Raw genomic sequence first — 56,545 nt, 5'->3', positions numbered from 1 at the left:
GGCCGCGACCTGAAGACGGTCCGCAAGATCGTCTCCGAAGTCGGCGTCCTGGCGCGCACCCATGGTTCGGCGCTGTTCACGCGCGGCGAGACCCAGGCGCTGGTCGTTGCCACGCTCGGCACCGGCGAGGACGAGCAGTATGTCGATTCGCTGACCGGCATGTACAAGGAGAAGTTCCTCCTTCACTACAACTTCCCGCCCTATTCCGTCGGCGAAACCGGCCGCATGGGTTCGCCGGGTCGCCGCGAAATCGGCCACGGCAAGCTCGCCTGGCGCGCCATCCGCCCGATGCTGCCGAGCGCGGACCAGTTCCCCTACACGCTGCGCGTCGTTTCGGAGATCACCGAGTCCAACGGCTCGTCCTCGATGGCGACCGTGTGCGGCACCTCGCTGGCGCTGATGGATGCCGGCGTGCCGCTGGCAAAGCCGGTCGCCGGCATCGCCATGGGCCTGATCAAGGAAGGCGAGCGCTTCGCGGTGCTCTCCGACATCCTCGGCGACGAGGACCACCTCGGCGACATGGACTTCAAGGTCGCCGGCACCGCCAATGGCGTCACCTCGCTGCAGATGGACATCAAGATCGATGGCATCACCGAGGAGATCATGGGTATCGCCCTGGCCCAGGCAAAGGACGGCCGCCTGCATATCCTCGGCGAGATGGCGCATGCGCTGTCGGGCGCCCGCGCCGAGCTCGGCGAATTCGCGCCGCGCATCGAGGTCATGCATATCCCGACCGACAAGATCCGCGACGTCATCGGCTCCGGCGGCAAGGTGATCCGCGAGATCGTCGAGAAGACCGGCGCCAAGATCAACATCGAGGACGACGGCACGGTCAAGATCGCTTCCGCGAACGCCAAGGAGATCGAGGCGGCGAAGAAGTGGATCCACACCATCGTCGCTGAGCCGGAAGTCGGCGAGATCTACGAAGGCACCGTCGTCAAGACGGCCGATTTCGGCGCGTTCGTCAACTTCTTCGGCCCGCGCGATGGCCTCGTCCACATCTCGCAGCTCGCCAATGAGCGCGTCGCCAAGACCTCCGACGTCGTCAAGGAAGGCGACAAGGTTTGGGTCAAGTTGATGGGCTTCGACGAGCGCGGCAAGGTCCGCCTGTCGATGAAGGTCGTCGACCAGGCGACCGGCAAGGAAATCGTCCAGGACAAGAAGAAGTCGGACGGCGAGGAAGACGCCGCCTGATCGGTTTGACCGGATAATTTGAGACGGGCGCGCCGCGAGGTCGCGCCCGTTTTGTTTCAGGGCAGTTCCAGGAAAGCGGCAACTGTTTCCGTCCGGAATTGCGTCGGACAAAGAGTCCTACGGAGCAGGTGAATGGCCGCGGAGCCGCTTAAGACGCTGTTCTATCCGTTCGAGGCCGAGGCGCTGCCTCTGCCGCGAAAGGATGCCCGCGTCCTGTTTCTCGGCGCCGAGCCCGGCTTCCGCTTGCCCGCCGGCTTCGAGGCGCCGCTGCATCTCGTGCAAGGCTTTCGCCCACATTTTCGAACGCTGCAGGCGTCTGGCTGCGCGGTCACGCCGCGCGCCGAGGGTACCGGCTTCGACCTGGCGCTGGTGCTTGCGGGCCGTTATCGTGGGCAAAATGAGTTGCGCATCGCCGACGCCATCGAACGCACCGTGCCGGGCGGGCTGATCGCGGTCGCGGGTGGCAAGGAGGACGGCATCGACAGCCTGCGCAAGCGGATCAACGTCCTGGTGCCGCTCGAAGGCCATTTGCCGAAGCATCACGGCGTTGTCTTCTGGTTCAAGCGAGCCGGCGCGGAGACGGCCGCGACGCTGCGCGCCGGCAACCCCGATTTGATCATCGAAGGCGGTTTCAGGACCAAGCCTGGCATGTTCTCCTTCGATCGGATCGATGCCGGTTCGAAACTGCTGGCCGCGAACCTGCCTGACGATCTCAAAGGCAATGTCGCTGATTTCTGCGCCGGCTGGGGTTATCTGGCGGCGGAAATCCTGCTGCGCCCGCAAGGCCTCACCGCACTCGATCTCTACGAAGCGGACTTTGAGGCCCTGGAAGCAGCCAGGTTGAACGTCCACGGCGGCGCCATCGAGCCGCGTTTCTTCTGGACCGATCTGCTCACCGAGGCGGTCGAACGGCGCTACGACGCGATTGTCATGAATCCACCCTTCCACCGCGGCCGCGCGTCCGAGCCGGAGATCGGTGCCGGCATGATCCGCGCCGCGTCGAAGGCGTTGAGACCGGGCGGCCGCCTCTTCATGGTCGCCAACCGCCAGCTTCCTTACGAACACGTGCTTTCGGCGGCCTTTGCCAGCCATGCCGAGATTGCCCGCGACGGGATGTTCAAGGTGTTTTCGGCGCGCCGCTGAAAGCAATTCCAGGAAAAGTGTGGAGCGGTTTTCCGTCCGGAATTGCGTCGTCAGGAGAAAGCAATTCCAGGAAAAGTGTGAAGCGGTTTTCCGTCCGGAATTGCGTCGTCAGGAAAAAGCAATTCCAGGAAAAGTGTGGAGCGGTTTCCGTCCGGAATTGCGACAGGAAAACTGCGACGTGCCTTATTGCACGCTGACGATGCGGGCGGGTTCGTGCGTACCGAAGGCGGGCCGCGCCTCGCCGAACTCGACCTTGAGCGGCGCCGGCCGGCCGAACAGATAGCCCTGCACGACCTCGCAGCCGGCCGCTCGGAGCAGGGTGGCCTGGTTCTCGGTCTCCACGCCTTCGGCGATGATGCCGACGCCCAGCGCCCGGGACAGGCCGACAATGGTCGAAACGATCGCGCCGGAGTTGGAGTCGGTGTCGATGCGGCTGACGAAGGAACGGTCGATCTTCAGCTTGCCGAAGGAGAAATCGATCAGGTAGCTCAAATTGGAATAGCCGGTGCCGAAATCGTCGACGGCCACGGAGATGCCCATCTCGGCAAGCTGCTCCAGGATCGCCGCAGCGCGGTCGCGGTCCTGCATCATCGCCGTCTCGGTGACCTCGAGCTCCAGCCGCGACGGCTTGATGCCGGTCGATTCCATCACTTCCCGCACGATGCCGACGAAATCCCTGGTCATGAACTGGACCGGGGAGATGTTGACGGCGACGAAGCAGTCCTCCGGCAGGTAGCGGGCGTCGCTGCAGGCCTTGCGCAGCACCCACTCGCCGATCGGATTGATCATGCCGGTTTCCTCGGCGATCGGAATGAACTCCATCGGCGGGATCATGCCGCGCTCCGGATGCTTCCAGCGGATCAGCGCCTCATAGCCGACGATGCGGCCGCTCGGCAGGTTGAGCTGCGGCTGATAGTGAAGGCTGAAGTCGCCGCGGTCGAAGGCGGTCTTCAACTCAGACTCGATCCATTGCCGGTAGTCGGCCACGCGGCCCATGTCGGCGTGGAAGACAGACCAGTTGCCGACGCCGCTGGCGCGCGCATTCTGCAACGCCAGGTTCGAGCGGCGCAGGATGAGCACTGGGTCGACGCCGTCCTTCGGCATCGCCACGATGCCGACCGACAGGCTGACCGACTGCAGATGGCTCTGCAGCTGATAGGGTTCCATCATCTCGTTGATGAGCTTCTCGATGAGCCGCTCGATCGAGCCCCTGATGTCGCGATCCGGCAGCAGCACGCCGAATTCGCCGGCGCCGGTGCGCCCGATCACCGCGTTCTTCGGCATGTTGTCCTTCAGCCTGCTGGTGAAGGCGCGGATCAGTTCGTCGCCCTGGCTGTAGCCGATGGCGTCGTTGATCTGCTTGAAGCGGTCGATATCGATGTCGATGAGGAACACCGGCTCGCCGGTTCGGATCGTCCCGGAGGCGGCCTCGGCGATCTTGCCGACCATGGCCTGGCGCGACAAAAGGCCGGTCAGCTTGTCGAAATGGGTTTCCTTGAAAACATAGGCCGCCGATTCATCGACGCCCGCGAAGAACGACAGGGCGGCACCGCCGGCGGCCAAAGCGCAGAGCGCGGCGATGACGCCGGCCATCGTTTCGGCTGGCATGCCGGCCATGCCGTCGCCGAAGCCGAACCGCAGGCCCCATAGTCCAAGGATGAAACTGCCCATGCCCGAGCTGGCGATGGTGATCAGCCGGAACAGCGGAGTCCGTTTCGGATTGCTGACTGCAGGCATGCATTGTCCCTAGATTAGGGGACCTTATAGCGGATATCTCCTTAAAATGAGTTTCCGCCAATGCATCCAATTTTACTGGAACGCTACTGTCGCGACTGCAAACTATTCGCGCGCGCCGTCGTTCTGCTTCAGTTCCTCCAGTGCCGGCATCGAAACGATGTGATAGCCGGAATCGACGTAGTGGATTTCACCGGTGACGCCCGACGACAAGTCGGAGAGCAGGTAGAGCGCCGAGCCGCCGACTTCGTCGATGGTCACGGTGCGCCGCAAAGGCGAGTTGCGCTGCTGGTAGGAGAACATGTGGCGGGCATCGGACACGCCGGAGCCGGCCAGCGTACGCACCGGCCCGGCCGAGATGCCGTTCACCCTGATACCGCGTGGGCCGTAGTCGTTGGCAAGGTAGCGCACGCTGGCCTCCAGCCCGGCCTTAGCGACGCCCATGACGTTGTAGTTCGGCATCACCCTGACCGAGCCGGCATAGGTGAGCGTGATCATCGAGCCGCCATTGCCCATCAGCGCGGCGGCGTTGCGGGCGATCTCGGTGAAGGAATAGCAGGAGATCACCATTGTGCGCACGAAATTGTCGCGGCTGGTGTCGGCGTAAAGGCCCTTCAGCTCGTTCTTGTCGGAAAAACCGATGGCGTGCACCACGAAATCCAGCCCGCCCCAGGCCTTGCCGAGGGTCTCGAAGGTCGCGGTGACCGAGGCGCTGTCCTCGACATCGCAGGGCACGATCAGCGAAGCCCCTACCTTCTCGGCGAGCGGCTTGACCCGCCGCCCGAAGGCGTCGCCCTGGTAGGTAAAAGCGAGTTCGGCCCCGTGTTCCGACAGCTTCTTGGCGATGCCCCAGGCAATCGAATGGTCGTTGGCGACACCCATGACAAGCCCGCGCTTGCCCTTCATCAACCCTTCCATGCCTTGGCAATCCTTATGAAAAACGCTGGTCTTACGCGGAATAGCGCTGGAAAATCAGCGTTGCGTTGGTGCCGCCGAAACCGAAAGAGTTGGACAGAACGGTGTCGATCCTGGCGTCGTCGATACGCTTGCGCACGATCGGCATGCCCTCGAATTCCGGATCGAGCTCCTCGATATGGGCGCTCTCGCCGATGAAACCGCCCTGCATCATCAGGATCGAATAGATCGATTCCTGCACGCCGGCCGCCCCCAGCGAATGGCCGGTGAGCGACTTGGTCGAGGTGATGTAAGGCATCTTGTCGCCGAACACCTCGCGAATGGCGCCCATTTCCTTGGAATCGCCGACCGGCGTCGAGGTGCCGTGGGTGTTGATGTAGTCGACCGGCGAAGACACCGTGGCAAGGGCCTGGCGCATGCAGCGCATGGCACCTTCCCCCGAAGGCGCAACCATGTCGTAGCCGTCGGAAGTCGCGCCGTAGCCGACGATCTCGGCGTAGATCTTGGCGCCGCGCGCCTTGGCGTGTTCCAGCTCCTCCAGCACCAGCACGCCGGCGCCGCCGGCGATGACGAAACCGTCGCGGTTGACGTCATAGGCGCGGGAAGCGGTCGATGCGTTGTCGTTGAACTTCGACGACATGGCGCCCATGGCGTCGAAAAGGTCCGACATGGTCCAGTCGAGATCCTCATGGCCGCCGGCGAACATCACGTCCTGCTTGCCCCACTGGATCAGCTCATACGCATTGCCGATGCAGTGCGCTGAGGTCGAGCAGGCCGACGAGATCGAATAATTGACGCCGTGGATCTTGAACCATGTGGCCAGGGTGGCCGACGCCGTCGACGACATGGCCTTCGGCACGGCGAACGGGCCGATGCGCTTGGGGCTGTTGTTCTTGAGCGTGGTTTCGGCCGCTTCGACGATGGTGCGGGTCGACGGCCCGCCGGAACCCATCACGATGCCGGTCCGCTCATTGGTGACGTCGCCTTCGCTTAAGCCGGCATCAGCGATCGCCTGGTCCATGGCGACGTGGTTCCAGGCAGCGCCTTGGCTCAGGAAGCGCATGGCGCGGCGGTCGATCATCGGAGTGGGATCGAGCGTCGGCGCGCCCCAGACCTGGCAGCGGAAGCCGTGTTCGGCGAAGGAATTGGAAAAGCTGATGCCTGATTTGGCATCGTAAAGCGAGCTCTGCACCTCATTGGCATTGTTGCCGATCGACGACACAATGCCGAGCCCTGTCACTACGACCCGTCTCATTCGCAACTCCTTCCCGCGTATTCGGGCGAAAGACCTAGCCGGTTTTCCCCTTGATCATACGCAAATAAACTGACGTGGCGTCCATTGGCTATGCGGGCGCCGTGGCGGAAAACGGTCAGGCGGCCGACTGCTTGGACAGGCCGACCTTCAGATCCGTAGCCGCATATATGGGTTCGCCATCCGCCTTGAGCCAGCCATCGGCGATGCCAAGCACCAAACGGCCGCGCATCACGCGCTTGAAGTCGATGCCGTATTCGACCTTCTTCACCGATGGCGTCACCATGCCCTTGAACTTCACCTCGCCGGTCGACAGCGCCATGCCCTTGCCGGGTTCGCCCAGCCAGCCGAGATAGAAACCGGTCAGCTGCCACATGGCGTCGAGGCCGAGGCAGCCCGGCATGATCGGGTTGCCGATGAAGTGGCAGGCGAAGAACCACAGGTCCGGCTTGATATCGAATTCGGCGCGGATGAAGCCCTTGTCGAAAGCGCCGCCGGTCTCGCTGATCTCGGTGATGCGGTCGAACATCAGCATGGGCGGGTAGGGCAACTGGGCATTGCCCGGCCCGAACAGGTCGCCGCGGGCGCAGGCGAGCAGTTCCTCGTAATCGTAGCTGGACTTTTGACCCGCCATCAAATTTCTGTCCCCGTGTTCTTCGCGGGCGGCAGGGCGCCCTTGTCGTCGGTTTCCTAACACACTCTGTTTGCGGCCGGAAACCGGCGTTTGCGCTTAACCCGTGCGCCTGCCCGGGTCAATGCGCGCTATTGATCGCATTCGGACTACAGAATATATGTCGGCTGATGTCCGGTTTTGGCTTTTGACGTCTTTTTGCCATGCTGGACCTGTTGATGGGCTGGGCAACAAAGCTTCGACGTGAAGATGGATTCGGGCTATCGGAAGGAAAATGTCGCTGTGGACAAGCGGGTTCGCGAAGCCGGCCTGAGGCCGACGCGTCAGCGCATTGCGCTGGCAGACCTGCTGTTCGCCAAGGGCGACCGTCACCTTTCCGCCGAGGAACTGCACGAAGAGGCGATTGCCGCCGGCGTGCCGGTTTCGCTGGCGACGGTGTACAACGCGCTCCACCAATTCACCCAGGCCGGCCTGTTGCGCATCCTGGCGGTGGAAGGCTCGAAGACCTATTTCGATACCAATACCTCCGACCATCATCACTTCTACGTCGAGGGCGAGAACCGGATTTTCGACATCGAGAGCGGACCGGTCACCGTCTCCAACCTGCCGGCGCCGCCGGAAGGCATGGAGATCGCCAATGTCGACATCGTGGTGAGACTGCGTCCCAAACGCTGCGATTGATCCCGTGGCGATGCGGCCCGTCGACCTGATTGTCCGGTTTGAATGGATCGCCGTCGCCGCGTTGGCTATCGTTTGCTACGCAATGTCCGGCTTTTCCTGGTGGCTGTTTGCGCTGCTCATCCTTGCGCCGGACCTGTCGATGCTGGGCTACCTCGCCGGGCCAGGCGTCGGCGCCGTCATCTACAACGCCTTGCATATCCTGATTGCCCCGCTCGTCCTTCTGCTTGCGGGCGCGTTGCTCGCCGGCTCGATCACGACCGCCGTGGCGCTCATCTGGATCGCGCACATCGCCATCGACCGTGCCCTCGGCTACGGCCTCAAGCTGCCTACCGGTTTTCAGGATACGCATCTCGGCCGCATCGGCCGCGAGCGTCCTGGCGCGGCCCAATAGGGGCGTGCCGAGATTCAGGTCAGGCCGGCGTCACCTGAATATCGGCACGCCCTAGTTCTTGACCTTCTCGCCCGGATAAGCGCCCCACACCTGTGACTGGCCCATCCAGCCGGTATGGCCGTCGAAGGTCATCTCGCACCACTGGCCGTCGCATTTCTTGATCGAGCCGATCACGCCCGGCTCGATGATGGCGACGACACCGGCGTCCTTGTCGGGCTCGTTGAGCAGGTTGATTCGCCCGCCCTTGCCGCGCTGCCAGGGCGCGACGATGGCGGTGCGGCGGCCGGAGAGCAGCGACTGGTTGATCCAACCTTCCGAGCCGTCGGCATCGCGCACGCGGCGCCAGGTGTCGAATTCCTGGATGACTTCCATCGGCAGGCCGGCCTTCAGATACATCCAGTTGACGGAATAATTGGCGCCGGGCCCGACGCGCGAGTTGACGCGGGCCGGCTTCAGGCTGACGAAGCGCGGCAGCGGCAGGCCGCTTGGGCCGAGCGTTATGGCCTGCGCGGGAGCGGCGGCACTCTGGGCGAACGCCTGCGGCGCGCAAAGCAGGGCGCCAAGAAGAGCTGCGCTGAAGGCCAGGCGAAGCGACGCGAAACCAGACACTTTCGTTCCTTTCGGCGCCGGCCCGTCGGGACGGGCGCCCCTTTTTCTTTGTCTTCGGCGGCACCGCTTGTTACAGGAGTGGGCTGGTGCCGCGATTGGCTGCAAGTTTCGCCGGTCTTGGTTAAAGAGGTCTCAACGAGATCGGTTTCGAGGAAGCTTTGGGGATAAAATGGCAGGCAAAAAACGGCCCCTCGTCGTCATCACGCGCAAGCTGCCAGACCCGGTCGAAACCCGCATGCGCGAGTTGTTCGACGCGCGCCTGAATGTCGAGGACCGGCCGATGACGCAGCCGGAGTTGGTCGCGGCGGTCAAGGAAGCCGATGTGCTGGTCCCCACCATCACCGACCAGATCGATGCCGCGCTGATCGCCCAGGCCGGCGAGAACCTCAAGCTGATCGCCAATTTCGGCAACGGCGTCGACAAGATCGACGTCGCCGCCGCCGCCAAGAAAGGCATCACCGTCACCAACACGCCGAACGTGCTGACCGAAGACACCGCCGACATGACCATGGCGCTGATGCTCGCCGTGCCGCGCAGGCTCGCCGAGGGCGCCAATGTGCTGACCGGCGAGAAGAAATGGGCTGGCTGGTCGCCGACCTGGATGCTCGGCCGGCGCATCTGGGGCAAACGTCTCGGCATCGTCGGCATGGGCCGCATCGGCACGGCCGTCGCCAGGCGGGCCAAGGCCTTCGGCCTTTCGATCCACTACCACAACCGGCACCGCGTGCTGCCGGCGGTCGAGGAGGAACTGGAGGCGACCTACTGGGAAAGCCTCGACCAGATGCTGGCCCGCATGGACATCATCTCGGTCAACTGCCCGTCGACGCCGGCGACGTTCCACCTGCTGTCGGGTCGTCGCCTCGCGCTGATGCAGCCTTCGGCCTACCTCGTCAACACCGCGCGCGGCGATATCATCGACGAGGAATCGCTGGTCAAGCTCATCCATGACGGCAAGATCGCCGGCGCCGGCCTCGATGTCTACGAGCACGAGCCGGCGCTGAACACCAAGCTCATGAAGCTTGCCGCCAAGGGCAAGGTGGTGCTTTTGCCGCACATGGGCTCGGCCACGCTCGAGGGCCGCATCGACATGGGCGAGAAGGTAATTATCAACATCCGCGCCTTCTTCGACGGCCACCGTCCGCCGGATCGTGTCCTGCCGCTCAGGACCTGAAAAGGTTCAAACAGCGGCGGTCACTGCGCCGTCCGAAGCAACCGTGACGGTGGCTCCGCGGTAGCTGTCGAACGCGCCGCGTTCGAGCCGCACCGCGATCGGCGTTTCCCAGCCCATTTCCCGGGCGACGATCAGGCCGAGCAGCAGGATGGCGTCCGGCTCGTGCAGCACCAGGGCGGCCGGCGCGCGGCCGTTGTGGACGAGTTCCATCAGCACCGCCGAAGCGGATGACGAGCCGATCGTGCCCGGCAGGAACAGCACCCGGCCGGCAATGACTTCGCCATGCTGCGGGTGGCGGACATCGGCGATGCGGCCTGTCTTCGGATCGACGCCGCCCCAGAAGCTGATCGGCGCCGTCAGCACCAGCGCGTCGCCTTCGCCCGCCTTGCCCGGCACGAGGATTTCGGCTGCTATGCTCATGCGGCGATCTCCGTGAAGACCGGCTTGCCGAGGACCGCGCTTTCGACGCAGTCGGCAAGCGAGGCGTAGAGCACCGCATAGCCGGTGTTGCCCGGCGCGTAATGCGCGAACTTGCCCGAATTGGTCATCAAAACGCCGTTGCCGAGCTCCGGCATGATCGGCGTCACCACCACGCAGGTGTCGGCGACGATGACGACGCCGCTGGCTTCGAGCCGCTTCCGCCGGCCATTCTGCTCCAGCAGGGCAAGCGCATGGCGGCCGGTGCAGGCGTAGATCGGCACCGCGAGCCGCCGCCCGGCGATCAGCCGTTCCAGGCTGTCGAACTCGGCATGCGACAGATGCGGGCTGCCGATCGCCACCGCGTCGATGGTTTTTGGCGCTGCCGCGGTCGACAGGCCGGCGCGCGCCTTCGCCACCATGTCGGGCGTCACGCGGATCACCGCTTCCGGCTCCGGCCCGGCCAGGATGGTTTCGACGTCGGGAGCCTCGGGCGTCACGCCGGCAATGTGGAACAGGCCGACCGCGCCGGACGACGCGGCCGCCGCGCCGAAGGCCTTCAACGCGTCCTCGCCGGGATGAACGGTCACGCCTCTGACGACAGCGATCGCGTTGCCTATCTCGCGGCCATAGAGGCTGCCCAGGACAGGCCAGGCGATCTCCGAGCCCAGGAAAGAAGGCGATAGGCCCGAAACGTCGAAAATGAGCCGCGCCCGGCGGTTATCAGGCCGGTGCAGGCCATAATCCGGCGCGCGGCCGACAATCGCGCAGGCAATGTCCAGAAAGTCGCCATAGCGGTTGGTGCGCGCGCCCAGCACCGAATTGCAGAAGACGACCGCGTTGGACTCGCCCCAGGCCACGTCGCTGCCCTGTGCCGGCCTGTGCCCGGCCTGGTAGGGGGCGCAGGTCCAGCTCTGCTCGCAGCCGAGCTTGCGATAGGCCTCCATCATCCGCCGCGCCATGCCGCGCCGCGGCTCTTCGAGGCGGATGCGCGAGCATCCCATCAGGTCGAGCGCTCCGACATTGAGCGTCGAGCGCACCACAACCTTCGCGCCGCCTTCGACCAGTCTCTCGGCGAACAAGGTACCGGAATCGCCGTGGTAAAGCGCCCCGTCGATATGGGTGGAAGCTATCGGGACGAGTCGCGGCGCGCCGAGCAGGCGGGCGCTTTCGGCGACGATGCGCATCGCAATTGCCGCGCCATCCTGGCCGGCGGCAATCGCCTGTTCTTGCGGGCTAAGGGCGAGGCTCAAGACAGCACCTTGCGCATGGTGACGGAAGTTGGCCTGTCATAGCCCTCGTGCGCCGTGCGCTCGGTCTCGCGAAAGCCGAACCGGGCGAAGGCCGCATGGTTTGCGGTCAGTTCGATACGGGTCTGAAGCTCGATCGCGTCCTTGCCGCGCTTGCGGGCAAAATCCTCCACGGCCAGCATCAGCAGGCCGCCGATGCCGCGCCCCTGAATACCGGGCTCGACGGCAAGCTTGCCGACATAGAAGTCATTCGCCCTCTCCAGCGCGAACACGCAGCCGACGATCCGGCCGTTCTCCACAGCCAGGAACGCCGTCTCCTGCCTTGCCTTGTGCCGCAGGTTTTCCGCCGTCAGCCGGTGCGCGGATGACGGCGGGTCGATGACCCCGTCCATATAGGCAAAAGCGCGCCGGATCAGCGCGAGCAAGTCGCCCCATTGGTCGAAATCCGCTGGAAGGCCGACTATGGAGATGCCGACGCTCTGGTCCATGCGCTCACACGGCCTTGTAGCGGATGGTGTCGAAGCGGGCTGTAAGCCCGTCATAGAGCAGCAGCCGGCCGATCAGCGGCTCGCCTATGCCGGTGATCAGCTTGACTGCCTCCATCGCCTCCAGCGTGCCGATAACGCCCGTCAGCGCGCCGACGATGCCGGCAACGGCGCAGGACGGCACCAGCCCTTCGGGCGGCGCTTCCGGGAACAGGTCGCGGTAGCTCGGATTGCGCTTGCCGTCGGCGCCGGCCTCGAACGGCTTCAGCACCGTCACCGAGCCGTCGAAGCGCCCGACGGCGGCGGTGACGAGGGGCTTCTTCTCGCTGGCGCAGGCATCGGCGACCGCGTATCGCGTTTCGAAATTGTCGGAGCCGTCGACGACGATATCGTAGCGGGCGACGAGGGCAGGGGCGTTCGCCTCCGTCAGCCTGAGGCGATGCGATACCACCGCGACGTTGGGGTTGATGCGCATGATCGCTTCCCGTGCGCTGTCGGTCTTGGCCATGCCGATCGCGTTTGTCCCGTGGATCACCTGCCGCTGCAGGTTGGACAGCGAGACCGTGTCGTCATCGACGATGCCGAGCGTGCCGACGCCGGCGGCGGCAAGATATTCGAGCACCGGCGCGCCAAGCCCGCCGGCGCCGATCACCAGCACCCGCGCCCGTTTCAGCTTCTGCTGGCCGGGGCCGCCGATCTCGGGCAGCACGATGTGGCGGGCGTAGCGTTCGAGCTCTTCGTCGGTTAGCGCGGCATCGGTCATGATCGAACCATATCGTCGGCGCAGAGCCTTGTCATGTACGGGCAAGGCGAAGCCTTGTCCCGCGGGCATTTACGGCAAGGCGAAGCCTTGTCCCGTAACGCAAGCGCAAGCACCCGCCAGGGTCTTCGAGAGATCACCCGGTCACGCCGACGCTGCCGTGATCGACCGTCAGGAACTGCGCTCGGCCCTCAAGGCTGGAAAACAGCGCGGCATCCGTGCCTGTCATGAAGGCCTGGCAGTTCAATTCCTCGAGGATGGAGAACAGCGCCGCACGCCGGCCCGCGTCGAGATGCGCGGCGATCTCGTCCAGGAGAAGGATTGGCGTCAAGCCCGACATCTCGCCGGTCAGCCTGGCATGCGACAGCACGATGCCGACCAGCAGCGCCTTCTGCTCGCCGGTCGAACAGAGCTCTGCCGGCATCGACTTCGGCCGATGCCGGACCACGAGGTCGGAACGATGCGGGCCATCCAGCGTGCGGCCAGCGGCGCGGTCGCGCTCGCGGCCATTGGCAAGCGCCCGGCGGAAGTGCTCTTCGACATCGACGGCCGGCGCGACGGCGACTTCGCTCTCCAGATCACCGGCAAGGCTGATGTCGGCCTGCGGAAACGGCCCGCTGCCAGGCAACCTGTCGATCATGGCGGCAAGCAGACGCACCAGCTCGGCCCGCGCGGCGGCGATTGCCACCCCGGTCTCGGCCATCTGCGTCTCGATCGCGTCGAACCAGGCGCTGTCGCGGGAACCTTCGGTAAGCAACCGGTTACGGCTGCGCATGGCTTTCTCATAGTCGAGCGCGCGCTGGCCATGGCCGGGGTCGATCGCCAGCACCAGCCGGTCGAGGAAGCGGCGGCGGTCGGCCGCCGGTCCGGGAAACAGCCCGTCCATCGCCGGCGTCAGCCACACGACCCGCAGCCATTCCAGCATATCCTCGGCCGATCGCGCCGGCGCGCCGTTGATCCGCACCTTCCTGCCGCCTTCACCGGCGGCGTCGCCGCCCGAAATTCCGGTGCCGATCTCCACCTGTCCCTCGGGTCCCTCGATGCGAGCATGCAAGGCGAAGCCACCGTCGCCGCCTTCGCGCGCCACATCGCCATAGGGCGCGCGGCGCAGGCCACGGCCCGGCGTTAGGAACGAGATCGCTTCCAGCAGATTGGTCTTGCCGGCGCCATTGTCGCCCGACAGAACCACCGCGCCGGGCGCAAGTTCAAGCGAGAGCGCTGCGTAGTTACGGAAATTTGTAAGTGTTAGCTTACTTAAATGGCTCTGTTGCCGAAGCTGTTTCGCATCCGCGGTCACGACGACATATATGTCCGTGCCGAACCTAGACCCGCATCGGCATCAGCACGTAGAGCGCCGTTTCGTCGGCCATATCGTGGATCAGCGTCGGCGAGCCGGCATCGGCCAGCATGAACTTGGCTTCCGAACCCGTGAGCTGGGCCGCGACGTCGAGCAGGTATTTGGCGTTGAAGCCGATCTCGATCGGGTCCGACGAGTAGTCCGCCGCCAATTCTTCCGTGGCGCTGCCCGAATCCGGATTGTTGACCGCGAGCGTCACCTGGCCGTCATTGATCGAAAGCTTCACCGCTCGGCCGCGTTCAGAGGAAATGGTCGAAACGCGGTCTACCGCCGCGGCGAAGCTCTGCCGGTCGATGATCAGCTTCTTGTCGTTGCCGGTCGGAATGACGCGCTGATAGTCGGGGAAAGTGCCGTCGATCAGCTTCGAGGTCAAAACGACGCTGCCGATGGTGAAGCGGATCTTGGTGTCCGACAGCTCCGTGGTCACAGCCACGTCGGGGTCGTCGACCAGCTTCTGCAGCTCGCTCACCGTCTTGCGCGGAATGATGATGCCGGGCATGCCTTCCGAGCCTGCCGGCGCGTCGATCTCCGCCCGCGCCAGGCGATGCCCGTCGGTCGCCACCGAGCGCAGTTTCAATTTGCCGCCCATCTCGTGCGTGTGCAGGAAGATGCCGTTGAGATAATAGCGCGTCTCCTCGGTGGAGATGGCGAATTGAGTCTTGTCGATCAGGCCCTTGAGCGCCGCCGATTCCAGCCGGAAGATATGCGAGAACGAACCGGCCGAAAGCTCCGGGAAGTCGGATTGCGGCAGGCACTGCAGACGGAAGCTCGAACGACCGGAGGTGATCGTCATCGCGTTGCCGTCCTCGTCCGTCTTCAGCATCACCTCGGCGCCGTCGGAAAGCTTGCGCACGATGTCGTAGAGCAGATGCGCCGGCACCGTCGTTGCGCCGCCGCGCTCGACCTTGGCGGGCGTCGCTTCCGTCACCTCAAGGTCGAGGTCGGTGGCCTTCATCTCGAGGCTGGCGCCCTCGGCGCTGAGCAGCACGTTGGACAGGATCGGTATGGTGTTGCGCCGCTCGACCACGCGGTGGACGTGGTTGAGGGACTTCAAGAGATTTGACCGTTCCAGGATAACACGCATGACGAAACAGGCTCGCTTCAATGAATGAACGGGTCACCGGCAGGCAGCATCCCGCGAAAGCCCTGAAAGGCTTTCAGAATCTGCGTAAGCTGACAGTAAAAAGCCTGCGAACGCAAGCCCGCGCTACCGGTTCCGGCCGGTAGCGCGGGCTTTCTGGGGATAAAGCCGGCGAAGCGCGTCGCCGATTATTTCTGCGCCCCTTCAGGCCTGGTCGTTGATCAGCCTTCTGAGCAGTTCGAGTTCCTGCGCCAACGTGTTGTCCCCGCCCGAAAGGTCCTCGATCTTGCGCACGGCATGCAGCACGGTCGTGTGGTCGCGGCCGCCGAAGCGGCGCCCGATCTCCGGCAATGAGCGCGGCGTCATCACTTTCGACAGATACATCGCCACCTGCCTCGGCTTGACGATCGTGCGCGTGCGCCGGTTGGACAGAAGCTCCGTCTTCGACACGTTGTAGTGGCGCGCCACGATGCGCTGGATGTCCTCGATGCGCACCCGCTTCGGCTCGCCGGAGCGGTAGATGTGGCCGAGGATCTCGTCGATGCGGTCGATGGTGATCTGCGGCTCGAAGGACTGGCGGAACAGAAGCTGGTTGAAGGCGCCTTCGAGCTCGCGCCCGCTGCCGGTCACCGTGCGCGCGACATGCTCCAGGATCTCGTCCGAGATGTCGAGCGAGGTGTCATCGGTCTTGGTGGCGGCGCGGCGCAGTTTCAGCATGCCGAGCCGCATCGCGAAATCCGGCGCCGACATTTCCAGCGCCACGCCGCCATTGAGGCGCGAACGCACGCGAGGCTCCAGCGATTCCAGTTCCGAGGGTGGCCGGTCGGCCGCGACCACCACCTGCTTGGCGCTGTCGAGCAGCATGTTGATGAGGTGGCAGAATTCGTGCTGGATCGACTTGCCCTGCAGGAACTGCATGTCGTCGATGATCAAGAGATCGATGTCGCGCAGCTGCTCCTTCAGCGTCAGCGCGTTGTTGTCGCGGATCGCGGTGGCGAAGCGCCACATGAAATATTCGGCCGTTAGATAGACGACGCGCGACTTCGGGTTGTGCCGCAGCGATTCCGCGGCGATCGCTTGCAGGAGGTGCGTCTTGCCGAGCCCGACGGTCGCATGCAGGAAAAGCGGGTTGAAACGCACCGCGCTCGACTGCGATTCCGCCACCGCCCTGGCCGCGGCGAAGGCCACCCTGTTCGACGGCCCTTCGATGAAGGAGCCGAACGTGTAACGCGGGTCAAGCGGCGATCCCAGCACATTGTGGCGGAACTCCGGTTCCGCGGACGCGCCCTGGCGGGGCGCCGGCACCCGTTGTTCCACGCGCCCGGCGCTCGCGGTGCCGTTGGCGAGCGCGGTATGCGTTTGCTTGGTCATCTTGCGCGCCGGCGCGATTTCGGGCTCGACATGGTTGCGCCCCTGCCGCGTCGCGGTGCGCACGACGATCTCGATCTTGAGGATGTCCGGATCCTCATGCCGCCACAGCTCTGTGATAAGCTCGAGATAATGGCCGTTGATCCAGGACCTCAGGAAGGCCGTGGGCACCGAGATGCGGATAATGCCGCGGGAGGCCTCGGCGACCTTCATGCGGCCGAACCAGCTCGAATAGACCTCGGCCCCAAGACGCGCCTTCAGCTGGGTCTTGACCCGTTCGAACTTCTGTTCCGCGTCGCTGGATGCCGCCACGTCGCCCCCTCCGACAAAAGTTGCTGGAAATGGAAGCTCGCCCGCTAGCTCCCTCTCGATGCCGCTTTGCATGATCAAAGTTCCTTGTCTTCTCGTACCCTTTTCCCGCCGGGGATGCGCCTCCTGCATCCTTGGTCCAGCGACCTTATTTCGCCGCGATGCCGCTGCCGCCGCCGGCAACGATCGTCGCAACTCGCGCAAGGGACCAGCTGCCGGCTCCGCACGCCGGCCGCCGACAACGACAAGGCAATACATCGCCCTCCGGCGAAAACGCCGGCGAGACATCGACTGCCATGTACAATTACGCCAGTCCCCTACCCGCACCGAAGAGGCAAACCAAGCCGCACGCGGAATTGCTCCACGTCATGAATTCTGCCATTTTGTGCTGGCCGATTCAGGCTGGGTCGGGGGCTACAGCCCGTCCCTTCGATGGATGGACATTACCGAAATCGCTGTGGATAGGGCAAGGCCACATCTAACGGTTTTTTAACGAATCTGGTTACCGGACGGGGCTTGAAATCGGGTGCTGCGACGGCACATTTTGACAAAGCCATTGTGATTCAAACCCTTTTCCGGCGAATATGAAAAAGGCCGCCCGAAACGAAATATTCTGAAATAATTCTCTTGACAGCTACTTCTCCCCCGTCGCTCGATCTTGAGTTGAACAAGCTGTGGATGACCGGCTGTAAGTCTTTGAAAAAACTACAAGTTTTTTGCCAGGCAAATTTGGGCAGTTGCCGCAGGGAGGGCGTGCCGGTATCAGCGACGTTGAATATGCCGGCAAAACATTACTGGCATTGGAATCGCGTCGCAAGCGTTGCTTGCGAGCAATTTTTTTAAGTACTTGCCGGCAAACGAAAAAACCCGGCCTGTGCGACCGGGTTCAACATCGATGGACTAAGGATTAAGTCGGTCAGGCCGACAGCGTCTTGACCCGCTGGGCAAGCCGCGAAACCTTGCGGGAAGCTGTGTTCTTATGGACGACACCCTTGGTGGCGGCGCGCATCAATTCCGGCTCCGCCGCCTTGAAGGCTGCCACCGCCGCGGCCTTGTCGCCGGCGGCCAGCGCCTCTTCGACCTGGCGCACATAGGTGCGGACACGCGAGCGACGGTTCTTGTTGACCGCCGCGCGGCGGGCGATCTTGCGCGTTGCCTTTTTGGCCGAAGACGTATTGGCCATGATGCCTCTCTTCCGATCTGGTGGGCGCCAGCGGGGTGCCGCAGGGCGCAAAAAACAAACGGGCAGCCACAGGCCGCCTCGGTTGGTGCGGCTTATAGTTCAGCTTTTCCGGCGCGTCAACGCCACTTGGCGGTCTTTTTGGAGACTGAAAGCGCATCACGCCACGACCCGCCTTCAGTCATTCGGCAACGAGCCCTAGCGGTTGGTGAAATTCGGCTTCCGCTTCTCGACGAAGGCGGCCATGCCTTCCTTCTGATCATCGAGCGCGAACAGCGAATGGAACAGGCGGCGCTCGAAGCGCAGCCCTTCGGCGAGCGTCGTCTCGTAGGCGCGGTTGACGGCCTCCTTGGTCATCATGACCGACGGCAGCGAGAACTCGGCGATCTTGGCCGCCGCCTTCAGCGCCTCGTCGAGCAGTTCGGCGACCGGCACCACGCGCGATACGAGCCCGCTGCGCTCGGCTTCGGCCGCATCCATCATCCGCCCGGTCAGGCACATGTCCATCGCCTTCGACTTGCCGACGAAACGAGTAAGCCGCTGCGATCCGCCCATGCCCGGCATGACGCCAAGCGTGATTTCGGGTTGGCCGAACTTGGCGTTGTCGCCGGCGATGATGAAGTCGCACATCATGGCCAATTCGCAGCCGCCGCCGAGCGCATAGCCCGCAACCGCCGCGATGATTGGCTTGCGCGTGCGCGTGAATTCCTCCCAGCCGACGAAGAAGTCCTGCGTGTAGGCGTCGGCGAAGGATATCGCCTGCATTTCCTTGATGTCGGCGCCGGCGGCAAACGCCTTTTCCGAGCCGGTAAGCACCATCGCGCCGATCCCGGGATCGGCATTGAACGCGCTCGCCGCCGCCACGACCTCCGCAAGGACTTGCGAATTCAGCGCATTGAGCGCCTTGGACCGGTTCAGCGTGATCAGCCCGACCTTGCCGCGCGTCTCGACGATAATGGTTTCATAGGCCATGGTTCGCTTCCTTCCGCGGCATTGGGATGATCGATACCGTTCCTAGCTCACCGCTGACAGGTCCGGCAATAGAAGGTCGAGCGGCCGCTTTGCACGATGCGCTCGATGTGGCCGCGACAGCCAGGCTTCGGACATGGCTCGCCCTCGCGATCGTAGACCGCGAAGGAATGCTGGAAATAGCCGAGCGATCCGTCGGCCTGGACATAGTCGCGCAGCGAGGAGCCGCCGGCGGCGATCGCGTCGGCGATGACCGAGCGGATCGCCTCGGCAAGGCGCGCGCTTTGCTCTTTCGCCTTCTTGGCCGACCCGGCGATGGTGCCGGCTTCGCGCAGCGGCGAGAGGCCGGCGCGCCACAAGGCCTCCGCCACATATATATTGCCGAGTCCGGCGATCAGACGCTGATCGAGCAGTGCTGCCTTGAGCGGCGATCTGCGATCCTTCAGCAGCGAGGCGAGCAGGGGGCCATCGAGCGCGTTGCCGGTCGGCTCGATGCCGAGCCCCGCCAGCATCGGATGCGTGTCCGGCGCCCCTTCGGCAAACAGCATGAAGCCGAAGCGGCGCGGGTCGTTGAAGATGACGCGGGAGCGCTCGTGCTTCGGCGAGACGACGTCGAAGACGACATGGTCGTGCGTGGCGCTTTTCGAGCGCTCGCGGTGGAAGACGCCGGGGATGTCGCTGCCCGCGGCGGCTTCGACCCGGAACGATCCCGACATGCCGAGGTGACAGATCAGAACCGGGCCGTTCTCGATATGCATCGTCAGGTATTTGGCGCGCCGGCCAAGCGCCGTCACGGTCTTGCCGGTAAGCCGTTCCGAAAAGCGCTCGGGAAAAGGAAAGCGAAGGTCGGGCCTGCGCGCCTCGACCTTGACGAGCCGCGCCCCTTCCAAGACCGGCTGCAGCCCGCGCCGGACGGTTTCGACTTCGGGCAGTTCAGGCATGGCCGCCTATCGTTGCGAGGAAGGATGTTCCGTGACGACCGGCCGCCAGGCCGAGGTGGTCCGCGACGGTTTCACCGATATCGGCGAAGGTCGGCCTGAGCCCGATGTCGCCGCCCGTCAGTCCCGGCCCCATGCCGATCACCGGAACGCGTTCACGCGTATGATCTGTGCCGCGCCAGGTCGGGTCGTTGCCATGGTCGGCGGTAAGGATCAGAAGGTCGCCCGGCCTGATGCGCGACAGCGCCTCCGGCAGCCGACAGTCGAACGCCTCGAGCGCTCCGGCATAGCCGGCGACGTCGCGCCGGTGACCGAAGTCGGTGTCGAAATCGACGAAATTGGCAAAGACCAGGTCGCCGTCGCCGGCATCGTCCATCGCGCCGAGCGCCTCGTCGAACATCGCCATGTTGCCGCCGGCCTTGCGCACGTCCGAAATGCCGCGATGGGCGAAGATGTCGCCGATCTTGCCGACGGCGGTGACCTTGCTGCCGCGGCCGGTCAGCCTGTCGAGCAGGGTCGGCTCCGGCGGCGGCACCGCATAGTCGCGGCGGTTGTGGGTGCGCTGGAATGTGACGGGCGTCTCGCCCACGAAAGGCCGCGCGATCACGCGCCCGATCTTGAGCGGATCGACCAGCCGACGCACGGTGAGGCAAAGCTCATAAAGCCGCTCCAGGCCGAAATGCGTTTCATGCGCGGCGATCTGCAGCACGGAATCGACCGACGTGTAGCAGATCGGTTTGCCGGTGCGGATATGTTCTTCGCCGAGCCGTTCGATGATCTCGGTTCCGGGTGCATGGCAATTGCCGAGGATTCCCGGAACCTTGCCTTCGCGCATGATCGCTTCCGTCAGTTCGGCCGGAAAGGCAGGCACGGTGTCGGGGAAATAGCCCCAGTCGAAGCGCACCGGCAGGCCAGCGATTTCCCAGTGGCCGGAGGGCGTATCCTTGCCGCTCGACACTTCCTGGGCGGCCCCGTGGAAGGACGAGGCAAGCAACGGCGTATCGACGTCGAACGTGAGCCCGGTCGCCGTCTGTGCCGCTCGGCCAAGACCGAGCGACATCATGTTGGGCACGGCCAGCGGCCCGTTGCGCAAACCTTCCCGATCGGCGCGACCATCGGCGCAGGCCTGAAAAATATGTCCGAACGTGTCGGCCCCGGCATCGCCATAACGTTCTGCGTCGGCCGCGCCGCCGATGCCGAAAGAATCGAGAACGAACAGGAACGCGCGCGCCATGGGTATCTTTGTTGTCAGTCCTGGCTGCCAGACATAAGGTTCCCCGGCGGCCTTGGCAAATCGGAAACCAAACCGCAACGGCTTGGCGCCATAGTTGCGGCGAGACGCGGATGCGGCGGGAGCGAAACAGGTATGGCAAGGCGCGGCGGAACCGCGGCAAGGCAGGCCGTGAGAATGTGCGCGGCCGCTCTCGCGGCGTTCGGCGCCGCCGCCGGGCCGGCACGCGCCGACTGGCGTGACGACATCGGCACGTTCCGCATCGGCGTCGTTGCCGAACCGGGCGGCGGCAACACCGTCCCCGGGCTCGCGCGCCTGACCGACGCCTATGCCAATGCGCTCGGCATGAAGGTCGAGTTCGTCGTTGCGCGCGACTACGCGGCGCTGATCGAGGCGCAGGCGAGCGGGCGCGTGCAATATGCGGTCTATTCGGCTCTTGCCTATGCCACGGCCTCGGAACGCTGCGGCTGCGTCGAACCGCTGGTGGCGCCGGTCGATGCCGACGGCGCCGTCGGCATCCGTTCCGTTCTGGTGACACGCGACGGCAGGCTTCCGGACCTTGCGGCGATCGCTTCGCACCGGATCGCGATCGCGCCGGTCGAGAATGTCGGCGGCGCGCTGCTGCCGACGGCGGCGCTGTCGGCCGAAGGCATCAAGATCGCGCGGGATTCGCCCTTCCTGGCGCGTGCGGCTTCGGCCACCGCGGCCGAAACGATGCTGAGCGGCGGCGAAGCGGACGCGCTGTTCGGCTGGGAACCGGCCGATGCCGATGGCCGGTCCGCCCGTTCCGAGGGCACCGTCGCGCGGCTGGAGGCTGCCGGCATCCCCGAGGCGTCGCTTCGGGTGTTATGGACCTCGGGCCTGTTGCGCTATGGCCCGCACGCCGTCCGCAGCGATCTCGATCCGGAGGCAAAGCGGCGACTGACGGTCTTCCTGACCAATCTCAAGTCTCAGACGCCCGATGTGTACGACCTGCTGGAGGGCGTGCATTCCGGCGGTTTCAGGCCGGCCGCGCGGAAAGACTACGCGATGGCCGTGGCGATCGTGCGGCAGGAAACGGCAGGGCAGGAATAGCGTGTCAGCAGTCGCTGCAGGGAATCGTCGGACTCCGGCGCGGCCTTAGATAATAGGTTTCGCTCATCGATATGTTGTTGAAGGCAGAGGTCAGCCCGAGCGTCTGCGAATTGCTTGCGGACCAGGTGATGATCGGCTTGTAGCCGAGGTCGCTCTCCACGCGGACCAGGAAGGTGTTGCGGATTATCAGCGTCGCCGGCACCGTGGTGGTCGCGTTGACGGCCGCATCGGCGCTGTAGGTGGTGCCCACCACTTTGCGCGACCATGCAACCTGCACCCTCGGTGCTGCTTCGTCTGTGATCTGTATGCCTGTGATGATGATCGTCGGCAATGAACGGTTGTAAGGCTGCAGCGTCGATGTGCCGATCTTCATCATTGCATCGAGATTCGCCTTCACGACGGTCTGCTGCTGGGTGACGAGGTCCGCGACCATGCTGCCGATGCGGCTGACCTTCTTGCTGGTCTCGATGGCCTGCGAGGCTTCCATCGTGATGAAATACATGATGAGGAGCACCGGCACGATGAACGCGAACTCGATCGCCGCGACGCCGCGGCGATCGCGGCAAAACCGCTCCATACTCGCCAAAATCCTCCGGAGTGCCCCCGCACTATGCATATCGTCCTCCACGCCCGCGGCTTAGCTGTCGAGCAGTCTCAATTGTCGTCGAACGGTTCGTTCTGCCAGGTCACGGACGCGAAATGCAGCGTTTTGCTGTCCTTCAGATTTGCCATCGATTTGGCCAGGAAATCGGTCATCACCGGCCATTTGTAGAACACCCGCAGCATGTTGATGGATTCCGCCAGTCCGGGCGAGACGGTAGGAGACATCGTGTTCGCGCCCTGCGTCAGCACGATATCGCCGCTCACGATCTTGAAACCCGCCGTCGCGGCGTCCGCGAAGCTCGAATATTCGCGCAGATCGACCAGCAGTGGAGCATTTGGCCCGGTATCGGTGCAGTTGTTGGAAACCATGATCTGCAGGCGATTGCAGATCAGTTGCTTGATCGAGGCTTCGGTGACGTTGTTCTGCTGAAGCTGCCCGGTCCGCAACTGGCGGGCGACATCGTCGGTGACGTTGGCCATCACCTCCTGGCCGGCGAACGAAATGCAGCTTTCGAGAATGGCGAAGACGAGAAGCGCGAACGGGATAGCCAGCATCGCGAATTCTATCGCCGTGCTGCCGCGCCTGTCGCTGAAGAAACCGGGGCGGGCTCTGGCGCGCGCCTTGCCGTCCATGCCGTTGCCGGATGTGGCATCCTTGCTCATCTTGAAGTTCCTGCCGATCCCTTTTGCGGTACCGGTGGCAAGGTTAGCGATAACCCATTGAGTTCCAGTTTGGATGATCGTTAAATTCGTCGGGCAAGCTTTAAGCTGTCTTTAATGCCCGTGGATTCGCGCTCGCAGCGCTCAGTGCCCGGCGCTCATTTCGGCTTCGGAAGCCTTCTCGGCCTCGCTCTTGAACGCGCTCTCGCAATAGGGCGTGCAGGACATGGTCTGCACTTCAGCGCGTCTGTAGATGCGCACCGAGGAGGCGGCTTGTCGCACGACGGTCACCTGTTCATCGATGATCGGGCTGCCATCCGAATCGAGCACGACCATATTGGTGACACCGAAGCCCTTGCCAGTGAGGACGATGGTCGAGGCATCCTGCACGGAGGCGTCGGCGATCGCCGGATTGCCGATGACGACCGTGTCGGCCGCGCGTGACAATTTGACGATCTTGGCCTGGTTCATGGTGACTTCTATACCCGCGCCGGCCCTGGCCGGCATGACCAAGGCGGCAGTTGCCAGCAGCGCGGCGACTGGAAACAGCGATCTCGACAACGTCATTGAAGCGCTCCCGGCGGGCAGATTCTTCAACGGAACATGAACGAGATTGGTGAACCAACGGTTAAGCCGGGCCCGGCCATGACTAAGGATCGGCTCGCCTGGCGCGTCATGCGTCGGTGGTGCTTACTGTTTTAGGAATATTGCACAAGCGCCGGTTTCTGGGAGGCCGAGCTGGCTGGCGATGCTTAGGCCACGGTTAACCACACAGCGCGTCCGCCACCGGAAAGGAATCGGTAAGGCTGTTTATTAAGCCGATCGAAACGGCTTCTCCCTAGATTTGCAGCATCCGATCAACCGCAAGAGAAAAGTTGACGGAAGTGCTGTAACACGTGGAGTAGGAGCTCTCGAATGTCTAATCTCATTGCACGTTTCGTGAAGGACGAATCCGGCGCGACCGCCATCGAATACGGTTTGATCGCCGCTCTCATCGCGCTCGCCATCATGGTTGGCGCTACCCAGCTCGGCGGCGCGCTGAACGCCAAGTTCGCCAACATCGCCGCCACCCTCAACGGCGCCACGGCTCCGTAACAAGGCCGCGTATCGCGCCTTTTCGACAGAAAGGAAAGGGCCGCCAACTGGCGGCCCTTTTGTCATGCAGTCGGCCGATTTTGATCGTCCGGCCTCATCGATCGTTAATCCAGCGCGCCTAGGATGACGCTGAAAACATGCCACAGGCACGCCGCATCCATGCTTGAAGCCGTGATCTTCGTCGTCTTTCCTTTCTGCATGCTGTTCGCTGCGGTCTCGGATGCCTTGTCGATGACGATCGCCAACCGTGTTCCCGTGTTGTTGGTGGCGACATTCGCGGTTGTCGCGCCGCTCACCGGCATGGACTGGGCAACCTATGGCTGGCACTTCGCTGCCGGCGCCCTCGTACTTGCCACGACCTTCGGCCTTTTTGCGCTCGGCGGCATGGGCGGCGGCGACGCCAAGCTTCTGGCCGCGACCGCGCTATGGATGGGCCTCAACATCAACCTGATCGGCTATCTGATGACGTCGGCTTTCATCGGCGGCCTGCTTACCCTCGCAATCCTTGCTTACCGGAAATCGCCGCTCGTCATGTACACCGGCCACAGCCGATTTCTTCGCCATTTCGCGGACGAGAGCGTTGGCATCCCCTATGGCATCGCGCTTGGCGCGGGTGGACTGATCACTTTCCCGGATTCGCCGCTGATGGTCTGGGCGCTGGAGAGGCTCACGACCTGAATGCATGTCGCCCAGAAGTGCGCAGCGGTTCAGCGACAACGACGTGCATCAAGCAAAGGTTTGACGCGCGCGGTCTGAATTCCGCCACGCGCCTTAGGCCTCTGGCGATATAGATGTCGGCGATCCCGAGGCGGCCCAGCCGCCTTTTTTGTTAACGGCGGGCCGTTCCATCCAATTTGAGTAAACCTTAAATTAATCACGATCGTAAGTATTACATTAACCTTGTTTTGACGATTGCAGCTGCAAAGTCCGGCCTGGCGAGGTGGTTTGCCACGAGGCGAAGGGTTTCGGACGAATGCCAGCATCCCGATTGATTATTCTGGGCGTGGCTGCGGTCGCGGCGGGTGGCGCGGGCTACGTGGCGAAGAACATGGTCGTGGCGCCGCCGCCTCAGGTCGTTATCGATGCGCCCAGACAGCCGGCGATCGCATTGCAGGATGTGCTGGTGCTTTCCGGTGACGTGTCGATGGGCAGCCAGCTCGGCACCAACATCAGCTGGGAAGAATGGCCGGCCGATGGCGTCAACGCCAACTTCATCACGCGCGCCGCCGAGCCTGACGCGGTCGAAAAGCTCAAGGGCTCGGTCGCCCGCGTGGCCATGTATACCGGCGAGCCGTTGCGCCGCTCCAAGCTGGTCGGCGAGGGGCAGAGCTTCATGTCGTCGATCCTGCCTTCCGGCACGCGCGCCGTCGCGACCGCGATATCGGCCGACACGTCCGCCGGCGGCTTCATCCTGCCCAACGACTTCGTCGACGTCATCATGACCCGCCGCGCCGACACCGGCAACGGCGGCAGCGGCTTCAACACCGAGACCATCCTCAAGAACATCCGCGTGCTGGCCATCGACCAGACCATCCAGGAAGATGAGGAAGGAAAGAAGACCAGGGTCGGCCAGACCGCGACGCTTGAGCTGACGCCGCAGCAGGCCGAGATCATCACCGTGGCGCAGCAGATGGCGGACCGCCTGACGCTGGCGCTGCGCCCGATCACCGACATCCATGAAAAGAATACGGACGAAGCCGACTATCTGGTCAACGGCAACGGCCGACGCGGAACCGTGCGGCTGATCAAGTCCGGCGAGGTTTCCGAGGTGGGAGCAAGGAAATGAGGCCAAACGGTAGAATGCTGCCCTTCCTGGCCGCCGCGGCGATCGGTTTTCTCCTACTCGGCACCGGCGCCCCGGGACTGGCCGAAGCCAAAGCCGCGGGCGCCGGCGTCTCGGCTTCCGTCGCCACGCAGCGCGTCAAGCTCGGCCTCAACAAATCCGTGGTCATCGACTTGCCGAGCGACGCCTACGATATCCTCGTCGCCAATCCGGCGGTTGCCGATGCCGTGACCCGCACGGCGCGGCGCATCTACCTGTTCGGCAAGGCGGTCGGCGAAACCAACATCTTCGTTTTCGGCCCCAATGGCGAGCAGATCGTCAGCCTGGATCTGGCCGTCGAGCGCGACGTCGCAGGGCTGGAAGACTATCTCAAGCGCTTCATCCCGTCCTCGCAGATCAAGGTCGAGCTTCTCAACGACAACGTCGTCCTGACGGGCATGGTCGACACGCCGCTCGATTCCAAGCGCGCCGTCGACCTGGCAACCATTTTCGTGTCCGGCGGTGAAGCGACGACGGGTCAATATTCGCAGACCGCCGCCGGCGGCTCGGTTAATGGCGGCGTCGATATCAACAATCCCGACCAGGAGCGCCGGACCTCCAAGATCGTCAACCTCCTGCAGATCATCGGCGACGATCAGGTGACGCTCAAGGTGACCGTCGCTGAAGTCAGCCGCTCGGTGATGAAGCAACTCGGCGTTAACATGGTTGGCCGCGGTGGCAGCAATGGCATCAGCTATGGTGCGATCAGCGATACTTTCCCGGGTCTGGGCAAGCCACTATCCACCTCAGGCTTGAGCTTCGCCACTTCATCCCTGCAAGGCACCATCAACGCCATGGAGCAGTCTGGTGCCATGAAGACACTGGCGGAACCAACGTTAACGGCGGTCTCCGGTGAGAAGGCGACGTTCAAGGTCGGCGGCGAATACAACATAGTGACCGCCGTCACCAACAACAAATCGGCAGACAATCAGAATGCCGACAGAACCTGGACGTCATCGAAGGTCGACTATGGCATCGGACTGGAATTCCAACCGGTGGTCCTGTCGGCTGGCCGTATCAGCCTGAAAGTAAGAACCGCGGTGTCGGAGCCGACGACGGAAGGCTCCGTTGCATTTGGCGATACCAACATCATATCGCTGCGCAAGCGCTTGGCGGATACGACCGTGGAGCTGCCTTCCGGAGGATCGATGATGATCGCCGGACTTGTTCGCGATGATGTGCGCCAGGCCCTCAACGGCATGCCCGGCCTGACAAAGATACCGGTCCTCGGCGCTCTATTTCGCAGCCGCGATTTCGTGCGCAACGAAAGCGAGCTCGTCATCATCATCACGCCTTACCTGGTCAAGCCTGTTGCACGCAACGATCTGGCGAAGCCGGATGACAATTTCAATCCTGCGAGCGACGGCGCCGGTATGTTCCTCGGCCGCGTCAACCGCGTCTACGGCACCATGCAGACCGACAGGCCAGCCGGCCGCTATCACGGTGTCGTGGGCTTCATCTACAAATGAGTGGGAATGCGGATATGTCCAAGTCAGCATCGAAGGTCATGACGGTCCGGACAGCATCCGGTATCGCAAGGATCCGTCGGCAGGTGGTCCCGGCGCTGGCGGTCATGCTTGCAGCGTCGCTCACCGGCTGCGCCAACTGGCACCGCGACAGCGTTACGGTCGGGTCGATACCGGACGATTATCGCACGACCCATCCGATCGTCATCGCAGAGAAGAACCAGAAGATCGACCTGCCGGTCGGCGCCGGCGATCGCGGCATGACCGGCGCGCAGCGCGATACGCTGCTCGGCTTTCTCGGCGGCTACGACAAGAGCGCCGCGCCGGCGCTGACGATCGCGATGCCGGCCGGGTCGGCCAACGAGGTCGCCGCCCGATCGGCCGGCCGCGATTTTGCCAGGCTCGCCATGGCGGCAGGCGTCAAGCGCAACCGCATCGTCATGACGTCCTATCAGTCGGCAGTGCCCGAGGCGTCCGCCCCGGTGCGCGTCGCCTTCGTCGCGGTGCGGGCCCAGACCGACAAATGCGGGCGTTGGCCCGACGACATTCTGGAGACGTCGGAGAACAAGCACTATGCCGACTTCGGCTGCTCCTATCAGAACAACCTCGCGGCCCAGGTGGCCAACCCCAACGATCTGATCGGGCCGCGCAAGCAGTCCGACATCGACGCTGAAAATCGCGGCGCGGTGATCGACAAATACCGCGAGAGGGGCATCTCGGACGAGTTCCTCGGCAATTCGGAAGTAACCTACTGAGTCGCGCCCGGACGACGAAGAAAACAGTCTCGGAAAGAGCATGACGATGAGCAATCTTGCCTACGACACGCCCGCGGAAACCGGCGACCTTTCGCAGCAGGACATCGCCGCCATGCAGGCGCTGCGTCCCGTGCCGCGCATTTCGATCCAGGCTTTCTGCGAGACCGAGGGGGTCGCCAATCCCGTCGAGCGCGCCGGCGAGGATCGCCGGATGGCCAAGGCTCATCTCAAGGTCCATATGGGCGGCATCCCGACGGCGATCGAGTTCTACCAGTCCGCGCCGACACCGAACCTCATCCTGCTGGAATCGCGCAGCGAACCGCAGCAGTTGCTCGAACAACTCGGCCAGCTCGCGGAATATTGCGATCCGTCCTCCAAGGTCGTGGTCATCGGCCACTACAATGATGTCGGGCTCTATCGCGAGCTTATCCGGTCCGGCATTTCCGAATATGTCATCGCGCCGGTCTCGATGACCGACATCGTCAGCGTCGTGTCGTCGATCTTCGTCGATCCGGAATCGGAGCCGATCGGCCGGTCGATCGCGTTCATCGGCGCCAAGGGCGGCGTCGGCTCGTCGACCATCGCTCACAATGTCGCCTGGGCCATGTCTTCGCTGTTCAAGTCCGAAGTCGTCATTGCCGATCTCGATCTGGCCTTCGGCACCGCCAACATCAATTTCGATCAGGATCCGGCGCAAGGCATCGCCGAGGCGGTGTTTTCGCCCGAGCGGGTCGACGAGGTCTATCTCGACCGTCTGCTTGCGCAATGCGCCGAGCATCTGTCGCTGCTCGCGGCTCCCTCCACGCTCGAGCGCGTCTACGATTTCGATTCAGAGGCCTTCTCCCAGATCATAGAGACAGCGCAGCGCAGCGCGCCTCTGCTGGTCCTTGATGTCCCTCACGTCTGGAGCGGGTGGACGAAGAGCACGCTGATCAAGGCGGACGAGATCGTCATCACGGCCACGCCCGAGCTCGCAAATCTGCGCAACACCAAGAACATGGTTGACATGCTGAAGCGGTTGCGTCCGAACGATCCGCCGCCGAAGCTGATCATCAACCAGGCGGGGGTACCGAAACGGCCCGAGATCGCGGCGTCCGATTTCGCCGAACCGCTCGGCATCACGCCGATGGCCGTGATCAACTTCGAACCGCTGCTGTTCGGCAATGCCGCCAACAACGGCCGTATGCTGAGCGAGATGGACGCAAAGAGCCCGGTCGTCACCACCATCAATGAAATAGCGCATGTGCTGACCGGGCGCAGCGAAATCAAGGCAAAGAAGAAGGCAGGCCTGGGCTCGATCCTCGGCAAGCTCTCGCGCAACAAGAAGTGACGCTGATTGAGCGGCATCGGGTAGTCGATCATGTTTGGTAAAAGAGGCAAAGACGACGGCAGCCGGGCAACGCCCGAATTCCGTCCGCCTGCAGCTGCTTCCGCCGCGCCCGCTTCGGCGGGGACGATGACGGCCGAGCGGCCGGCTGCGCCGACCTCCAGCCCGCCCGCCACCGCGCCGGCGCGCCGTCCCGTCGAGGCGCCGCCTATGGCGCTGGAGCCGCCAAGAAAAGTCCAGCGCGAGCGCTCGGAAACCTATTACGACACCAAGAGCCAGGTTTTCTCCGCTCTCATCGACACGATCGACCTGTCGCAACTCGCCAAGCTCGATCCCGAGAGCGCACGCGAGGAAATCCGCGACATCGTCAACGACATCATCGCGATCAAGAACTTCGCAATGTCGATTTCGGAGCAGGAAGAGCTGCTCGAGGACATCTGCAACGACGTTCTGGGCTATGGACCGCTGGAGCCGCTGCTTGCCCGCGACGACATAGCCGACATCATGGTCAACGGCTCCAAGAACGTCTACATCGAAGTCAACGGCAGGGTCGAGCAGACCGGCGTCCGCTTCCGCGACAACCAGCAGCTGCTCAACATCTGCCAGCGCATCGTCAGCCAGGTCGGCCGCCGGGTCGATGAATCGAGCCCGATCTGCGACGCGCGCCTTCCCGACGGCTCGCGCGTCAACGTCATCGCGCCGCCGCTCTCGATCGACGGCACTGCGCTCACCATCCGCAAATTCAAGAAGGACAAGCTGACGCTGGACCAGTTGGTCAAGTTCGGCGCCATCTCGCCGCAAGGCGCGGAGGTTCTCAAGATTATCGGGCGTGTCCGCTGCAACATCGTCATCTCGGGCGGCACAGGCTCCGGCAAGACAACGCTGCTCAACTGCCTGACCAACTATATCGACCGCGAGGAGCGTGTCATCACCTGCGAGGATTCGGCGGAACTGCAGCTGCAGCAGCCGCATGTGGTCCGTCTCGAAACCCGGCCGCCCAATCTCGAGGGCGAGGGCGAGGTGACCATGCGCGATCTGGTCAAGAACTGCCTGCGCATGCGGCCGGAGCGGATCATCGTCGGCGAGGTGCGCGGACCGGAAGTGTTCGACCTGCTGCAGGCGATGAACACCGGTCACGACGGCTCGATGGGAACGATCCACTCGAACAGCCCGCGCGAATGCCTCAACCGTATGGAATCGATGATCGCCATGGGCGGTTATTCACTGCCGCAGCGCACGGTGCGCGAGATCATCGTCGGCTCGATCGACGTGATCATCCAGGCGGCCCGCCTGCGCGACGGCTCGCGCCGCATCACCCACATCACCGAGGTGGTCGGCATGGAAGGCGACGTCATCATCACCCAGGATCTTGTGCTCTACAACATCAAGGGTGAAGACGCCGGCGGCCGGCTGGTCGGCGAGCATGTGTCGACAGGCATCGGCCGTCCGCATTTCTGGGACCGCGCCCGTTACTATGGCGAGGAACAGCGCCTCGCCAACGCGCTCGAGGCGATGGAGAAACGCGCTGACTGATGCAGCTGGAGGTCTGAAGCAATTCCAGGAAAAGTGTGAAGCGGTTTTCCGCCCGGAATTGCGTCTAAACAAAGAGATAGGTCGGTTCGCCGTTTCTTTGAAACGGCGAAATGCCCTGGGGATCCAGGTCGATGTTCGGAATTGACACCACCGTACTGGCTTTCATCGCGCTTGCCGGCTTCAGCGCCGGCGCGGTGGCCTATGCTTTTCTGTTCACGCGCATCGACAACGAGAAGCAGGCCGGCAAGCGGCTTCAGACCGTCAAGACAGCCGAAACCGACCGGTCGGTGGTGAAAGCGACGCGCGACCGCGCAGCGGAAGCGGTCAAGCGGCGAAAAAACGTCCAGGACTCGCTGAAGCAGCTCGACGAGAAACAGAAGACCAACGATCGCAACGTCAAGAAACCGCCGCTGAAGGCTCAGATCCGCCAAGCCGGCATGCAGGTTCCGATCGAGCGTTTCTATATCTATTCCGCTGTCTGCGGGATCATCCTGACGGCCGTTCTCTTTTTCCTCGGCGCGCCTCTATGGGCTCTGCCCGGTGCCCTGCTGGTGGGCGGCCTCGGCCTGCCGCGCTGGTTCGTGTCGTTTCGCCGCACACGTCGCGTCAAGGCCTTCCTGGAAGAATTTCCGAACGCGCTCGACATCATCGTGCGCGCGGTCAAGTCCGGCCTGCCGCTCAACGATGCGATCCGCCTGATCGCCAACGAATCGCCCGAACCGGTCCGGTCCGAATTCCGCCGCATCGTCGATTCCCAGCAGATGGGCATGTCGGTGCCCGACGCCGCCATGCGCATGTCCGAGACCATGCCGTGCAGCGAGGCCGGCTTCTTCGGCATCGTCATCCAGATCCAGTCGCAGGCCGGCGGCAATCTGTCCGAGGCGCTGGGCAATCTTTCGCGCGTCCTGCGCGACCGCAAGAAGATGAAGGCCAAGGTCCAGGCGCTGTCGATGGAAGCCAAGGCATCGGCCGTCATCATCGGCGCCTTGCCCTTCGTCGTCGCCTTCCTCGTCTATCTGTCGAGCCCGAACTACATCATGCCGCTGTTCACCACCAACGTCGGCAACCTGATCCTCGGCTGCTCGGGTGTGTGGATGTCGATCGGCATCCTGGTGATGCGCAAGATGATGAACTTCGAAGTCTAGGGGTGCGGATCCAGTGACAGAGCAGGTCGTCAAAACACTCACCGACCCTTCCTTCCTGATCGCGATGCTGGTCGGCATTGCCGTGTTCGCGACCGTCTTCACGCTCATGCCGGCGTTCGGCGGCACGTCGCTCAAGTCGCGCATGAAGAGCGTGGCGCTCGAACGCGACAAATTGCGCGCCGAGCAGCGTACGCGACTGGCCAACGAGGCCGACCGCCGCCGCAAGGGCCTGCGCGAGGAACAGTCCATCGGCATGCGCAACATCGTCGACCGCCTGGATCTGAGGCGCGCGCTTGCCGATGAAAGCACGATCCAGAAGCTCAAGGTCGCGGGCTTCCGCGGCCAGAACCCGCTGACGCGTTTTCTCTTCTTTCGCCTGGTCCTGCCATTCGTCGGTTTTGCCTTGGCGGCCATCTATCTGTTCGTGCTCGGCGGCCTGCCGCAGCAACCGGCTTTCATCAAGCTGTTCGTCTGTGTCGTTGTCGCCTATGGCGGCTTCTACACGCCGATCCTCTACGTCAACAACCGCGCGACCAAGCGCAAGCAGTCGATCCAGCTGGCCTGGCCGGACGCGCTCGACCTGATGCTGATCTGCGTGGAATCCGGTATGTCGGTGGAAGCGGCCTTGCGCAGGGTTGCCGACGAAATCGGCACGCAGTCGGTGGCGCTTGCCGAGGAATTCGTGCTCACCAATGCAGAGCTGTCCTATCTGCAGGATCGCAAGATCGCCTATGAAAACCTGGCAAGCCGCACCGGCCTGGAATCGGTGAAGTCGGTGTCGCAGGCCCTGGTCCAGGCCGAACGCTACGGCACGCCGGTGGCGCACGCGCTGCGCGTGCTCGCCTCGGAAAGCCGCGACATGCGCATGAACGCCGCCGAGAAGAAGGCCGCCGCACTTCCGCCAAAGCTCACCGTGCCGATGATCCTGTTCTTCCTGCCGGTTCTGTTCGCCATCATCCTGGGTCCGGCCGGCATCCAGGTCAGCCAGCGCGGCATCTTCGGCGACCAGCACAGCTCCTCCAGCCAGTAGGCGGGCCGTTCGCATCAATGAAAAAAGCCGCGCGGACCCCGCGCGGCTTTTCATTGTCGAAGCGGTCGGCGCTTGGCAGCGTCCGTTAGTTCGTGGCGACTTTCGCCTTGTCCTTGTCCTGATCCTTCAACTGGCTCCAGGCATTCTGCTGGGCGAGCATCTGCCGCAGATAGGCGACGTTGGCCTGCGCCTGTTCGGGCGACAGTTCCTGCGAGGCGATCTTCTCGGCCTCGTCGAAGCGGCCCTGCAGTCCGACGACCAGCGCGAGGTTCTGCCGCACCCTGCTGTCGGCGCCGGGCTGCTGCGCGGCCGAGCGCATATAGGTTTCCGCCGTGCGCAGGTCGCCTTCGAGCACATAGGACATGCCGAGATTGGACAGCACCGAGGGCTCGTTCGGCTTCAGTTCCAGCGCCTTGCGATAGTCCTGCCGCGCTTCGTCCTTCTGTCCCATCTGGTCGAGAATGGCGGCTTCCGCCGAGACGAGCTTCCAGTCCGGATATTCGGGCGTCTGCGCGCGCCGCACGGCATCGAGGGCCGGCTCGAACTGGCCGCTGGCGGCAAGCGCCTTGCCATACGCCGCAAGCACCTCGCGATCCTTGGGATAGGCGATCGCCAGCTTGCGCATCACCGCCAGCGACTGGTCGGCGTCGCCGTCCATCTGCAGCGCCGCCGCGAAGTTCATCGCGATGCGCTTGTCGTTCGGACTGCGGGCGTAGGACTGGCCGAGCCTGGACGTGGCGGTACGCAATTCGCTGGACGACATCGTTTCCAGCGGCCTGCTGTCGGAGCGGGAGATGGAGCCCGTGGTGAACTTGCTGGTGCTGCCGCAACCGGCCACGCTGGCCGCCAGCGCCGCCATGAAGGCCGTGGTGATCAGACGCTTGGCTGTAAGGTTCAACGCTTTGGTAGGCATCGGCGCCCGGTCTCCATTCCTGTGCGGCCATTGGCTGGCCGTCTTCCCTCCCGCAGAAATATTCTGTTAACCCTAACGGACCGTTAAGAAGCGCCGACTCAGCAGTTCGGCCGGAGATCATTGCATGCCTGTCGAACTCGTCGAGCAGAAGCCGCAAGCCGCCTTGCCTGTCTATCTGGTGGCAAAGGACGCCCTTGAAGCCTCGGCGTTGCCGCTGCCCGCTATCGCGTGGGCGAAGGCCAACGGTTTTTCCGGCGAGGCAGGGCGCACGCTGGCCCTGCCGGGCGAGGGCGGCGGTCTTGCCGGGGCGCTGTTCGGTATCGGCGACGGCGATAGCGCCCTTGCCCTCGGGGCGCTCGCAAGGGCGCTGCCGGAAGGCGACTGGCATTTCGCGTCGGACCCGGCGCAGTCTGAACTCGCGGCGCTCGCGCTTGTCCTGGGCGGCTATGTCTTTACACGCTACGGCAAGAAGCCCGGCAAGGCTCAGCGCTTTGCGCTTCCCGAGGGCGTCGACGCCGCGCATGTCCGCCGCGTCGCCGACAGCGTGTTCCTGGCGCGCGACCTCGTCAACACGCCGACCAGCGACCTCGGTCCGGTCGAGCTGGAAGAAGCCGCCCGACAGCTGGCGGCCGCCCATGGCGCCGATATCGCCGTGATCCATGGCGACGATCTCCTGGCGCGGAACTTCCCGATGATCCACGCCGTGGGCCGGGCCTCGACCGGCGCGCCGCGGCTGATCGACATGAGCTGGGGGCCGGGCGACGCGCCGAAGGTGACGCTGGTCGGCAAGGGCGTCTGCTTCGATACCGGCGGCCTCGACATCAAGCCGTCGTCGGGCATGCTTCTGATGAAGAAGGACATGGGCGGCGCCGCCAACGTGCTGGGCCTCGCCTCCATGATCATGGCGGCGAAACTCAATGTCCGGCTGCGCGTGCTGATCCCCGCCGTCGAGAATTCGATCGCCGGCAATGCCTTCCGGCCCGGCGACGTGTTGCGCAGCCGCAAGGGCATCACGGTCGAGATCGGCAACACGGACGCCGAAGGCAGGCTGATCCTGGCCGACGCGCTGGCGCTGGCCGATGAGGAGGAGCCCGCGTTGCTGATCGACATGGCGACGCTGACCGGTGCCGCCCGCGTCGCTCTGGGGCCCGATTTGCCGCCTTTCTACACCGCTGACGAGACGCTTGCCGCCGATCTGGCCGCGGCATCGGTCGCGGTCGAGGATCCGCTGTGGCGCATGCCTTTGTGGCGCCCCTACGATGCAAAGCTTTCCTCGAGGATCGCCGACATCAACAATGTGACGACGGACGGTTTTGCCGGATCGATCACCGCGGCCCTTTTCCTCAAGCGCTTCGTCGAGAAGACCCACAGTTGGGCGCATTTCGACATCTTCGCCTGGAACCCGGCCGACCGCCCCTACGGCCTGACCGGCGGCGAGGCGCAAGGGATTCGCGCGCTGGAGCGGGTCATCGCCGGGCGTTTTGGAGCGTAAGCGGCAAAACGCCGTCACTGAAACGGAACCGAAACAATTTGCCGGCATGCTTGGGCGATGTCGATCTCGATGCGCCCGAGCCAGGCCTTGCGACTGTGGCAGCAGGTGATGCTGGTCCAGGTACGCGACGGCGTGCCGGATCTCACCATGCGCCAGACGGCGATCCTGTTCACCATCTATCTCGATCCGCCGCCCCATACGGTGCGCGGGCTGGCCGCCAAGCTCCACGTCACCAAACCGGTCATCACCCGCGCCCTTGATACGATGGGAGCGCTGAAGCTGGTCTCGCGCCATCGCGATGAACTCGACAAGCGCAACGTGCTGATCCGGCGCACGGTGGAAGGCGCGCTCTTTGTAGAGCGCTTCGGCGATGGTATCGTCGCCAGGGCGCACGAACTGCCCATCTAGAGCATGATCCCGAAAAGTGGGAACCGGTTTTCGGATAAGATCATGCTCCAACAAAGAATTTGACTGGATTTATCGATTTGACCGCCAGGGATGCCCGCCTTCATGCCTTCCGCTCCGACCTTGCCGATGCGAGGCTGAAGGGCGAGGTCTCCGCCGACCGCTTCGTCACCGGCCGCCCGGCGCGGATCACGGCCTCGGTCGCAGATCTGCGCAAGGCGCCGCGCCCCGATGCCGGCGTGAACACCCAGGCGCTGTTCGGCGACGAGGTGCTGGTGTTCGAGGATGCCGAAGGCTGGGCCTGGGTGCAGGCCGAACGCGACGGCTATGTCGGCTATGTGGCCGATAATCTTCTTGGCGCGCGTGAACATGCGCCTACGCACGTCGTCTCTACGCCGCGCACTTTCCTCTACCCCGGACCGGATCTGCGCTTTCCGATAAGCGGACAGCTGTCGATGGGCTCGACCGTCACGGTGACCGGCTCGGCCCAAACGCGCGGCACGCACTATGCGCTGCTGCCATCAGGCCAGGCGATCATCGCCGTGCATCTGCGGCCGATCGCCGAGCGGGCCGAGGACTACGTCACCGTCGCAGAAACCTTCCTGGGGACCCCCTATCTCTGGGGCGGCGCCTCCGGCTTCGGCATCGACTGCTCCGGCCTCGTGCAGTTGGCAATGCGCATGACCGGCGAGAATGTGCTGCGCGATTCCGACATGCAGGCGGCGAGCATCGGCACGCCGTTCGAGCCGGGTCCGGACTTTGCCGGACTTCAACGCGGCGACCTCGTCTTCTGGAAAGGCCACGTCGCGATCATGACCGACGAAAAGGACATGATCCACGCCAACGGCCACACCATGCTGGTCTCGCGCGAGGGGCTGAGAGAGGCGGTCGATCGCATCGGCTACCTCTATGGCGGCCCGTCGGGGTTTCGAAGGCCCTGATCTTTTCCTTCTCCCCGTTCACGGGGAGAAGGTGCCCGAAGGGCGGATGAGGGGCAGCGCGAACCTGCGATTGCTCGCGCTGACCAAGCCAACCTCTGAACGTTGGTGCAGCCCCTCACCTGCCTGCCGGCATCCTCTCTCCGTAAACGGGGCGAGGAACCATGATCCCCTTTTGTTCCGATTTTCCTTGGCGATTGCGCGCCGCCGCGCTACCTCTTGCGCGTGACCGAGCAGCCGCGCCTTGCCGAGCAGAATGCCGCTGTCCTGCTGCCTGAGCCATTCGTCAGATGGTTCGGCGAAAAGGGCTGGTCGCCGCGCGCCCATCAGCTCGAGTTGCTGGCGAAGGCTCAAAGCGGCCAATCGGTGCTGCTGATCGCGCCGACCGGCGCCGGCAAGACGCTGGCCGGCTTCCTGCCTTCGCTGACCGAGCTCGCCAACCGTCCCAAGCGAAAGCCGGGCCAGGCGCATCGCGGCATCCACACGCTCTACATCTCGCCGCTCAAGGCTTTGGCCGTCGACATCGAGCGCAATCTCGGCAAGCCGGTCGAGGAGATCGGACTGCCCGTCACCATCGAAACGCGCACCGGCGACACGCCTTCACACAAGCGCCAGCGGCAAAAGCTTGTACCGCCCGACATCCTGCTCACCACGCCCGAGCAACTCGCGCTGCTGATCGCCTCGAACGACGCCAGGCGCTTCTTCGAGGATTTGCGTTATGTCGTGCTCGATGAACTGCATTCGTTGGTCACTTCCAAGCGCGGCCATCTGCTGGCACTTGGCCTGGCGCGGCTGCGCGCCTTTGTCCCCGGGTTGCAGACCATAGGCCTGTCGGCCACCGTGGCCGAGCCGGACGAGTTGCGGCGTTGGCTGGTCAGTCAGGCTTCTCCCGGTGCCATGTCCGAGCTCATCGTCGTCACGGGCGGCGCCAAGCCTGAGATATCAATCCTCGACTCGGAAGAGCGGGTGCCCTGGGCCGGGCACTCCGCCCGCTACGCCACGCCTGAGATCTACCGCGAGATCAAGCGGCACAAGACCACGCTGCTCTTCGTCAACACGCGCAGCCAGGCTGAACTGCTGTTCCAGGAGCTATGGCGGGTCAATGAAGATACGCTGCCCATCGCGCTCCATCACGGTTCGCTGGACGTCGCTCAGCGCCGCCGCGTCGAGAAGGCCATGGGCGAAAACGCGTTGCGCGCCATCGTCGCCACCTCGACGCTCGATCTCGGCATCGACTGGGGCGATGTCGATCTGGTCGTGCATGTCGGTGCGCCGAAAGGAGCGAGCCGCCTGGCGCAGCGCATCGGTCGCGCCAACCATCGCATGGATGAGCCGTCGAAAGCGATCCTTATTCCTGCCAACCGCTTCGAGGTGCTGGAATGCCGCGCGGCGCTCGACGCCAATTATCTCGGCGCGCAGGACACGCCGCCGCTGGTCAATGGCGGGCTCGATGTGCTGGCCCAGCATGTGCTGGGCTGCGCCTGCGGGGCGCCGTTCCATGCCGATACGCTGTTCGAGGAAGTGAGGACGGCCGCACCATACGCCAGCCTGGACAGGCCGACTTTCGACCGGGTCATCGACTTCGTCGCCACCGGCGGCTACGCGCTGAGAAATTACGAGCGCTATGCCCGCATCCGGCAGACGAAGGAAGGCCTGTGGCGGGTTTCAAATCCGGGTGTCGCCCAGCAATACAGGCTGAATGTCGGCACCATCATCGAAGTGCCGGCGCTCAACGTTCGCTACGTCCAGGCCGGCAGCAGGGGAGCGGCCTCGCGCGGCGGCAGGGTGTTGGGAAAGATCGAGGAAGCGTTTCTGGAGACCTTGACCCACGGTGACACCTTCATGTTCGCCGGCAAGATCTTGCGCTTCGAAGGCATCCGCGAGAACGAGTGCTTCGTCTCGAACGCGCCCGGCAGCGATGCGAAAGTTCCCTATTACGGCGGCGGCAAATTCCCGCTTTCGACTTACCTGGCCGAGCAGGTGCGGGCCATGCTCGACGACCCGCAACGTTGGAAGAAGCTGCCCGAGCAGGTTGCGGATTGGCTGCGGTTCCAGGCGGACAAGTCGGTGCTGCCGAAACGCGACGATCTGTTGATCGAGACTTTTCCACGCGGCAACCGATATTACCTCGTCGCCTATCCGTTCGAAGGCAGGCTTGCGCATCAGACGCTCGGCATGCTGCTCACGCGACGGCTCGATCGTGTGGGAGCCAAGCCGGTCGGCTTCGTCGCCACCGATTATGCGCTGGCCATCTGGTCGCTGGCCGACATGGGCTGGATGTTCGAGAACAGGAAACCGTCGCTGGCCACGCTGTTCGATCAGGACATGCTTGGGGATGACCTCGAGGCCTGGTTCGCAGACAGCTGGCTGCTGAAGCGCACCTTCCGGAACTGCGCGCTGATTTCCGGCCTGATCGAAAAGCGCCACCCAGGCAAGGAAAAAAGCGGTCGCCAGGTCACTGTGTCGACAGACCTGATCTATGACGTGCTGCGCAGCCATGAACCTGACCATATTCTGCTGCAGGCCACCCGTACCGATGCCGCGACCGGGTTGCTCGATGTCAGCAGACTTGCCGAGATGCTCTCGCGCATCCGCGGTCGAATCATGCATAAGAATCTCGAGCAGATATCGCCGTTGGCCGTGCCGATCATGCTTGAAATCGGCAAGATGCCGGTGAATGGCGAGGCGGACGAAACACTGCTAATGGATGCCGCCACCCTCGTTGAAGAGGCCATGGGGCCGGAAATGGCGGACTGAAAGAAGGCCTGGAGGGGATGAATTTTTCGCTGTCGCGCGCAACGCTGATCGCCGAGGCCGACCTTGTCGGCATCGCCGGCGAGCGCGCGGTCTGCGATCGGCGCGGCGTGCTCTATTTCCCCGACCTGCGGCTGCTCGCCGTCTCCGACCTGCATCTCGAAAAAGGCTCTTCTTTCGCGAAGCGTGGCGCGCTGATCCCGCCTTACGACACGGGCGCCACCTTGCTGCGGTTGCAGGCGGTCATCGCCGACTACCAGCCGCGGATCGTCCTCAGCCTGGGCGATTCCTTCCACGACGGCGGCGGTGCCGGGCGCATGCACCAGAGCTTCCGCGAGCGCCTGGAAGCGATGATGGCCGGCCGCGATTGGTTCTGGGTCGCCGGCAACCACGACCCGGATGCTCCCGCCGACCTGCCGGGCGAGACCGTCAAGGAACTCGCCATCGGCTCGCTGCTCTTCCGTCATGAGCCGTCGAAGACGTGGGTAGAGGGCGAAATCGCCGGCCATCTCCACCCTTGCGCGCGCATCGTCCAGCGCGGCCGCTCCGTCAGGCGGCGCTGCTTCGCCGGCGACGGCGGCCGCATGATCATGCCGGCCTTCGGCGCCTATACCGGCTCGCTCAACGTGCTCGACCGCGCCTATGCCGGCCTGTTCCGCCTGGAAACATTAGTTGCCTATATGCTCGGCGCCGAGCGCATCTTCGCGATCTCCGGCTCGATGCTGCGGCCGGGCTGAGGTCGCTTGGTTCGACGATTCAAGTTTTCTTAAGGGCTGTCTGTATTCGATCGAGCGCCCCTTGCGCACCAACGTATCCTTGCGCGGCCGAGCGTTTGAGCCATTGGGTGGCAAGCTCCAAGTTTTTCTCGGTGCCAACCCCCTTCAAGTACATTATGCCCAAATTGAACTGCGCTTTCCCGCTATTTTGCTTTGCCGCCTTTTCACACCAAAAAAAAGCCAAATTGAAATCCTTTTCAATCACATCTCCATTGAGATAGGCGGTCGCAAGATTTACTTGCGCAGAAGCTTCACCCTGCTCTGCGGCCTTGGTCCACCAAAAAACCGCGTCCGTACCGCTCTGAGGTAGTCCTTTGCCGAAAAAGTACAACTCTCCAAGATATTGCTGAGCTTTGGCTAAGCCTTTAACTGCAGCCTTGCGGTACAGTTCAGCTGCCCGAGCATCGTCTTGAGCAACCCCTCTGCCGGACGAGTACAAGAGGCCAAGACCGAGTTCGGCTGTCGGAAAATCCTGCGCCGCTGCTTTGGCCCACCACTCGGCCGCCTTGGAATAGTCCAACGGCACACCCAGGCCCTCGGAATACATAAAGCCGGTATTGTATTCGCCAACGGGATCGCCGGTCTTGGCAACCTTCTCCCATTCATTGAAGGCGTCCACATAATTCTTAGCGTGGAATGCAGCGTCAGCTTCCTGCGCGCCTGCAAGGGAATTTTGAGAAGAAAAACACAAAACGCCCGCCAAGAAAATTCCGCGAGCAAAATGCTTCGTCAAGCTAAAGCGAATGACGATCATTACCGATATCCAGTTTCAAGGTATCTTTCAAAAATAATCCAGCAGCCTACCGGGGGGAACAATAGGACGCCTTATCTGCCATAGTAAAGCGTGACCGTGTGCTTCGCCTCGGCGAAGAACAGCCAGCGCTCGACGAGCATGCCGGCGAGCTGGGACATAGCCGCGAGCGCCGACGCAATCGCCACGAAGGGCCACGGCAAGGCGAACGCGACGGCAAGCAGGACAGCCGGCGCGATGAAAGCCAGGCCTTGGGCGATCCGCCTCAGCTTGGCGCTGTGCTTGCGCGCGATGCGGAAGCCCATTTCCTTCAGCAGATAGTTTTCTTCGGTGTGCGGCCATTCGATCGACCGCACCGTGCCGCCTGCCAAACCAGTCGCCGTGTTGGCCGTGGTCGGGATCTCCAACCGGTCATTGTAGCGCCAGGTCGCAAGCTTCCAGGCCCAGCCGGCGAGCGTGGCAAGCAGAGCCGCGATCAGCACCGCCATTGAACCCAGCTTGAACCCCTGAAGCAAAGCGTTGGCGAGAACGCTTCCGGTCATCGCCGCGAAAATGAGATAAGCCGGCAAAGTATAGCGGCTGTGCCATTGGGCGATCGGCTTCAGCGAGGCGTAGATCATGCCCGTCGTGCAGACTGTCGTCACCGCGCCGGCCGCCGCCAGCAGGCCGGCGATCGCCACCCAGCCGCCGCTGCGGCCGAGAAGCACCCAGCCGATGCCGTACAAGGCAGCCGGAACGAAGGTGGCGACCGAGGCCACGCCTTCGCGCGACAGCCACGAGCTGCGCCATTGCGAGAAGGCGCGCCATGCCCGCTCGGGCCGGCCGAGATGGCCGGTCGACGACAGCAATCCGGCCGCGATTAGGCCAAGCGCCAACCCCATGCCGACAAAGCCCAGCCAGAAATCGGCTGGGATGAACCCAAATCCGCCAAGCGCGCCGAGCAGCGCCAGCAGGCCGTAACCGGCGCCGGTAGCGGTGGTGAAGAACACGACGGAAAAGGCGGGATGCATGATCGGTCAGTTCGAAAGCATGCGGTCGATCCAGCCGAGAAAGCCGCCCTCGACCTTGATCGGCTCCAGTGCCGGTGCGTCCACCTTCGCCGCCCGCTCGCTGCGGGCACGCGGCGGCAGATATCTGTTGGTTGGCTTGCAGCCAAGCTCCGGCATCAGCGCGACGCCGCCACGCTCCTCGACAAGCTGCGAGATCGCCGAAGCCGGATCGCCGAGATCGCCGAAATGCCGGGCGCTGGTCGGGCAAGCGGCAACGCAGGCGGGCACGCGATCCTCCTCGGCCAGATTGTCGTTGTAGATGCGGTCGACGCAGAGCGTGCATTTCTTCATGACGCCGACATCGGTATCGAACTCGCGCGCGCCGTAGGGGCAGGCCCAGCTGCATAATTTGCAGCCGATGCATTTATCCTCGTCGACCAGCACGATGCCGTCCGAGGCGCGCTTGTAGGAGGCGCCGGTCGGGCACACGGTGACGCAGGCCGGCTGCTCGCAATGCAGGCAGGAACGCGGAAAGTTCACCGTGCGGCCGCCCATTTCGGTCGTGTGCTCGTAAGCGTGCACGCGGTTGAACCAGACGCCGTCGGCATGGCCGCCATAGGGGTCGATGTCGGTCAGCGGCGCCATGTGCCCGCCGGTGTTCCACTCTTTGCAGGCGGTGACGCAGGCCTGGCAGCCCACGCAGGTGTCGAGGTCGATGACCAGGCCGAGCCTTTTCTCGGTATGGGCGGGGAGACAGGTCATTCGGCGGCTTCCCTGTTCATGCGAAACGCGGCGCCGAAGCGAAGCACTTCGGGCGAAGGTTCGAAATGCGGCGGCTGGGCGAAACGCTCGAATTGCGGCTCGGTGAAGCCGGCTTCGTCCGCCGCGCATTTGACGATGCGCACGCGCACGTCGAACCACGCCGCCTGGCCGGTGACCGGATCGGAGTTCGAATAGCGCCTGCCGCTGGCGTCGGCCGATGTCTGGTCGCCGATGATGTGGTTGAGCAGGAAGCCGCGATTGCTCTCCGCCGCGTCGTCCTTCAGGCCCCAACTGCCGCGCCGCTTGCCGACCGCGTTCCAGGTCCACACCGTGTCCGGATTCACGCCGTCGATCAGCTTGATCTGGCCTTTCACCCGGCCGTTGATGCTCTCGATCCACACCCAGTCATCGTCGGCAAAGCCGAGACCGGCGGCCGTCCGGTGATGGACGAACAGCCTGTTCTGGCTGGTGATCTGCCGCAGCCACGCATTCTGCGAGCCCCAGGAATGGTACATGTGCATCGGCCGCTGCGTCAGCGCATGCAGCGGATATTTTTCGAGGTCGACGGCGTCGTCCTCGAAGGGCGCGTACCAGAATGGCAGCGGGTCCATATAGGCTTCGATGCGGCCGCGTTCGGCGTCCGGCGGCTGCACTTTTCCATGGCCGCGCGCGGCAAGCCTGAACCGCTGCATCGGCTCCGAGTAGAGCTGGAAGACAATAGGCTCGGCCTTGGGGATGAAACCCATCTCGACGGCGAAGTCGAGATAGGCGCGGTTGCCCATTTTGTAATAGCGCTGGTCGTCGGAGAAATCGTGATGCCAGAAGCCGCCATTGTCGATGTAGCGCTGCAGCTGGTCGGGGTTGACGTCGCCCCTGCCGATCGCGCCGCCATTCTTGCCGCGCCAACCGGCTAAAGGGCCGATGCCGGGCGTGCGCTGATGGTTGACGATGTAGTCGGCATAACAGCTGTATTTGGCCGAACCGTCCTCGTCGACGAAGCCCGGCAGGCCAAGCCGCGCGCCGAGCTCGATCAGCACCGACTGGAACGGCCGCACGTCGCGGTCCGGCTGCACCACCGGATGGCGAATGGCGTCGGCGGCCCCGTCGGCATGGCTGATCGGCCGGTCGAGCAGGCTGATGCAGTCGTGCCGCTCGAGATAGGTGGTGTCGGGCAGCACCAGATCGGCGAAGGGCACGGTCTCGGAGTAATAGGCGTCGGAATAGATGATGAAGGGGATCTTGTAGGCGCCGGCCTCGTCCTTGTCGGTCAGCATGGCAATCGTCTCGACCGTGTTCATCGACGAGTTCCACGCCATGTTCGACATATACATCAACAGCGTGTCGATCGGATAAGGGTCGCCGGCCCAGGCGTTGCGGATGACCGAGTGCATCAGCCCATGCGCGGCCAGGGGAGCTTCCCAGGAATAGGCCTTGTCGATGCGGGTGGGCTGGCCGGCGTCGTCGACGAGAAGATCGTCCGGTCCGCAGACGAAGCCGAGCGGCATGCCGTCGAGCGGCGTCATCGGCCGAACGTTTTTTCCGCATGGCTTCGGCCCCGGCGGCGCCGGGCGCGGATAAGGCGGCTTGAAGCGGAAGCCGCCGGGGACATCGACGGTGCCGAGCAGCACCTGCAGCAGATGGATGGCGCGGCAGGTATGAAAACCGTTGGAATGGGCCGAGATGCCGCGCATGCCATGCATCGAGACAGGCCGTCCCTTGATCGTCTCGTGCCGCCGGCCCGCCCAGTCGGTCCAGGCTATCGGCAGTTCGATCGTCTGCTCGAAGGCGACATGCGCCAGCTCCGCCGCGATGCGCCGGATCGTTTCCGCGCTGACGCCGCAGCGCTCCGCCACGGCGTCCGGCGAATACGTCTCGTCGAGATAGCGTTCGGCGATGAGCTGGAAGACAGGCACGCAGCGCTGTCCGCCGACCTCATGGCAGCCGGTCAGCGCCGGCTTTGCTTCGGGGGCGGCCGCATTGACCGGTTGCTTGGCCGCCCTGTCCCAGGCAAGCGGGTTGCCGTCCAGGTCGCGAACGAACAGCCCGTCATCGGCGGCCCCCGGCTCCTGCACGACCAGCACCGACGCGTTGGTGTAGCGCAGCAGATAGTCGAGATCGACGCGGCCGGCCTTGAGCAATTCATGGACCAGCGCCAACACGAACAGGCCATCCGCGCCCGGTCGGATACCGATCCAGTCGTCGGCGATGGCGTTGTAGCCGGTGCGGCAGGGGTTGATCGAAACCACCTTGGCGCCGCGCGCCTTGAGTTTGCCGAGGCCGATCTTGATCGGGTTGGAATCATGGTCCTCGGCGACGCCGAACAGCATGAAGTATTTCGTGTTGTCCCAGTCGGGCTCGCCGAATTCCCAGAACGAGCCGCCGATCGTGTAGAGCCCGCCGGCCGCCATGTTGACGGAGCAGAAGCCGCCATGCGCGGCGAAATTGGGCGTGCCGAATTTCGACGCCCACCAGCCGGTCAGCGATTGCGACTGGTCGCGTCCGGTGAAGAAGGCGAGTTTTTTCGGGTCGGTGCGCCGGATCGACGACAGCCTTTCGGTGGCGATGGTCAGCGCTTCGTCCCACTCGATCTCGCGGAACTCGCCCGAGCCGCGCGGCCCGGTTCTCAGCAGCGGCTTCTTCAGCCGCGCCGGGCTGTAATGCTGCATGATGCCGGCGCTGCCTTTGCCGCAGATCACGCCGCGGTTCACCGGATGGTCCTTGTTGCCGTTGATGTAGCGGACCTTGCCGTCCTTGATGTGGACGTCGATACCGCAGCGGCAGGCGCACATGTAGCAGGTGGTCTTGGCGGTGCGGTCGGAGACGCTTGGCGAGGTCTCGACGCCGTCGCCCTCGTCCGGCGCCCGGCTGTCGGCCAGCGGCCGCTGCGAGGGGGCGGAATTGGCGCCGCGCGGCGCGGCTTTGCTCATGATCCGCGAACGCTCTTGCCGTTCGCCGTCTTGGCCTTCGTCTTGGGTCCCGGACCGCGCATGTAATGAAGCTCGGGATGATAACGCTCACCGGCGAGCTGCCGCTTCAGCCGGCGACTCCAATGCGCGAACAGGGATTTGAAGCGCGCTACCATTTTCCACTCTTGGTCTCTGGCGACCAATTTTTTCCAACTTCGGGCAAAAACTTAGAACAAAGCCATTGATGCGTCTAACAAGCAGCTCTTGTAATTCCGATCGATTTTGCTTCTTAGTTGCACCATGACTCTCGACCAGTTGCGCATCTTCGTCGCCGTCGCCGAGCACGGCCACATGACCAAGGCCGCTGAACGGCTCGGCATCTCGCAGTCGGCGGCCTCGGCCGCCATCCGCGCGCTCGAAAGCCAGCATGGCGTGCGCCTGTTCAACCGGGTCGGCCGCAACATCGAACTGGCCCAGACCGGCCATCGCTTCCTGCCGGAGGCGAAGGCGGTCCTGGATCGCGCCGCCGCTGCTCGCGGCGTTCTGGCGGATGTCTCGCAGACCATCGCCGGCAGCCTGTCGATCGCGGCGAGCCAGACCATCGCCAGCTATTGGCTGCCGCGTCGCCTGGCTGCCTTCCACGAAGCCTATCCGGCCGTGAAGCTGAGCGTGACGATCGGCAACACCAGGCAGGTCGAGACCAATGTGCTGGACGGCCGCGCCGATTTCGGCCTGGTCGAAGGCCGCACCGAGTCCGACATCCTGCGCCGCGCCACGGTCGATGAGGACCGTCCGATGTTGGTTGTGGCGCGCTCGCATCCCGAGATTGCGATGACGCGGGCGGGCAACCTCGACATCAGGGCGTTGCGCTGGATCATCCGGGAAGGCGGGTCGGGCACGCGCGAATCGTTGGAGGATTTCGCGCTCAGTCGGGGGGTGCCGCCGGCGGAATTGCAGATATTCCTCGTCCTGCCCAGCAACGAGGCCGTGCGTCAGGCCGTGGAGGCCGGCGCGGGAGCCACGATCATCTCGGAGCTCGTCGTCGCGCGCTCCCTGGCGGAGGGCAGCCTCAGGGCCGTGCCGGTCGAATTGCCGAAGCGCGACTTCGCCATGATCACGCACCGCGACCGCCAGGCGAGCCTCGCCCAGATGGCGCTGAAGGCGCATCTGGGTGGAAGGGTCAGCTGAACCCAGGCACCCGGACCATGTTCTTGGGATGCTGATCATCGCGAACGTTCGCGATTGTCCGAGGCCTCCGAACGTCGTCATCCACGGGCGGAGCGACGCGAAGCGGAGCGTAGACCCGAGGATCCATTCCGTGACCTTCGACGTGGAGTGCACCGGAGCAGAATTCTGCATCGCAGCGGCGCTTATACGTCACGGAATGGATCCTCGGGTCTGCGCGCGTCGCTTCGCTCCTTGCTCCGCCCGTGGATGACGAAGCGACCGGCGTCTTAGTCAACCTCCAGCCGTCACGCGTATTTCCGCTGCGCGTCAAGCGCCAAGCCGAGGCCGACCGAGCCGAACATGTCGCCCTCGATGACGGAGGCCTGCGGCACCAGGGAAAGAATCTGCCGCTTCGCCAGCGGGATGGCGGTCGAACCGCCGGTGAGGAACACAGCGGTGATGGCCGAGGCGGCAACGCCGGCGTCGGCGATCGTTTGTCTCACCGTCGCGGCTACGCGTTCGATGTCGCCAGCAATGGTCTCCTCGAGGCCGGCGCGCGTGATCTCGGCCGCGAAGCGCGCGCCGGGCAGCGACACCTTCACTTCGGCCGAAGACTGGTCGGTCAGCGCGATCTTCGCCCTTTCTACAAGGCCCGCCATCGCATGGCCGTAGCGATGCTCGACGACGTGGATGAAGCGGTCGACGAGGTCGGCCCGCTCGGCCTCGTAGCGGATCTGCCGCAGGTCGTTCATCGCCCTGGTAGTGTAGACGAGGTTGATGCGCTGCCAGGTCGCCAGGTCGATGAAATAGGCCGCCGGCAGGTTGCGCTTGTGGTCCTTGGTCCGTGTCAGATAGCCGAGCTCGGGCATGACATGGGCGATGCTGAGCAGCCGGTCGAAATCGGTGCCGCCGATATGGACACCGCGATTGGCCAGGATATCGGCCTTTCGGTCGGTCGAGAGCGCGCGCTCCGGCGAGACCCGCACGATCGAAAAGTCGGATGTGCCGCCACCCATGTCGACGATCAGCGCCAGTTCCTCGCGCGCGACCTTCTGCTCGTAATCGAGCGCCGCCGCGATCGGCTCGAACTGGAAGGCGATGTGCTTGAAGCCCTGCGCGCGCGCCGCCTTTTCGAGCTCGCCTTGCGCCTTCGCATCGGCGGCCGTGTCGTCGTCGACGAACTGCACGGGCCGGCCAAGCACGACGCTTTCGACCGGACCGCCTGCGTCCTCTTCCAGTCGCTTCTTGAGATGGTCGATAAACAGGCCGACGATGTCGATGAAGCCGATCTGGCGCGCCTTGATGCGCGTTTTCTCGCTGGCGAGCGAACTGCCGAGCACGCTCTTCAGCGAGCGCATCAGACGCCCCTCGATGCTGTCGGTGTAGTCGCTGATCGCACGGCGGCCGAAATAGGTGTAGCCGTCCTCGAAGTTGAAGAACACGGCGCTTGGCAAGGTCGGTTGCTCGCCTTCCAGCGCCACCAGTCGCGCCCGGCCGTCGCGGATCACGCCAACAGTGGAATTGGACGTGCCGAAATCGATGCCGCCGAATGCCGATCGCATCGCAGCCTCCTGTCGTTGCCTGGGCAGGGTTGTCGACGACGCGAAGCGCACGTCGTCCGGAAAGCCGGACCGCTCTGCCGAAAATCGAGATGTGTGTGCTTGTCCCTAGGGCTGGGAGGCGGCGATGTATCGCAAAACCGGGAAAAGGGAAACCCTCTTTTCAAGGGAAAATGGGTTCCATTTTTCCCGCGGGTATCAATCCTTGCGGAAGATGAGGCGGCCCAGCCAGCCGGTCACCATGGCGAGCGATATCGCGAACACGCCGTAGAGGAAGGCATAGTCGTGCGCGACGCGGAAGATCGATTGCTCGAAACCGGACTTGCGGATTTCGAGCTGGGCCGAGCTTTCCTTGATGAACATGCCGCTCTTGAACAGGAACGCGCGGGCTTTGTGGGTCCCAACCGGCACGTTGGGCGCCAGCCGCACGGTGGCGCGAAACAGGTTCTGCGACAGGAACTGCACGCCGCCGACATTCTCGCTGTAGAGGCCTGTCGCCGCCTTGCGGTCGCGGAGCGCGGCCGTGAATTCCTCGATGGTTGCCGGGCTGTCGGTCTCGTCGGCGGGCTTCATGTAGAGGTTCTGCGCGCCGAGCGAGAGCTGCTTGTATTTGGCAGGCTCGGCGATGTCTTGCAGCGGCCGCGTCGTCGCGACGGAATAGGAGACCGGCACGTTCTCGAACGTCTCCGAGTCCAGGTTGATCCAGACGCCGAGCACCCGGTCCTTGCGCCGGACGACAACAGGGCGTGGCGGGCCTTCGAGCACGACGATCACGTCATAGCGCCCCTGGCGCGCGACCAGCGGATCGGGATTTTCCAGCGATCCGAAGATGGTCAGGTCGGCGCCGGAGAAACCTGCCGTGATCGAAACGGCGTCGGTCGACAGGCCGATCTGGATGCTTTCGGTAGGCGGCGTTTGCGCGGTTGCCGGGGAAAGGGCAAAGAGCATCGACAACGAGGCGGCGGCTGCGAATGCTCTCAGTCCCGCCATCAGTTCAGGCCCGCGGCGGAAAGCGAATAAAGATTCGGCGGCGTCACGAAGAGATCGACGGCAAGGCGGATGGCGACGGCCAGCACCAGCATCGCCAGCAGCGCCCGCAACTGTTCGCCGCGCAGCCTCTGGCCGGCCTTGGCGCCGTATTGGGCGCCGGCGACGCCGCCGGCCATCAGCAGGAAGGCCAGGATCACGTCGACCGTCTGGTTGGTCGTGGCGTGCACCAGCGTCGTATAGGCCGAGGTGAAGATGATCTGGAACAGCGAGGTGCCGATGACGACATTGGTCGGCACTTTAAGCAGGTAGATCAGCGCCGGCACCATGATGAAGCCGCCGCCGACGCCCATGATCGACGACAGGAAGCCGATCCCGGCGCCGAGCCCGAGCACCGGGATGACGCTGACGAACAGCTTCGAGGCGCGGAAGCGCATCTTGAACGGCAGCCGGTGGATCCAGTTGTGCTGTCCGGATTTCTTGAGCACCGGCGCCGCGCCGCTGCGGCTGGCGCGCAGCGCATTGACGCTTTCGACCAGCATCAGCCCGCCGACCGTACCGAGCAGCACGACGTAAAGCAGCGAGATGAACAGGTCCAACTGGCCAAGCCGGCGCAACAGCGCAAAGACGAAGATGCCGGCCGTCGAGCCGACGATGCCGCCGGCCAAAAGCACGCCGCCCAGCTTGAAATCGAGCGTGCCGCGCTTGAAATGCGAAAGCGCGCCGGAAAAGGAGGAGGCGATGACCTGGTTTGCGCCGGTGGCGACGGCGATCGCCGGCGGGATGTTGTAGAAGATCAGGAGCGGGGTGATCAGGAAGCCGCCGCCGACCCCGAACATGCCCGACAGGAAGCCCACCGCCGCGCCCATCGCCAGCAGCACGAAGACGTTGACGGAAATTTCCGCGATCGGGAGATAGATGCCCACCCGTCTGTCTCGATCATTTTGTCTGTCGGCGCATAGTGCCGTCCCCGGACAATAAAGCACCGAAAAGCCAATTTTTTCTTGCGACGGCGCGGCGGCGGGTTCAACCCCCGCCGCCGCGCCGAAACAAAAACCATCTCAATCAGTTAACAGGCAAATGTGTGGCAAGGCGTCGTGTATGCGACGCGCGTGCCGTTATTTCTTCGCCAGGAGCGCCTTGACGAGCGGCGCGTCGATCTCGCCGGTCGGCTTCATCTTGTTGTCGGTCTGGAAGGCCATGATGGCGTCCTTGGTCTTGCCGCCCATCACGCCGTCGGCGCCGCCGGCATCGTAGCCGTTCTTGTTGAGGATCAGCTGGATGTTCTTCACCGCCTTCTTCATGTCGATGCTGGCGGTGGTCTGCGGCGCGCTGTCCTGCCAGGACTCCGGAACGTCGGCCGAGTTGGCGGCCGCGTTGAGCGGCTTGGCCTTCCACAATTCGGCGGCCGCGCGCGCTCGCTCGAGCTGCTCGGGCCGCAGCGCGTTGGCGATCTCGTCGCGCTTGGCGGCGGCGTCCTTGTCGCCGGTCTTGGCGACCAGCGCGAACCATTTGTAGGATTCTTCCAGGTTCTGCTTCATGCCGACGCCCTTGGCGGCCAGGATGCCGAGGTTGAACTGGCTGTCCTTGACGCCGAGGTCGGCGGCTTCCTGGAACCAGTGCGTCGCCGATTCATTGTCGGTCACGCCGTCCGCCGCCATGGCGAACAGCACCGCCAGATTGTGCATTGCGCTGGCATTGCCCTGTTCGGCGGCGAGTTGGTAGTAGGTCTTGGCCTTCTTGATGTCGCGCGCGACGCCGATGCCTTTTTCGTAGAAATTGCCGATACGGTATTCGGCCGGCGCGAAGCCGAGCTCGGCCGACTGCTCATACCATTTGGCGGCTGCCTTCATGTCTTCCTTCACGCCGCGCGATTCCGCGTAGCGCGAGCCGATCTCGAACAGCGCCTTGGCGTCGCCGCCGGCGGCCGCGTCGCGCAGCGCCACCGGCCCGATTTCGGAGGGAATGTCGAATTTGGCCGCGGCTGTCTGGCTTGCCGCAGGCGGCACGGCGCCTGTCGTGTCGGCGGAGGTGGCTGCCGGTGCGCCGGCGGGGGTGCTCTCGGCGGCGGGGCTGGCCGTCTCTGGGGCCTTGGCCATCGGCTGCGTGTCGCCATCCGTGTCCGTCGCGGTGGCGGCTGCGGCAGGTTCGGACGGCGTCGCCGAGCCCATCGGGGCCGGCGCGGGCTCGGCAGGCGCGGCAAGCGCCACTGGCGCGGGCGTCGGTTCGGCCGGCATGGCGGCGGCTTCAGGACTTGCGGGGATGGAAGCGGCCGGCGCCGCGTCCTTGACAGGCTCGGCCTGCCTGACGGGGTGGGCCGGGGTGCTTTCGGCCTGCGCGGTGTCCGTGTCGGCCTTCGGTGCGGCTGTGGCATCGAGCGAAGCCGTATCGACCGTCTGCGTAGAGACGATCGGTGCGGGCTGGTTGTTGGCCGTTTCGACGGGATCGGCCAAGAAGGCCTTGCCCAGCTGCAGGCCCGCCAGCGCCATCATGATCGCGGCGGCCGCCATCAGGATCGGCTTGCGCCGCGCCTTGAGCAGGTCGCCTATCCTCAGCGCCTTCACCGGGCCGGTCATGGTCGATTGCCGCTTCAGCGTATCGGCTTCCGCTGCGGCGGCCTGCGCCGCGCGGCGGGCCGCGGCGATGAAATCGGACTTGGCGGCGTCGCCCTCGGCGCGCCGGGTCGGCTGGCCGCCACGCTCGTCGCGCACGCGCTTCATGATGGCGTTGAGGTCCGGCGCGCCGGAACCTGGTTCCAATGGCCGGTTGGCGGCCTTCGGGTCAAGCGGCTCGTCGATGTCGACGCTTGGCACGTCGCCCACCGGCGCCGAGCCGGCAAGCGGCTGCGTATCCGCATCCTTCTTGCCCTTGAAGGCGCGCGCCAGGCCGCTGAACATCGATTTCCTGCGGCCTGCCGTCTCGCTCTTGTCGCCGATCACGTCCGGTCCGAGCGCTGCCATGGCCGCTGCGGCCGCGGCTTCCGCGGGCGTGCGCGGTGCATCTGGCTCATCGCGTTCATCGCGCATGATCGCCGCGGCGCGGCCTTCCAGGCTGGCCATGTCTCCCGTGAGCGGCAGCGGCAGCGGCTGGTCGATGTCCATCGAAGGCGCGTCCTGCACCGCGATCTTGCCGCCGCGGCCGCCGCGCTTGCCGGCCGGTTGCGGATCGACCAGCTCGCTGACCGCTTCGCTGGCCTCGCTCGTTTCCAGCGAGCCCAGCCTGTCGACGATCTTCAGCAGCGTGTCATGGATCGCCTCGAATGTCCGCGAGTTGCGCTCGTCGGAGCGCCGGGTGAGCGCCTCGAGCGTCTTCAGGTCCTGGGCGAGGCCGGCAACGGCGGTCGCGTTCGTCTGGGCCGTGCTGGACGTCGAGTCGGAAAGCGATTTGACGGCGCTCTCGGCCGCCTCGCGCGCCACGCTCAGGATGGAATCGCGCGTGCCGGCCAGCGACTTCTCGATCTGGTTGAGGCGCGGGCTGATGTCTTCGAACTCGGGCAGCGGCGTGCCGGGCTTGGAAAGATGCGCCGACAGGCCGGCGACCTGCGCTTCCAGGCTGCGGATCAGCGCCGGATCGATGCCCGCGACCTGCTGCGAGGACATTTCCAGCCGACTGGAAATGTCCTCGAGCCGGCTTTCCAGCCCGCGGATCGCCATCTCGTTGGCGGGATCGGGCGTGCGCGTCTCGATGCGCTCGGCCAAAGCGGTGAAGCGGGCGTCGATCGCCTCCATGATGCCGGCGCTCTCGTCCCGGCGCGTGCGCTGGTCGAGCCTGTCCGCGACCTCGTCCAGCCGACGCTCGAGATCGCGGAACAGCATATTTCCCTGTTCGATCGCATCGCCCTGGCGGCGCTCAAGCAATATTGACAGCGCGTCGAAGCGCTGCTCAAGGCCCTGGAAGATGTGGTCGGCATCTGGCATGGCCGGCGCGCGGTCCATCTTGTCGGTGATCAAGGCGATCTGCTTGCCGAGCCGCTCCATGGCCTGCTCGGGCAGGTCCGCCCTGCCGGCCAGTTGATCCACACGGCTGGACAGGAGACTGAGGCGATCCAGAACTTCCGCTCCAGGCCGCGACTGTGCGACCTCTTCGATCTGAACCGCCAGGGAGGCCATGCGCTTCTCGATCCGGCCGAAGCTTTCGGGATCGAAGGCATTGGCCTGCGCGGCCACCGTCGACGCGACGATGGCGCGCGAAATCTCATCCAGCCGCTCGTCGATCATGGCGAGCGTCTCGCCACCGCGCGCGGTCTGCTGGCCGGCGAAACGGTCGACCGCGCCGGCAAGCGTGCGCACCTTCTCCTCCAGCGAGCGCAGCGAAAGCGATTCCGGCAGGTTGCTGACGGCGCTGCTGATCTGTTCGAGCCGATCGGTCAGCACCGAAAGGCTCGGGCCTTCGGCGCGCTTGCGCTGGTCGGCGTCGACGCGGTCCTCGAAGGCGCTCCAGCGGCGATCGAAGTCGTCCCAGCGGCGGTCGACCTTCTGCAGGCTTTCCTCGCGCGCCAGCGTGTCCAGCGCGCCCTTCACCTGTTCCAGTTCCAGCCGCAGCAGGTTGACGCTGCGGTCGTCGCTTTTTTCGGCGAGCGTCTGGATGGCTCCCGAAAGCCGCTCGAATTCGAGGCCGAGCTCGGCGCTGCTCTTGTCGGGCATGCCGTTGGACGGAGCGCCACCCTGGCTGTTGGCCTGCATGGCGCGATCGATGTCCTGGCGGAACGCTTCGAATTCGCGCTGCAGGCCGACGGTCATTTGGTGGCGCAGTTCCTCGCGCAGGCCGCGCAGTTCGACGGCGATCTTGCCGACCATGGCGACGCTGTCTTCCTGGCCGCGCACCCGGTCGATGTCACGCGCGATCGCCTGGTAGCTGTGGCCGAAGGCGGGTGCGGCGGGCGTCGGATTTTGCGGGGCGCGATTTTGCGGCCATTGGTTCTGCGGGCCAGGATTTTGCGGTGCCGGATTCTGCTGCGGCCGGTCCAGCGGCCTTTGCGCGGAATAGGTATCCTCGTACCAGCGCGGCTGGCCGTAAGGCTGCGTGCTTGGATAACGCGGCTCGACCGGCGGCCGCCGCGGGTCGGGGCGATCGGGCATGTCGGCGCGCGTCCGGTCCAGGCGCTGCTCCAGCGTTTCGAGCGAGCGGTTCAGTTCTTCGAGCGAGGGCTGCGGCCGGCGTTGCCTGCCGGCGTTGAGTGTATCGAGATAAGACCGCTTGCTGTTCATCGATGCGCCCGTGTTCAGAATGGCCGGCCAAAGGCCGGTTTCCCAAAGTCCTGTCGGGAACGAAGCGAGCCGGGCGGTTTTGCCGCGGAGGAAGACGGGCTTCCCGGGTTTTCACCCGCGCTTCGAAAAACCGTGAAAAATTCGCTACAGGATAAACACGGGTGGCCGACATGCGCACATTTCGCCCAACGTGGTAAACAAGGCGTTAACCAAGCTTAAGAAGACGCGCATAAATCATGTGCCGCCTTTTGGGTGGTGCGGCATAATGGGCCGTTTTGACAACGCCCTTGCGTCACCTCGCGGCTGTCGATATAGAATTGACGTAAACGTAAAAGGTGCGAAGCCGTGCCTCTTGCGATTGACTTGTTGCAACCACGATTGGAAGCACGCCCCCGCTTCCATTCAGGCGACGCTTGGTCCGCGACCGCGACGCCACCAGGGGAAAGCCAGTGACCATGAAACTTGTTTCGCCCGGCGAAGCCGCGGCCAATACCAATGACATACCGGTCGAAGCCGGCGAGGAATTCGTCCGCATAGGCGAGATGGCCAAGAAATACGGTGTGACGCTGCGCACGCTGCGTTTCTATGAAGACAAGGGCCTGCTCAATCCGCATCGCGACGGCTCGACCCGTCTCTATACGCGCCGCGACAAGGCCCGGCTGAAGCTGATCCTGCTCGGCCGCAAGGTCGGGTTCTCGCTGCGCGACGTCAAGCAGATGATGGATCTCTACGATCCGACCGGCACCAACACCAAGCAGCTGCGGCTGGCCCTCGACAAGTCGGAGAAGCAGCTCGCCCGCCTGCAGAAGCAGCGCGCGCTGATCGACGACGCCATCAACGAGTTGAGCACGTCGATGACGGCGGTGCGCCAGATGCTCGTCGAGCGCACCGCGGCGCCGCAGGCCAGCGCCGCCGGCTAACGCAGGCCCTCGATAGCGACGATCCCAGAAATAGAGAGCCGCGCGGCTATGGTCGCGCGGCTTTTTTGTCGCCACAATGCCGGACCGCTCACGTAAATTTTTGGCTGCGACGAAGTTGACGTTTACGCAAACGTCAATATTTGTTATCGAGGCATCGACATTGGCCCGGCCCCCTGTTCAGGACGTGGATAAGGAACTTGCTGGCCGGCCGGCACTATAAGGGTGGAGGAAGGCATGATGATCTACAGGGCGCCGGTCCAGGACACGCTGTTCGTTCTCAACGACGTGCTGGGCTATCAGCGCTATTCCAATCTTCCGGGCTTCTCGGATGCGACGCCCGACGTGCTCGAGGCGATCCTCGCCGAGGGCGCCAAGCTTGCCGAAAACGTCATGCATCCGTTGAACCGCGTCGGCGACATGGAAGGCTGCGTGCGCCATGACGA

52 protein-coding genes (2 of these 52 cut by a window edge) are annotated in these 56,545 nt (G+C 64.1%); 24 read left to right on the top strand and 28 right to left on the bottom strand.

Features of this window, described 5'->3' with window-relative positions:
* On the top strand, positions 1-1,194 hold the 3' portion of the coding sequence (gene pnp, locus FJW10_RS04100) for a polyribonucleotide nucleotidyltransferase (RefSeq protein WP_140898576.1). 957 nt of this gene lie to the left of the window's left edge; 1,194 of the gene's 2,151 nt are visible here — the last part of the coding sequence; its start codon lies off the left edge, out of view; it ends in the stop codon at positions 1,192-1,194.
* Between the two features lie 132 nt (positions 1,195-1,326).
* Positions 1,327-2,337, top strand: coding sequence for a class I SAM-dependent methyltransferase (locus FJW10_RS04095; RefSeq protein ID WP_140898574.1), 1,011 nt, complete (start codon positions 1,327-1,329; stop codon positions 2,335-2,337).
* 183 nt (positions 2,338-2,520) lie between these two features.
* Here FJW10_RS04095 and FJW10_RS04090 read toward each other — a convergent pair whose 3' ends face one another.
* From FJW10_RS04090 to fabA, 4 genes are all read right to left on the bottom strand, one after another.
* Positions 2,521-4,074, bottom strand: coding sequence for a bifunctional diguanylate cyclase/phosphodiesterase (locus FJW10_RS04090; protein WP_140898572.1), 1,554 nt, complete (start codon positions 4,072-4,074; stop codon positions 2,521-2,523).
* A gap of 102 nt (positions 4,075-4,176) precedes the next feature.
* A complete protein-coding gene (gene fabI / locus FJW10_RS04085; RefSeq protein WP_140833839.1) occupies positions 4,177-4,989 on the bottom strand; it encodes an enoyl-ACP reductase FabI in 813 nt (270 codons plus the stop codon).
* Between the two features lie 31 nt (positions 4,990-5,020).
* Positions 5,021-6,241, bottom strand: a complete 1,221-nt coding sequence (fabB, locus tag FJW10_RS04080; protein ID WP_140898570.1) for a beta-ketoacyl-ACP synthase I — start codon at positions 6,239-6,241, stop codon at positions 5,021-5,023.
* Positions 6,242-6,356: 115 nt separating this feature from the next.
* Positions 6,357-6,872 (bottom strand): 3-hydroxyacyl-[acyl-carrier-protein] dehydratase FabA, encoded by a 516-nt coding sequence (gene fabA / locus FJW10_RS04075; RefSeq protein ID WP_140645328.1) that lies wholly within the window; start codon positions 6,870-6,872, stop codon positions 6,357-6,359.
* 246 nt (positions 6,873-7,118) lie between these two features.
* Between fabA and irrA the strand changes: the two genes are divergently transcribed.
* Together irrA and FJW10_RS04065 are read left to right on the top strand one after the other, a co-directional pair.
* Positions 7,119-7,550, top strand: coding sequence for an iron response transcriptional regulator IrrA (irrA, locus tag FJW10_RS04070; protein ID WP_140645394.1), 432 nt, complete (start codon positions 7,119-7,121; stop codon positions 7,548-7,550).
* Between the two features lie 10 nt (positions 7,551-7,560).
* Positions 7,561-7,941 carry a DUF4260 domain-containing protein gene (locus tag FJW10_RS04065; protein ID WP_140898789.1) on the top strand — a complete coding sequence of 127 codons (381 nt, stop codon included), beginning with the start codon at positions 7,561-7,563 and terminating at the stop codon, positions 7,939-7,941.
* Positions 7,942-7,992: 51 nt separating this feature from the next.
* On the opposite strand, the gene FJW10_RS04060 is transcribed toward FJW10_RS04065, so the two are convergent.
* On the bottom strand, positions 7,993-8,550 hold the full coding sequence (locus tag FJW10_RS04060; protein WP_140898568.1) for an SH3 domain-containing protein: 558 nt from the start codon (positions 8,548-8,550) through the stop codon (positions 7,993-7,995).
* Between the two features lie 169 nt (positions 8,551-8,719).
* Between FJW10_RS04060 and FJW10_RS04055 the strand changes: the two genes are divergently transcribed.
* Complete coding sequence (locus tag FJW10_RS04055; protein ID WP_140898566.1) at positions 8,720-9,721, top strand: D-glycerate dehydrogenase; 1,002 nt, start codon at positions 8,720-8,722, stop codon at positions 9,719-9,721.
* Between the two features lie 6 nt (positions 9,722-9,727).
* On the opposite strand, the gene FJW10_RS04050 is transcribed toward FJW10_RS04055, so the two are convergent.
* The 11 genes from FJW10_RS04050 to FJW10_RS04000 form a co-directional block, all read right to left on the bottom strand.
* Positions 9,728-10,141 carry a DUF126 domain-containing protein gene (locus FJW10_RS04050; RefSeq protein WP_140898564.1) on the bottom strand — a complete coding sequence of 138 codons (414 nt, stop codon included), beginning with the start codon at positions 10,139-10,141 and terminating at the stop codon, positions 9,728-9,730.
* Positions 10,138-11,391: an aconitase X catalytic domain-containing protein gene (locus tag FJW10_RS04045; RefSeq protein WP_140898562.1), complete on the bottom strand. Its 1,254-nt coding sequence runs from the start codon at positions 11,389-11,391 to the stop codon at positions 10,138-10,140. Before FJW10_RS04045 ends, FJW10_RS04050 begins: the two co-directional genes overlap by 4 nt.
* Positions 11,388-11,876 (bottom strand): GNAT family N-acetyltransferase, encoded by a 489-nt coding sequence (locus FJW10_RS04040; RefSeq protein WP_140898560.1) that lies wholly within the window; start codon positions 11,874-11,876, stop codon positions 11,388-11,390. The genes FJW10_RS04045 and FJW10_RS04040 overlap by 4 nt, the downstream gene beginning before the upstream one ends.
* Before the next feature lie 4 nt (positions 11,877-11,880).
* Positions 11,881-12,636: a molybdopterin-synthase adenylyltransferase MoeB gene (locus FJW10_RS04035; RefSeq protein WP_140898558.1), complete on the bottom strand. Its 756-nt coding sequence runs from the start codon at positions 12,634-12,636 to the stop codon at positions 11,881-11,883.
* A 133-nt stretch (positions 12,637-12,769) separates the two neighbouring features.
* Positions 12,770-13,930: a DNA replication/repair protein RecF gene (gene recF, locus FJW10_RS04030; protein WP_140898556.1), complete on the bottom strand. Its 1,161-nt coding sequence runs from the start codon at positions 13,928-13,930 to the stop codon at positions 12,770-12,772.
* 25 nt (positions 13,931-13,955) lie between these two features.
* A complete protein-coding gene (dnaN, locus tag FJW10_RS04025; protein ID WP_140833854.1) occupies positions 13,956-15,074 on the bottom strand; it encodes a DNA polymerase III subunit beta in 1,119 nt (372 codons plus the stop codon).
* A gap of 201 nt (positions 15,075-15,275) precedes the next feature.
* On the bottom strand, positions 15,276-16,823 hold the full coding sequence (dnaA, locus tag FJW10_RS04020; RefSeq protein ID WP_140898554.1) for a chromosomal replication initiator protein DnaA: 1,548 nt from the start codon (positions 16,821-16,823) through the stop codon (positions 15,276-15,278).
* Between the two features lie 841 nt (positions 16,824-17,664).
* Positions 17,665-17,931 carry a 30S ribosomal protein S20 gene (gene rpsT, locus FJW10_RS04015; RefSeq protein ID WP_140645317.1) on the bottom strand — a complete coding sequence of 89 codons (267 nt, stop codon included), beginning with the start codon at positions 17,929-17,931 and terminating at the stop codon, positions 17,665-17,667.
* Positions 17,932-18,126: 195 nt separating this feature from the next.
* Entirely contained in the window at positions 18,127-18,900 is a 774-nt protein-coding gene (locus FJW10_RS04010; RefSeq protein WP_140782204.1) for an enoyl-CoA hydratase, read from the bottom strand.
* Positions 18,901-18,947: 47 nt separating this feature from the next.
* On the bottom strand, positions 18,948-19,838 hold the full coding sequence (gene mutM, locus FJW10_RS04005) for a bifunctional DNA-formamidopyrimidine glycosylase/DNA-(apurinic or apyrimidinic site) lyase (protein ID WP_140898552.1): 891 nt from the start codon (positions 19,836-19,838) through the stop codon (positions 18,948-18,950).
* Entirely contained in the window at positions 19,831-21,069 is a 1,239-nt protein-coding gene (locus tag FJW10_RS04000; protein ID WP_140898550.1) for a phosphopentomutase, read from the bottom strand. The genes mutM and FJW10_RS04000 overlap by 8 nt, the downstream gene beginning before the upstream one ends.
* Before the next feature lie 174 nt (positions 21,070-21,243).
* Between FJW10_RS04000 and FJW10_RS03995 the strand changes: the two genes are divergently transcribed.
* A complete protein-coding gene (locus FJW10_RS03995; protein ID WP_140898548.1) occupies positions 21,244-22,140 on the top strand; it encodes a PhnD/SsuA/transferrin family substrate-binding protein in 897 nt (298 codons plus the stop codon).
* A gap of 4 nt (positions 22,141-22,144) precedes the next feature.
* On the opposite strand, the gene FJW10_RS03990 is transcribed toward FJW10_RS03995, so the two are convergent.
* The 3 genes from FJW10_RS03990 to FJW10_RS03980 form a co-directional block, all read right to left on the bottom strand.
* Complete coding sequence (locus tag FJW10_RS03990; RefSeq protein WP_226892025.1) at positions 22,145-22,717, bottom strand: TadE/TadG family type IV pilus assembly protein; 573 nt, start codon at positions 22,715-22,717, stop codon at positions 22,145-22,147.
* Between the two features lie 77 nt (positions 22,718-22,794).
* The gene (locus tag FJW10_RS03985) at positions 22,795-23,376 is read right to left on the bottom strand and encodes a TadE/TadG family type IV pilus assembly protein (protein WP_246674108.1); all 582 of its coding nucleotides are present in this window, start codon (positions 23,374-23,376) and stop codon (positions 22,795-22,797) included.
* Between the two features lie 171 nt (positions 23,377-23,547).
* The gene (locus FJW10_RS03980) at positions 23,548-23,970 is read right to left on the bottom strand and encodes a pilus assembly protein N-terminal domain-containing protein (RefSeq protein ID WP_041007433.1); all 423 of its coding nucleotides are present in this window, start codon (positions 23,968-23,970) and stop codon (positions 23,548-23,550) included.
* Between the two features lie 348 nt (positions 23,971-24,318).
* On the opposite strand from FJW10_RS03980, the gene FJW10_RS03975 reads away from it, so the two are divergent.
* From FJW10_RS03975 to FJW10_RS03930, 9 genes are all read left to right on the top strand, one after another.
* Entirely contained in the window at positions 24,319-24,498 is a 180-nt protein-coding gene (locus tag FJW10_RS03975; protein ID WP_095765933.1) for a Flp family type IVb pilin, read from the top strand.
* Positions 24,499-24,657: 159 nt separating this feature from the next.
* On the top strand, positions 24,658-25,176 hold the full coding sequence (locus tag FJW10_RS03970; protein WP_140833867.1) for a prepilin peptidase: 519 nt from the start codon (positions 24,658-24,660) through the stop codon (positions 25,174-25,176).
* A 295-nt stretch (positions 25,177-25,471) separates the two neighbouring features.
* A complete protein-coding gene (gene cpaB, locus FJW10_RS03965; RefSeq protein ID WP_140833869.1) occupies positions 25,472-26,284 on the top strand; it encodes a Flp pilus assembly protein CpaB in 813 nt (270 codons plus the stop codon).
* Positions 26,281-27,789: a type II and III secretion system protein family protein gene (locus FJW10_RS03960; protein ID WP_140898542.1), complete on the top strand. Its 1,509-nt coding sequence runs from the start codon at positions 26,281-26,283 to the stop codon at positions 27,787-27,789. The genes cpaB and FJW10_RS03960 overlap by 4 nt, the downstream gene beginning before the upstream one ends.
* A gap of 14 nt (positions 27,790-27,803) precedes the next feature.
* A complete protein-coding gene (locus FJW10_RS03955; protein WP_140898540.1) occupies positions 27,804-28,541 on the top strand; it encodes a CpaD family pilus assembly protein in 738 nt (245 codons plus the stop codon).
* A gap of 46 nt (positions 28,542-28,587) precedes the next feature.
* Complete coding sequence (locus FJW10_RS03950; RefSeq protein WP_181175225.1) at positions 28,588-29,871, top strand: CpaE family protein; 1,284 nt, start codon at positions 28,588-28,590, stop codon at positions 29,869-29,871.
* A gap of 30 nt (positions 29,872-29,901) precedes the next feature.
* The gene (locus FJW10_RS03945; RefSeq protein ID WP_140898538.1) at positions 29,902-31,401 is read left to right on the top strand and encodes a CpaF family protein; all 1,500 of its coding nucleotides are present in this window, start codon (positions 29,902-29,904) and stop codon (positions 31,399-31,401) included.
* 131 nt (positions 31,402-31,532) lie between these two features.
* Entirely contained in the window at positions 31,533-32,546 is a 1,014-nt protein-coding gene (locus tag FJW10_RS03935; RefSeq protein WP_140833877.1) for a type II secretion system F family protein, read from the top strand.
* Positions 32,547-32,559: 13 nt separating this feature from the next.
* Positions 32,560-33,576 (top strand): type II secretion system F family protein, encoded by a 1,017-nt coding sequence (locus FJW10_RS03930; RefSeq protein ID WP_140645301.1) that lies wholly within the window; start codon positions 32,560-32,562, stop codon positions 33,574-33,576.
* Positions 33,577-33,661: 85 nt separating this feature from the next.
* Here FJW10_RS03930 and FJW10_RS03925 read toward each other — a convergent pair whose 3' ends face one another.
* Complete coding sequence (locus FJW10_RS03925) at positions 33,662-34,489, bottom strand: tetratricopeptide repeat protein (protein WP_140898536.1); 828 nt, start codon at positions 34,487-34,489, stop codon at positions 33,662-33,664.
* Between the two features lie 124 nt (positions 34,490-34,613).
* On the opposite strand from FJW10_RS03925, the gene FJW10_RS03920 reads away from it, so the two are divergent.
* The 5 genes from FJW10_RS03920 to pdeM all read left to right on the top strand — a co-directional run bounded on the left by FJW10_RS03920 (position 34,614) and on the right by pdeM (position 40,815).
* Entirely contained in the window at positions 34,614-35,981 is a 1,368-nt protein-coding gene (locus tag FJW10_RS03920; protein ID WP_140898534.1) for a leucyl aminopeptidase family protein, read from the top strand.
* A 57-nt stretch (positions 35,982-36,038) separates the two neighbouring features.
* Positions 36,039-36,389 (top strand): MarR family winged helix-turn-helix transcriptional regulator, encoded by a 351-nt coding sequence (locus tag FJW10_RS03915; protein ID WP_140833881.1) that lies wholly within the window; start codon positions 36,039-36,041, stop codon positions 36,387-36,389.
* A gap of 77 nt (positions 36,390-36,466) precedes the next feature.
* Positions 36,467-37,327 carry an NlpC/P60 family protein gene (locus FJW10_RS03910; RefSeq protein ID WP_140898532.1) on the top strand — a complete coding sequence of 287 codons (861 nt, stop codon included), beginning with the start codon at positions 36,467-36,469 and terminating at the stop codon, positions 37,325-37,327.
* A gap of 222 nt (positions 37,328-37,549) precedes the next feature.
* Positions 37,550-40,081, top strand: a complete 2,532-nt coding sequence (locus FJW10_RS03905; protein ID WP_140898530.1) for a ligase-associated DNA damage response DEXH box helicase — start codon at positions 37,550-37,552, stop codon at positions 40,079-40,081.
* Between the two features lie 17 nt (positions 40,082-40,098).
* Entirely contained in the window at positions 40,099-40,815 is a 717-nt protein-coding gene (gene pdeM, locus FJW10_RS03900; RefSeq protein ID WP_140898528.1) for a ligase-associated DNA damage response endonuclease PdeM, read from the top strand.
* Positions 40,816-40,834: 19 nt separating this feature from the next.
* Here the strand turns inward: pdeM and FJW10_RS03895 are convergent, their stop codons facing one another.
* The 4 genes from FJW10_RS03895 to FJW10_RS03880 form a co-directional block, all read right to left on the bottom strand.
* Positions 40,835-41,608: a tetratricopeptide repeat protein gene (locus FJW10_RS03895; RefSeq protein WP_140898526.1), complete on the bottom strand. Its 774-nt coding sequence runs from the start codon at positions 41,606-41,608 to the stop codon at positions 40,835-40,837.
* Between the two features lie 71 nt (positions 41,609-41,679).
* Positions 41,680-42,615, bottom strand: coding sequence for a DmsC/YnfH family molybdoenzyme membrane anchor subunit (locus tag FJW10_RS03890; protein ID WP_140898524.1), 936 nt, complete (start codon positions 42,613-42,615; stop codon positions 41,680-41,682).
* A gap of 6 nt (positions 42,616-42,621) precedes the next feature.
* Complete coding sequence (locus FJW10_RS03885; RefSeq protein ID WP_140898522.1) at positions 42,622-43,356, bottom strand: 4Fe-4S dicluster domain-containing protein; 735 nt, start codon at positions 43,354-43,356, stop codon at positions 42,622-42,624.
* Positions 43,353-46,283: a molybdopterin oxidoreductase family protein gene (locus FJW10_RS03880; RefSeq protein ID WP_140898520.1), complete on the bottom strand. Its 2,931-nt coding sequence runs from the start codon at positions 46,281-46,283 to the stop codon at positions 43,353-43,355. The genes FJW10_RS03885 and FJW10_RS03880 overlap by 4 nt, the downstream gene beginning before the upstream one ends.
* Before the next feature lie 77 nt (positions 46,284-46,360).
* On the opposite strand from FJW10_RS03880, the gene FJW10_RS30340 reads away from it, so the two are divergent.
* Positions 46,361-46,507, top strand: a complete 147-nt coding sequence (locus FJW10_RS30340; protein WP_181177398.1) for a hypothetical protein — start codon at positions 46,361-46,363, stop codon at positions 46,505-46,507.
* A 55-nt stretch (positions 46,508-46,562) separates the two neighbouring features.
* The gene (locus tag FJW10_RS03875; protein ID WP_140898518.1) at positions 46,563-47,450 is read left to right on the top strand and encodes a LysR family transcriptional regulator; all 888 of its coding nucleotides are present in this window, start codon (positions 46,563-46,565) and stop codon (positions 47,448-47,450) included.
* 284 nt (positions 47,451-47,734) lie between these two features.
* Here the strand turns inward: FJW10_RS03875 and FJW10_RS03870 are convergent, their stop codons facing one another.
* The 4 genes from FJW10_RS03870 to FJW10_RS03855 form a co-directional block, all read right to left on the bottom strand.
* Complete coding sequence (locus tag FJW10_RS03870; protein WP_140898516.1) at positions 47,735-48,991, bottom strand: Hsp70 family protein; 1,257 nt, start codon at positions 48,989-48,991, stop codon at positions 47,735-47,737.
* Between the two features lie 195 nt (positions 48,992-49,186).
* Complete coding sequence (locus tag FJW10_RS03865; RefSeq protein ID WP_140898514.1) at positions 49,187-49,978, bottom strand: TIGR02186 family protein; 792 nt, start codon at positions 49,976-49,978, stop codon at positions 49,187-49,189.
* On the bottom strand, positions 49,978-50,901 hold the full coding sequence (locus FJW10_RS03860) for a sulfite exporter TauE/SafE family protein (RefSeq protein WP_027169296.1): 924 nt from the start codon (positions 50,899-50,901) through the stop codon (positions 49,978-49,980). The genes FJW10_RS03865 and FJW10_RS03860 overlap by 1 nt, the downstream gene beginning before the upstream one ends.
* 192 nt (positions 50,902-51,093) lie before the next feature.
* On the bottom strand, positions 51,094-55,182 hold the full coding sequence (locus FJW10_RS03855) for an SEL1-like repeat protein (protein ID WP_140898513.1): 4,089 nt from the start codon (positions 55,180-55,182) through the stop codon (positions 51,094-51,096).
* Positions 55,183-55,637: 455 nt separating this feature from the next.
* Between FJW10_RS03855 and FJW10_RS03850 the strand changes: the two genes are divergently transcribed.
* Both FJW10_RS03850 and FJW10_RS03845 read left to right on the top strand, forming a co-directional pair.
* Positions 55,638-56,102: a MerR family DNA-binding transcriptional regulator gene (locus tag FJW10_RS03850; RefSeq protein ID WP_140673427.1), complete on the top strand. Its 465-nt coding sequence runs from the start codon at positions 55,638-55,640 to the stop codon at positions 56,100-56,102.
* Between the two features lie 234 nt (positions 56,103-56,336).
* Positions 56,337-56,545 carry the start of an acyl-CoA dehydrogenase gene (locus tag FJW10_RS03845; protein ID WP_140898511.1) on the top strand. Its footprint extends 1,588 nt past the window's final position, so the window shows 209 of its 1,797 coding nt (coding positions 1-209); the start codon lies at positions 56,337-56,339; the stop codon falls past the right edge of the window.

This window comes from Mesorhizobium sp. B4-1-1 (assembly GCF_006439375.1).
Lineage (GTDB): Bacteria > Pseudomonadota > Alphaproteobacteria > Rhizobiales > Rhizobiaceae > Mesorhizobium.
The sequence above is the reverse complement of the archived record's forward strand: the minus strand, read 5'-3'. Positions and strand labels throughout refer to the sequence as shown.

Excerpts from the sequence above, each read along its gene's own strand:
- FJW10_RS04095 (WP_140898574.1), top strand. The coding sequence starts at position 1,327 with ATGGCCGCGGAGCCGCTTAAGACGCTGTTCTATCCGTTCGAGGCCGAG.
- FJW10_RS04090 (WP_140898572.1), bottom strand. The coding sequence starts at position 4,074 with ATGCCTGCAGTCAGCAATCCGAAACGGACTCCGCTGTTCCGGCTGATC.
- fabI (WP_140833839.1), bottom strand. The coding sequence starts at position 4,989 with ATGGAAGGGTTGATGAAGGGCAAGCGCGGGCTTGTCATGGGTGTCGCC.
- fabB (WP_140898570.1), bottom strand. The coding sequence starts at position 6,241 with ATGAGACGGGTCGTAGTGACAGGGCTCGGCATTGTGTCGTCGATCGGC.
- fabA (WP_140645328.1), bottom strand. The coding sequence starts at position 6,872 with ATGGCGGGTCAAAAGTCCAGCTACGATTACGAGGAACTGCTCGCCTGC.
- irrA (WP_140645394.1), top strand. The coding sequence starts at position 7,119 with ATGGATTCGGGCTATCGGAAGGAAAATGTCGCTGTGGACAAGCGGGTT.
- FJW10_RS04065 (WP_140898789.1), top strand. The coding sequence starts at position 7,561 with ATGCGGCCCGTCGACCTGATTGTCCGGTTTGAATGGATCGCCGTCGCC.
- FJW10_RS04055 (WP_140898566.1), top strand. The coding sequence starts at position 8,720 with ATGGCAGGCAAAAAACGGCCCCTCGTCGTCATCACGCGCAAGCTGCCA.
- FJW10_RS04050 (WP_140898564.1), bottom strand. The coding sequence starts at position 10,141 with ATGAGCATAGCAGCCGAAATCCTCGTGCCGGGCAAGGCGGGCGAAGGC.
- FJW10_RS04040 (WP_140898560.1), bottom strand. The coding sequence starts at position 11,876 with ATGGACCAGAGCGTCGGCATCTCCATAGTCGGCCTTCCAGCGGATTTC.
- FJW10_RS04035 (WP_140898558.1), bottom strand. The coding sequence starts at position 12,636 with ATGACCGATGCCGCGCTAACCGACGAAGAGCTCGAACGCTACGCCCGC.
- dnaN (WP_140833854.1), bottom strand. The coding sequence starts at position 15,074 with ATGCGTGTTATCCTGGAACGGTCAAATCTCTTGAAGTCCCTCAACCAC.
- dnaA (WP_140898554.1), bottom strand. The coding sequence starts at position 16,823 with ATGCAAAGCGGCATCGAGAGGGAGCTAGCGGGCGAGCTTCCATTTCCA.
- rpsT (WP_140645317.1), bottom strand. The coding sequence starts at position 17,931 with ATGGCCAATACGTCTTCGGCCAAAAAGGCAACGCGCAAGATCGCCCGC.
- FJW10_RS04010 (WP_140782204.1), bottom strand. The coding sequence starts at position 18,900 with ATGGCCTATGAAACCATTATCGTCGAGACGCGCGGCAAGGTCGGGCTG.
- mutM (WP_140898552.1), bottom strand. The coding sequence starts at position 19,838 with ATGCCTGAACTGCCCGAAGTCGAAACCGTCCGGCGCGGGCTGCAGCCG.
- FJW10_RS04000 (WP_140898550.1), bottom strand. The coding sequence starts at position 21,069 with ATGGCGCGCGCGTTCCTGTTCGTTCTCGATTCTTTCGGCATCGGCGGC.
- FJW10_RS03995 (WP_140898548.1), top strand. The coding sequence starts at position 21,244 with ATGTGCGCGGCCGCTCTCGCGGCGTTCGGCGCCGCCGCCGGGCCGGCA.
- FJW10_RS03990 (WP_226892025.1), bottom strand. The coding sequence starts at position 22,717 with ATGGAGCGGTTTTGCCGCGATCGCCGCGGCGTCGCGGCGATCGAGTTC.
- FJW10_RS03985 (WP_246674108.1), bottom strand. The coding sequence starts at position 23,376 with ATGGACGGCAAGGCGCGCGCCAGAGCCCGCCCCGGTTTCTTCAGCGAC.
- FJW10_RS03980 (WP_041007433.1), bottom strand. The coding sequence starts at position 23,970 with ATGACGTTGTCGAGATCGCTGTTTCCAGTCGCCGCGCTGCTGGCAACT.
- FJW10_RS03975 (WP_095765933.1), top strand. The coding sequence starts at position 24,319 with ATGTCTAATCTCATTGCACGTTTCGTGAAGGACGAATCCGGCGCGACC.
- FJW10_RS03970 (WP_140833867.1), top strand. The coding sequence starts at position 24,658 with ATGCTTGAAGCCGTGATCTTCGTCGTCTTTCCTTTCTGCATGCTGTTC.
- cpaB (WP_140833869.1), top strand. The coding sequence starts at position 25,472 with ATGCCAGCATCCCGATTGATTATTCTGGGCGTGGCTGCGGTCGCGGCG.
- FJW10_RS03960 (WP_140898542.1), top strand. The coding sequence starts at position 26,281 with ATGAGGCCAAACGGTAGAATGCTGCCCTTCCTGGCCGCCGCGGCGATC.
- FJW10_RS03955 (WP_140898540.1), top strand. The coding sequence starts at position 27,804 with ATGTCCAAGTCAGCATCGAAGGTCATGACGGTCCGGACAGCATCCGGT.
- FJW10_RS03950 (WP_181175225.1), top strand. The coding sequence starts at position 28,588 with ATGAGCAATCTTGCCTACGACACGCCCGCGGAAACCGGCGACCTTTCG.
- FJW10_RS03945 (WP_140898538.1), top strand. The coding sequence starts at position 29,902 with ATGTTTGGTAAAAGAGGCAAAGACGACGGCAGCCGGGCAACGCCCGAA.
- FJW10_RS03935 (WP_140833877.1), top strand. The coding sequence starts at position 31,533 with ATGTTCGGAATTGACACCACCGTACTGGCTTTCATCGCGCTTGCCGGC.
- FJW10_RS03925 (WP_140898536.1), bottom strand. The coding sequence starts at position 34,489 with ATGCCTACCAAAGCGTTGAACCTTACAGCCAAGCGTCTGATCACCACG.
- FJW10_RS03920 (WP_140898534.1), top strand. The coding sequence starts at position 34,614 with ATGCCTGTCGAACTCGTCGAGCAGAAGCCGCAAGCCGCCTTGCCTGTC.
- FJW10_RS03915 (WP_140833881.1), top strand. The coding sequence starts at position 36,039 with ATGTCGATCTCGATGCGCCCGAGCCAGGCCTTGCGACTGTGGCAGCAG.
- pdeM (WP_140898528.1), top strand. The coding sequence starts at position 40,099 with ATGAATTTTTCGCTGTCGCGCGCAACGCTGATCGCCGAGGCCGACCTT.
- FJW10_RS03895 (WP_140898526.1), bottom strand. The coding sequence starts at position 41,608 with ATGATCGTCATTCGCTTTAGCTTGACGAAGCATTTTGCTCGCGGAATT.
- FJW10_RS03890 (WP_140898524.1), bottom strand. The coding sequence starts at position 42,615 with ATGCATCCCGCCTTTTCCGTCGTGTTCTTCACCACCGCTACCGGCGCC.
- FJW10_RS03885 (WP_140898522.1), bottom strand. The coding sequence starts at position 43,356 with ATGACCTGTCTCCCCGCCCATACCGAGAAAAGGCTCGGCCTGGTCATC.
- FJW10_RS03880 (WP_140898520.1), bottom strand. The coding sequence starts at position 46,283 with ATGAGCAAAGCCGCGCCGCGCGGCGCCAATTCCGCCCCCTCGCAGCGG.
- FJW10_RS30340 (WP_181177398.1), top strand. The coding sequence starts at position 46,361 with ATGATAACGCTCACCGGCGAGCTGCCGCTTCAGCCGGCGACTCCAATG.
- FJW10_RS03875 (WP_140898518.1), top strand. The coding sequence starts at position 46,563 with ATGACTCTCGACCAGTTGCGCATCTTCGTCGCCGTCGCCGAGCACGGC.
- FJW10_RS03870 (WP_140898516.1), bottom strand. The coding sequence starts at position 48,991 with ATGCGATCGGCATTCGGCGGCATCGATTTCGGCACGTCCAATTCCACT.
- FJW10_RS03865 (WP_140898514.1), bottom strand. The coding sequence starts at position 49,978 with ATGGCGGGACTGAGAGCATTCGCAGCCGCCGCCTCGTTGTCGATGCTC.
- FJW10_RS03855 (WP_140898513.1), bottom strand. The coding sequence starts at position 55,182 with ATGAACAGCAAGCGGTCTTATCTCGATACACTCAACGCCGGCAGGCAA.
- FJW10_RS03850 (WP_140673427.1), top strand. The coding sequence starts at position 55,638 with ATGAAACTTGTTTCGCCCGGCGAAGCCGCGGCCAATACCAATGACATA.